Raw genomic sequence first — 50,829 nt, forward strand, 5'->3', positions numbered from 1 at the left:
TGCTCGCCCTCTATGTCACCTGGCACCTAAGGCAGGTTCTCACACCACTCATGTTCATAGACGAGGAGATTCCAGAGCGCCAAGATCCGGTTGCCCCCGCGCTTCGCTCCGATGCCGCTAAGACCAAAGATGCGACCAAACGCGGAGCTGGTGGCGAACCGATTCACAGCTTTGGCACCCTGCTTGCCCATCTTGGAACCCTGACGAGAAACACGGTTGAATTTGGTCAAGGCGTCCAGATAGAACAGCTCTCGGTGCCAACTCCCTTACAGCGTCGAGTCTTTGAACTCATTGGATCACCGATTCCAATCACCATTGGAGGTAAGTCGACAGAACCAAAGCATTGATCCACGACAACGTACCTGATAGACGGTGCTATCGGTCGGGGGGTTAGGCTTAAGTTCGGTTTAGCGGTTGTGGATGGTGGCTTAGGTCAGGTGACAAGCGGCGTTAGGTGGCTGTATAAACCTAGTGTGTTGAAGAGACCGCGTACAAAGAGCGGAGAACAAAACTTATTGGGCGCACAAAGCATGTCTGATTACCGCTGAGAGGGTGACCTGTTGTGGTCTCGACGAGTCCAGCGTCTCGATAAGGCGAAGTTTTCCGAAAAAGTCTGACTTGTGAGTTGCGTCGTGTGATCGGAGATGTTATGGTAATGACAGTGAAGCGTTGAGTCACTCGGTCGAATGGTCGCCTTTCCGAGTGGTTAGCTAGTGGCGAAACCGGCACGTTGTTTGGGTAGAGAACCTTCGATGGGTTCTTATTGGAACAGGGAGGTCGGCGATGCCGTCACGGTTAACATTGGCTGCGGGCGTGCTTGGAGTAGCTTCGCTAGCATTCGTAGGTGTTGGTGGATACGCAGCATTTACCAGCAACGTCAATTTGGATACGAGTGCCACAGCCGGTACTTTCTTGCTAAATGCAAAGGTGGGCACGACCGGGGAGGGATGTGCTTCTGGGAACACCCAGGCCAGCTGTCTATTCTTCGATGCCAATAACTACACAAGTAATAAAGGGGGTTTTAGCTCACTGAGTAATAATACGAATATTACGTCAGATGGCGACAATGCTTTACTTAAGTGGGATGTACCCAACATGGCTCCAGGTGATTACTACTTTGCGGATATCTATCTTCGAGACGTTGGCACCCTGCAGGGCAAGGTATCCGAGGTGACCTACACGCCGCCAACGGGTACGCCTTCTCAGTTGTTGCAAGACATGACCGTAACCGTTCAGGAGTTTACGGGAACAAAAACTGTAAGCAACAACAATGGTGGGTCGACATCTGTAAAAGTATGGACCAATCTTCCTAGGATCCATGGTAACAATATCGATGGATCGCAGGTTGGTGCTGGTAACTATCCTGCGAACGGGACGTATACGTTTAGTACGGCTGTGAATAATTCACAGGTGCCATTCCTCCAACCATTGGGTGTCGGTACAGATGAGCAAAGTGCGGAGTTCAGGGTGATATACACCCTGAACGATTCAGCTACAAATGTCGCTGAAGGCGAAAATGTTGCTCCAAGCCTCAGTTTTGTTGGTACCTCGATTCCGTAATTAAAGCGAGAACAACCAAGGTAATGAATCGGAGTCCAGCCTATTGCTGGACTCCGTGTATTCCTTCTATGGTATTGACAGAGGTGAATTATGCTTGTTACTGAGCAATCGGATGAGGCGAGTGGGGTACTACTGGCTCCTCGCGATAGTACTTCGCCACGATTAGTACCGAGGAGATCGCGCAGTAGGCTCGTATTGATGTTGCTGCGGCGCGCTGTGGCGCTTTTGGTGTGCCTGCTTGTTGTCGCCCTAGGGTTCTCGGTTCTGTCGGGTCGTTGGGAGCTGCTGCCGGTCCTCTCCGGTTCGATGAGTCCGGGGATGCCGACTGGAAGCATAGCGTTTGCTCAACGCGAGCCGATTAGTGACTTGAAATTGCACGATGTTGCGGTCTTTCATCCGCCGAATTCTACCCGTGTTATCTACTTGCATCGGGTGATCTCGCTGAAACGAGTCCATGGTGAGGTCGTGGTGCGCACGAAGGGCGATGCCAATCCTGTTCCTGACCCGTGGACGCTTCATATCACTAGTTCTACCGTTTACATCGTGCGCTACAGTGTTTCGCATGCTGGTTATGTTGTGCTTTGGGTCCATTCGAAGACGGGGCGCGAGGTCATCCTGACGGTGGCTGGCCTCCTAGCCTTTGCTCTGGTGGTTTCTGCTCTGCGTGATGGCGGGCGAAAGGTCAGTGCCGCGGCAGAGGAGTAGATGCCAATCGCTTGGCATGCTTGGGTCCAATGACGGTAGGTCAACACCATATGGGTGTCTTTTCGGGGGTGGACTTGATCCTTTGTCCGTGACTGCAGGTATTGAGCGCGTGGTTCATGCCGAGGGGTTTGTTGGGCTGGGTCGAGATGTCCATGCGATGCCGTGCGTGATATAGGGGGCCCTCAGCGGGTTCATGGTTACGGTTTTTGTCGATGATTACGTGTCTTTGCAGGTAATGTTGGATGAGGCATGTGGCGAGACGTTAGCTGCGTTAATTGGCCAAGGTCATCGGGATGGCCATTGACGATTGCATAGAGGAACCCCTCCAGTTCTCGTGCAAGAGCGTCAGCCGCGTTGAGTCGCCTCTGATATTGATGGCTGCAACTATTGGTTCGTAGACGGCGTGATGGGATTTGTTACGCGTAGTTCGTCCTCGTCCATGTGAGGGAGAACTCCTTCTATGGACTCTGGATCTGTATGGGTCAGCAAGAGGCACCTGTACGTCCGTCCGTGGCGCGGATTGGGGCGCGGATTGGTCAGTGCAGCGATGCATATTGGCAACCGCTATGGAGCTTAAGTGTGGTGCCTTTCCTTCTACTCTACCGCTTGGCTTCTTGACCGCGCTCTTTGAGGGCACGGGTTGTTGGGGAGTGTGTGCGTCATCCTGAGGAAGATCCGAAACCGATGATATGAAGGCAATACGGTTCGTGAGGAGGCGTAGTCGGCTCGGAGCGCTCATCACATTTTGTGGCCAAATCCTACATGGGGCCTTGTCCATCCATCACCTTTCTCGTCCTGCGCACAGTAGCTGGCGTTGGGTGACGGTCGCGTCGACTTGGGTAGTGATGATTGCGCCTGTATCGAATACTGAGGCACTGAAGTGTGCAATGGCGTTGGGGCCACAAGAGTGGACATAAGGCGATGAGACCTGAGACCGTACAGTTCGTGCAGTGAATCGGTGAAGCGGAGGTCAGATCATGCTCTTGAGGCCACCAGCGCCGCTATGGCCAAAAGCTGGGCGTGCGCACAACAGCGGCTGCGCGTTACTGTCCTGCCTGGAGAGGCAAATCGAGCAGGCGTTGAACTTTGTAATGACTGGTGGGTCCTATGTATTGGTCGGCAGTTTGTCGAGGAGATCGCGATAGGGTGACGCTTTGACGCCGAGGTCGGCCAACAAGGTGGCCAGTGATGCGCTTTGGGCCGTTAGCTGCCCACCATCGATGATCTGGATGCCCTCGGTGCCATAAGCGCGAAGTTCTGGACTATCGATGGCAAAGGTGGCGGCCAGCTCTATCACCTCGTCGTTGCTGATTGGTGCAGGGTCACGGCTGGTGAGCGTATCCTTAAGCACCGCTGCCAACGGTTGGGAACCGGGTCGCAAAATGCGCGAAGGTGTCGTGATACCACGTTGGCACGCGAGTCCATAGGCGTCATAACCGAGTAGCGTTTCGTTGAGCCGGTGCGTGATACTGAGCGCCAAATGGAACTCTTGCGCCAATTGCAGCACCGCATCAGCCAAGTCTGCCCGCGGCCAGACGGCATCGGAGAGGACCGAGAGATGGGAAATGCCGACGCCCCAGAGGATGGCGCGCTCGAGCTGCGCCCGAAGTTCTGCATACGTTTCGTTGGCATCGGCATGCTCCAAAAGGTCATCCACGGTGGTTGGGAAGGTGCCATCACCACCCATGAGCGTGGGTGCGTAGGTGAGTGGCCGATAGCCAAGCACCGGGTTTGGTGAGGTCAGCACGGCTTCAACGCCGAGATCCTCTCCTTCGTACCGTCTTGCAACCTCTTTGGCCCATGCTCCTACCACGACGATTCGACCCGAGCTCGCAAGGCCACCACGGATCGCCGCGAGCCCTCCCGAGGTCATCGCCTCGGTGACGCCAAGGGAGTCCGCTACGACGATGAGCGCTCTAGTCACCTAATCGTTTGGGGTAACCGTCGAGTGGTTGGCGCTCCCCGCGACAGGGAGGCCAGCAGTTGGGCGAAAGTCTTCAAGCTTTGCGATGGACGCGTTCTTCTTGCCCTCCGGGTGAACCGGTTTGCCAAAGGCCTTGTCAACCAACTCGGCGACGTCAGCACCGGAGATCGTTTCGCGTTCGAGCAGAGCATTGGCGACGTTGACGAGGCCCGGGAGGTGTGTCTTTAGGATCTCTGAGGCACGCTCTTCTTGCTCGCGCAGAATCCGTTCGACCTCTTCGTCAACGAGACGGGCAGTTCGATCCGAATAGTCGGAGGAGTGCATGAGGTCTTCACCGAGGAAGACCACGTTCTGTGATCCCCAAGCCATCGGGCCGATGCGCTCGCTCATACCCCATTCGCGTACCATTCTTCGGGCAAGCTCCGTGTTCCCCTGCAGGTCGTTACTTGCCCCCGTCGAAAGATCGCCATAAACGAGCAGCTCAGCCACGCGACCGCCCATCCGCACGACCAGTGAGTCTTCGATGTACTCCTTGGGGTAAAGATGGCGCTCCTCGAGTGGGAGCTGTTGGGTGACACCGAGAGCCATGCCGGTGGGCAGGATGGTGACCTTGTGGACGGGATCCGAGTACTGAAGTACGTAGGCGAGTACAGCATGGCCGCCCTCATGGAACGCGACGCGCTCCTTCTCCTCGTCCGAAAGGATGGTCGACTCGCGTCGTTGTCCCATCAAGACACGATCGCGGGAGTACTCGAAGTCCTCCATGTCGATCTCCGACGAACTCCGGCGTACCGCGCTGAGCGCCGCCTCGTTGACGAGGTTTGCGAGATCGGCACCACTCATACCTGGTGTGCCTCGGGCGACGACACTCAGGTCGACATCGGAGGCAAGCTTCTTGGACCGAGTATGCACCTCGAGAATTGCGGTTCGCTCGTCGAGGTCGGGCAGTGGAACCACTACTTGGCGGTCGAAGCGTCCTGGTCTCAACAGTGCTGGATCGAGGATGTCGGGTCGGTTGGTGGCTGCCATGACGACGATGCCTTCGGCGGGATCGAAACCATCCATCTCTGAGAGCATTTGATTGAGCGTTTGTTCACGCTCGTCATGACCACCGCCGAGTCCGGTTCCGCGCTTGCGACCGATCGAGTCGATCTCATCGATGAAGATGATCGATGGCGCCTGCTTGCGGGCGGTCTGGAACAGATCTCGGACACGACTTGCCCCCACACCAACGAACATCTCCATGAAGTCGGATCCACTGACCGACATAAACGGTACACCGGCCTCTCCAGCCACCGCGCGAGCAAGCAAGGTCTTGCCGGTACCAGGAGGACCGACCAGCAGAATGCCCTTGGGAATTCTGGCTCCGAGATCGGTGAAGCGTGTCGGGTCACTCAAGAACTCGACGATCTCCTTGACCTCACTCTTAACCCCTTGATAACCAGCGATATCATCGAAGGTGGTCCGTGGTCGCTCCGGTGAGTAGACGCGGGCTTTGGATCGGCCGATCGACATGATTCCAGACATGGAGCCTTGCGAACGTCGACTGATAAAGATCCAGACGAGGGCGAATCCACCAATGAGGATCACGTACTCAAGAATGGTTCCAAGAATGCTCGGTGTCGAGGTTTGGAAGTTGTACGTTACCCCCGCCTTCTTCAGGGCGTCGACTTCGCTTTGGAAAGCGGGGTCGGGTCCATACAGGCTATATTGCTTGCCATTGCTCAACGTTCCAGTGATCTGGCCTGAGGAGTTGTCTATCAGCGCGCTTTTGATATGGTGTGCGCTTACGTCGGACAAGAACTGGCTGTACGTCAGCGTCTTTGCCGTCGGACCGCGGTCGAGGAACGAGACCAGCAGGACGACGACGACGAGGCCAATCAACAGGCCAAGGGTAATTCGCCCGCGGTTGTCTTTGCCTTGGAGCTGACCGTTGTTACCGGGTCGCATGTTTTGAGGAGTGCGGCTCATTGCTACTATGCTAGGCGGTTTGATGCCAATTAAGAAACAGGCACGCCTTAGTAACCGGTTGCGAGTGACCGGCGATTCCTTAGGTTGTGGTCGATTGGATAGCCTCAGAAAGGATGTTCAGACAATTAGCGTGGAGGGAGCGACGCATGGAGGCGACTAAAGGCCGGCCGGCACCGCTTTGGTATCCACCGGTCGTGCTGGGCTTCGCTCTGATCTCGAGCACAATTTTTCTGTCGGTTGGTATCTCGGTTTCCCATTTTTCGGGGCCGACAACGCTGGCACGGTTGACACCCTTTCTCCTTGTCATGGATGAGATTGGGCTGTGGATCTTCTTCGTGGGAGGCGCGGTGGCTGCCGCCCGGATGTACTGGCGACGTCCGTTCTTTGACCTCATTGGCTGGCACTTTCGCCCACTGATCGACATACCGGTTGGGCTGGTCGCAGGGGTAGTGAGTCAACTGGTGATTGTTCCTCTGCTCTATCTCCCGTACGAAGCTTTTGATCCGTCGGTGTCCAAATCACTCTCAAAGCCAGCTCAGTCCCTCGTCGGTATCGGGCATGGGGGAGGGCTATGGGTGGTGGCCTTTGTCTTGGTTGTTGGTGCGCCAGTTTGTGAGGAGATCTTCTTCCGTGGCCTCACGCTGACGGCACTGGGCGATCGACTCGCAGGCAGGGTTCCCTGGGTGCGGGCAACGCTCGCGATTCTCGGCAGTGCACTGCTCTTTGCGATAGCCCATTTCGAACCGCTGCAATTCTTAGGACTCTTGGCGGTCGGTTGCATCTTGGCCGGCCTGATGTGGTGGACCAAGCGTCTTGGTACCTCGATCGTCGCGCATGCCAGCTTCAACCTTGTGGCGTTGATTGCGCTTGTCCATGTTCATTGATTACCCCAGTCGATCAACGATGGTTGAGCCCAGTCGATCAACGATGGTTGAGCAGAGCCTGACGATCAGCGGGGTTGTCTGATGAACAATCACCAACAGGGCCGTGCGCTCACGGCGGTGGCAGAGACGTCGCGTGAGTACCTTGACGGCCGAGATGAGATTTGTTCACGTGTTACCCGTCGAGCGGACGGCGGCCCCACGCCGTGACGAGCGTCGGCAGCGCGACGAAGTCCCTTGGATCAGGATCGTTGCCGGTCATGGCGCCAAGATAGCGTCCCACCAACGACTCCCCTACGCCGACGGGTGTTGTGGCAAAAAGTTCGATGCCGCTGAAATCAGTTACCTCCAAGAGTCCGGCGAGCTCTATGCCGATGTCGGGATTAACGATCTCAGCGCTGTCGACCCTGAGAGGTTGGTGGTTGACGCGGCCCGTGGAGGTGATCGGCTCGAGCAGGACGAGATGCCCACCTGGCCTGAGCCAGGAGCGCATCTGTCGAATCGCTTCGAGCGGGGTTACCAGGTCGATGAGCAAAAAGCGACTCACGATTACATCGACGAGGCGTGGCAGTCTGAGATCATTGACGTCTTGGACCACTTCGATCACCGAAGCGTCGGCCCGGTTGCGCCAATTGTGGACAAGCACGTCGGGATCCTGATCGACGGCGTAGACGGTCACTTGGGGACCAAGTGATACCGCAAGTACATCGGTGATACCAGCGTCACCGCATCCAATGTCTGCGATGGAGTCGACTGCAAGGCTTTTGACGCGGGAGACGAGGTCGTGGGTCGCCGACGCATAGGGATCTCGCTGATTCGTGTGAACAAATGCGGAATTAGTTATAAGAGAGTGGCGATCGCCCACAATTCTACGCTAGCGTTATGGGTCGTGAATGCAACGTTAATTCTCTGCGATTCTGCGCAGGTCAGTGAAGGCAAGCTTTTTCTGCTTGGTGGTGGGTGGTCAGTCACCGGTCCGGGAATGTCGCCGATGGCAATCGCCATGAAGGTCGACGTTGGATGGGCAGAAGCGCCTGAGGCGCACCATTGGGAGCTGTTCTTGCAGGACAACGATGGCAATGCCATCACTGTCGAGACGCCGGAGGGGCCACAGCCAGTCGAGGTGCGTGGGGATTTCCAGATCGGGACCCCTCAGGGAGTTCCGCTCGGTAGCGATATTCCGGTCAACCTGGCCATCAATCTCGGTCCGTTGCCACTGCCTCCCGGTGGGCGGTATCGATGGGTACTCACGATCGATGGTGAGTCTCAGCCAGACTGGAATGCTCCCTTCTCAACCATGGCATTGCCGCAGGGGGAGAACGCTGAGACGTCTGAGCCGAGCGAGGCTCCCCGGCCTATCTCTGAGGACTAACGCTTCGTGACGACCATTGACCGGCCATTCGGGCGTGCATTGGAGGACTTTGTGGTCGGTGACGTGTACCGTCACTGGCCTGGCAAAACGATCACTGAGGCTGATGATCATTTGTTTTGTATGATCACGATGAACCATCATCCTCTCCACACCGACGCGTACTTTGCCGAGCAATCGACCGTGCACGGTCGAAACGTAGTGGTGGGCAACCTGGTTTATTCGGTGGTGCTCGGGATGAGTGTGCCGGATGTCTCTGGATCTGCGATTGCTAATCTCGAGGTCGAGTCGCTCGTGCATCGCAAGCCGACGTTTCATGGCGATACGATCTATGCGCAATCACGCGTATTGGCCGTGGAGCCTTCGAAGTCGAAGCCTGATCGTGGCATTGTCACCGTTGAGACCTTTGGTTACAACCAAGATGGCGATGAAGTGGTCTCATTTCGTCGCAAGGTAATGGTGTGGCGACGAGACGCTTTGCCGACACGACAGTTTCCGTATCCCAACGAGACCTGAGCGCTCGTTGATTGTGGTGGGCGACGCGCTCGTTTGATCGCACTTTGTTTGCGCCTTCGCCCTTGTTGGAACCGAATACCGGTGAGATTTTTCTCAAGGCTCTTGGTTGACGGTCGATACCAATACTCGAGGAGATGAGCCGTTGACACAGACCTCCCCCTCTTTGTTAGACGGCCTCTCCTCATGATCTTTTTGGAGCTTGAGGCAGTTGGCGCCTATCGCGGCGAGTTGTCATCATTGGTCTACCGATCGCGCGGTTTGACGATCAGAGGCTCGAAGGTTTATCAGCGTTTCGTTGCTCTCGTGCCTAACCCGCCCTTTGCTTGATTGCACGTTTGTTGTGCTGCTGCCTTCTCTCACCGGTTGGCCGCATGTCCTCTGATTGACGATCTGGGGCTACCAGTGGGCCTCCTATTGGCGTAGTTAGAGTAGTGGGGGTTGTGTGGTGGCACTCGATGGCTCCAATGCCGTAGGGTGTGTCGCTTGCCGGGTGCCTATCGAGCACTAGGTGCGGGGAGTGCCAAAGGGTAAGAGCTGCGGAGCGATCTCAGCGAGCTTCGGGTTGGTCTGATCTCGGGTGGAGACGACGGGCTCTGAAAGGCGCCAAACGTCCTTAAAGCGGGCGTCACTCCAGAGAATTCCGAGTTCGTCCGAGGGGTTGTAATAACCATCAACGAGGTAGGTCAACGTGATATCGGTCAGCGTTGCAAAACCATGCGCCACACCTGGTGGAATGAAGACACCGATCGGGTTGGCCTCACCCATCTCCACGTCCATCAACTGATCAAAGGTCGTCGACTCAGCGCGTAGATCATAGAGGACTACCTGAGCGGTGCCGTTCACGATGTACCAGTAGTCGGCCTGGTGGAGATGATAATGGAGCCCCACCAGGGAACCAGCTACCTTGTCTGAGCGCGATCCTTGCACCATCTCATGGCCTAGCGGGAACCACGAGCGCCGGTAGGTCTCCTGGAATCGACCACGTGCATCGGCATGGACCTCAGGGTGGATGATTACCACATCTTGCAATACGTTCTTGGTGCCATTGTCCGCCATGCTTGCTCCGCTGCTGTCAGGAAACTGTTGCGAAGTCAGACTAACGGTCATGCGATGCTGGCTCAGCCCTCATCGGCGATCATGTCATCGACGGGGTCGCCTATACGGCTAGTTGACCCAAGTCCTTGAGCATGAGGCCGAGGTCGTGGCTGTTCGAGGCGTTCGCGAGTGCGGTCTCGACGGTGATCTTGTTATCCGTGACCAACTGTGCGAGTGCTTGATCGAAGGTCATCATGCCGTAGAAGGCGCCTTCAGTGACGATCGTTTTGATGTCGGTGGCGTGTTCGGGTTCAAGGATTGCCTGCTTGACTCGTCCGTTGGTGACAAGGACCTCACAGGCGACGACGAGCGAAGATCCAGATGCGGCATCGACGAGGCGTTGCGAGACGACTCCAGCCAAGATGTCTGCGAGTGAAACCCTTGCTTGGTGCTGCTGGTAGGGGGGAAAGAAGTCGATGATCCTCGAGATCGTCTCGGCTACCCCTAGCGTGTGCAGCGTTGAGAGCACAAGGTGGCCGGTCTCTGCTGCCTGGATGGCCGCCTCAACGGTCTCGAGATCGCGCATCTCTCCCACGAGAATCACGTCTGGATCTTGGCGCAGTGAGGCACGAAGGGCCGAAGCGAAGGTTCGTGTGTCAAAGCCGATCTCGCGCTGGTTGACGAACGATCGCTGGTCGTGGTGAAGGTACTCGATCGGGTCTTCGAGCGTGATGATGTGTTTCGCTCGACTGGTGTTGATCGCATTGACCATTGCCGCCAGGGTTGATGACTTACCCGACCCCGTCGGGCCGGTAACGAGGATTAGCCCGCGTTCGATAGTTGCGAGCTTTGCGATCGATCCCGGCAGTCCGAGGTCGTCATAGCTTGGGGCCTCGGGCTTCACGGCCCGGAAGGCAAACCCAAGAGCCCGCCCGAACAGGAAGCAGTTCACTCGGTACCGACGTCCGTGGCCATCGATGTAGGCGAAGTCGGTTTCACCAGTCTTTTGAAATGAGGTTCGCGCAGACTCAGGTACGATAGCGTCCATGATGGCAGAAAGGTCCTGCTGCGAGGGGACGGGGAGATCGTCCATGGAGCCGAGCCGCCCACTCACGCGCACATGGGCAGGTGCGTTGGCCTTCAAGTGAAGATCGGAGCCCCCGAGTTCCCGTAGGGCGTCAAGATAGTTTTCAAGCAATACGTGGATCGCCATATCTGTTCTTCTTCGACCATCTTGACAGCCAGCTGAAGTGTGGCCAACGCGTGGCAGGTATCGCAAATTGGGCGCCGCCTATACTGGGAGTTGAAGAGCCGTCTCTCACCTTCGAGGTGTCCCATGTCAGTAATTATCATCTTTGTCGTCGCCTTTATCGGCTTGGCAATCGTAGCGAGGATCGGCCTGGCGAATTCGACCCGGGAGCGTCGTTCGATGTCCGGTCACCGTCATACCCTTGAGACTATCTCCAAAGTAGCCGATGCTTCTACCGCGGAGAAGGACATGCGAACCTTCAAAGTGGAACCGTTGCGTCCAGTCCGCCTCGATCTGTCAAAACTCGATGACTTGACCGACCCTGATCTCATTCGTATCACGACGCCACTTGCCAACGATGACCCGAACGAGGAGAGTGGGGCCAATCTGGTCCAAGATGATGGTAGCGAACCGTCGCATGACGTCGAGGGATTGAAGTTGGCGAAGGAGTCGAACGATTCAACGCCGACGGTGCAACACGATGAGCTTTCCAGCAACGACAAGACATCGCTCGAAGAGCCGTCGCCAACCGGATTAGTCTTCGGTGAAGACGACGTCATCGGACGAGTCGGCGACGATGATGCCACCGTTGAGCTCAGTTCGGCTGCCCTCGGAGCAACGCAGGTAATTCCCCAAATAGACGACGTCGCGGATCAGCAGTCTGGCGATGCAGAGCGCGGCCAGCATCGGGTGTACTCCACTGGTCGGCGCAGTCTTCCACTCTCGGCCATGGTCATCGGCGCTGGCGCGATCGCTGTCGTCTTAGGCGTTGGTTTTTTTGTGCTTGGCAGGAACTCTTCTTCCACATCACCCTCGGCGTCGCCAACGGTCGCGACCAAGAAGCAGACGAGTTCGGGATCAAAGACGACCAAATCTTCGGCTACGAACAAGTCGACGCCGACCAAAAAGGCGTCTACAACGACCAAAAAGGCAGCAAGCTCTGCATCTTCTGGTGGGGGTTCGACGACGTCGGGGAGTCAAGGGTCGTCAACTACGACGACACCAGCCAGTTACACACCGGTCAGCGCCAACGCAAACTATGCCACCTACGACATACCCGGTGGCCCAAAGACCGTCGTGGTGAGCGCGACTCAGCCGTGTTGGGTAGCTGATTCCAACACAGCGAACGGTCCTCTGTTGTGGGATGAGACGTTACCGGCAGGGGGATCGTACACGATCTCATCGACTTCATCATCACTGTGGATTAAGGTTGGCAACGCCCATGACTTCCAAATGCAAGTCAACGGCGTTCCAGTCACCTTCTCCTCGCCCCCGGGAGTGTTCGCCTTCAACCTCGTCAAGTCCTAACCGTTCCACGCATGATTATGGGTGTGTACTCCTAAGCGGTTCGTCCTCAATGAGAGAGCGCGACCTCTGATTGGGACTTGTGCCCTGGTGATGACCGGCTTCTTTTGGTGGGCTCTTTGCCGTGTGCTAGGTGGTTGCGATAAGCGCTCAGAAGTTAGGTCGCCTCGATCGTGGTGCAAGCTGCCAGCAAGAACGCCTGGACAAGGGCCTCGTTTTCGTAGACTTGGGTTCGTTTGGACGCTCCCATGTGGCCAGCGTCCTCCTCGACCTTGAGGGCGACGTTGGTCTCCGGCGATATGGAGCGCAATTTTGCAACATACTTCGTCGGCTCCCAATAGGGTACCCGGGAGTCGTTGAGTCCAGTTGTGACCAACAGATCAGGATAGCGAGTTGCTTGGAGATTGTCGTAGGGGCTATACGACGCCATCAGCTCCTCAATCATCGTTGATTCCAGCGGATTGCCCCACTCCTCCCACTCGGTAATGGTGAGCGGAAGATCGGGGTCCGAGATCGTGGTCAGGCAGTCAACGAAGGGAACTTCGAGGACGGCCGCGCGAAAGCGGTCAGGATCAAGATTGAGCGTGGCACCAACCATGAGACCGCCTGCGCTCGCGCCGCGTAGGCAGACAAGATCGCCATCAGCGACACCTCGAGAGGTAAGCCAATCGCAGGCGCTAAGGAGGTCATGAAACCCTTGAGGTTTGTGCTCGAGGCGTCCCTGGTCATGCCATTGACGGCCAAGCTCTCCGCCTCCACGGACGTGGGCGATGGCATAGACAAAACCGCGGTCAAGCAGGGAGGTTCGCATGGTCGAGAAGGTGGGGTCAATCGGTTCACCATAGGCACCATAACTGTAGACCAGCGTTGGTGCAGGCAGGGCCAGATCCTTGCGGTGTACCACGGTGACTGGCACCGAGACGCCATCACTAGCCGTCGTGTAGCCACGGTAGGTCACATAGTTGCCAGGGTCAACACCACCAAGCACCCGTTGTTGCCAGAGGGTGGAGCGTTCCAGCGTTGCTAGGTCGATTTCGATCAGCGTGGCTGGTAGTCCGAGCGAGGTCTCCTCAACGCGGATAGTGCTCGCCGATGGTTCCGGGTTGCCGAGCAGAATTGAGGTGATCGCTGGATCATCGGTTGAAAGTTCGATACCATCAGTGTTGTGGTCGCGGTCAAACGGTAGAAATGTGAGCTTGGTCCTGTCCTCGGAGCGCAGCTGTGTGACGAGGCCAAGGGTGGTGAGTTCGAAGCTCTCAAGTCGATCGGTCGGTGGCAGGTCGCAGAAGCGTTCCCATGGGCTCTCAGGACCTTGGGTTGAGTAGAGCCGGTATTCCTCACCTTCCCTGGCCGCCATGACGTAGAACGAGTCGTTGATGTGGTCAAGATGGTACTCGAGCCCTTGTTCGCGCGGACGAAAACATACTGGATCGCCAAGGTTGCCGGTTGCTGACATCAGCCAGTACTCGCTCGTGATCGCGCTCGAAGAAGTGATGACCAGAAGAGTTCGATCCTTGGTTCGACCGACATCGAGGTAGAACCGTTGATCGGATTCGTGCATGAGTACACGATCCTCACCGGGGTCGGTACCAAGGGTATGTACCAACACGGTGTCAGGGCGCATGGCATCGTCGGGACGGGTGTAGAGCAGCTGCTGGTGTTCGTTGGTGAAGACGAAGCCATATGAGGTGGACGGAATCTCGTCGGTAATGGTGATGACACCGGCGTCGAGACGTCCGATGCGCAGCACGTAGCGTTCTTCACCGGTAAAGTCCACGCCGTAGGCGATCGTGTGGTCGTCGTCGCCAATCGCGATGCCACTGATCGCGAGAAAGTCGTGGCCCTCGGCGATGACGTTTTCGTCAAGTACCGTCTCAATCTCGGTCTCGCCGATGCGGCGTCGGAGATGAATCGGGTAGTCGAGGTCCGGTTCGACTCGCGTGAAGTACTCGTAGCCACCACGGCGCGTGGGGTAACTCTCATCAGGTTCAGGAATGCGAGATCGGTACTCGCGCACGAGTTCATCACGCTTTGCACGCAGTGTTCCGGTGAGGCGATCCATGAAATCGCGCTCGTGCTGGAGATAGTCGCCGGTAACGGGGTTGGTGAGGTCGCGAAGCCCATAGAAGGGGTCAAGACGAGTAATCGTGGCGCCCTTGAGGGTCTGGTCGAGACCGCGAGGTGCGGGAGGGACGGGGAGGGCACGCGCGAACAGCTGCTGTGACAGATAAGGCATGTTGGTCAGTGTAGACCGGTCGATGCATTGTGGGGAGTTGTTACTATGGACATAGTGCAAATCGCGGATGTCAAGTGCGTCGGCGTGTATTGCAACACTGTGAAGGAGAAGCAATGGCCTCTGTGGAACTTGATCTTGGGCGTTACAAGCTTGGCTGGTCAGACGTCGAGGACTACGTGTTCAAACCGAAGAAGGGACTCTCCAAAGAGATCGTTGAAGAGATGTCTCGGATCAAGGGTGAGCCCGAATGGATGCGTCAGTTCAGGCTGAAGGCCCTCGAGCACTTCATGCGTCGCCCAATGGCTCCATGGTTTGCGGTAAATATGCCGGACCTGGATTTCGATGACATCTATTATTACGTCAAGCCGACCGATCACCAGGTTGACAACTGGGATCAGCTTCCTCAGAACATGAAGGACACCTGGGACAAGCTGGGGATTCCGGAGGCGGAACGCAAGTACCTGGGCGGAGTAACCGCACAATATGAGTCCGAGGTTGTCTATCATCGCAACCGCGATGATCTCGCCAAGCAGGGTGTTCTCTTTACCGACATGGACACCGCGTTGCGTGACTACCCCGAAATTGTCAAGAAGTATTTCGGTACCGTGATACCTCCCAACGACAACAAGTTCGCGGCGCTGAACTCGGCTGTGTGGTCCGGAGGATCGTTTATCTACGTGCCCAAGGGTGTCAAGCTCGAGATGCCGTTGCAGGCGTATTTCCGCATCAACTCCGAGAACATGGGTCAGTTCGAGCGCACGTTGATCATCGCGGATGAGGGTTCGCAAGTGCACTATATCGAGGGATGCTCGGCGCCAGTGTATTCGACAGACTCGCTGCACTCGGCGGTGGTTGAACTCATCGCGTTGCCGGGATCGCGTATCACCTACACGACTATTCAGAACTGGTCATCGAACGTCTACAACCTCGTGACGAAACGAGCGCGTGCCGAGGCCGAAGCTCGCGTGGAGTGGATCGACGGCAACATCGGCTCGAGATTGACGATGAAGTATCCGTCGGTCTATCTGATGGGCCCGAAGGCATCGGGCGAGGTGCTTTCAGTCGCCTATGCTGGCGCTGGTCAGCATCAAGATGCTGGTGCGAAGATGATTCACGCTGCGCCCGAGACCACGTCCACGATCGTATCGAAGTCCATCTCCAAAGACGGAGGTATCACGACCTACCGTGGTCTGGTGCATATGGACGAAGGGGCGAAGAACTCGCGGTCGTTTGTCCGCTGCGATGCCCTGTTGCTCGACGACCACTCCATCTCCGAGACCAAGCCATACATGGAGATCGGTGAACGCAATGCCTGGGTTGGTCATGAAGCCACGGTTTCTAAGGTGGGTGAAGATCAACTGTTTTATCTGATGAGTCGTGGCCTGTCGGAGGCTCAGGCGATGAGTCTCATCGTCAATGGATTTATCGAGCCGGTTACGAGAACCCTGCCGATGGAGTACGCGGTTGAGTGGTCACGGCTTATCGAACTCCAGATGGACGGTTCGATTGGGTAAATCGATCCGCTACGTCCCTGCTAGACGCCGACCGAGAGGTAGGCGAAGCCAAGGTCGGTCGACTCGCTGTTGGTGATGCATGGGTCTGTGTGCGTCGCCAATGGAGGGTGGTCTCAAAAAGCGATGCGGGTCCCAAAGGACTATGCCTTGTAGCCAGGTGGGTAGTTATTCGTCTTGAGCTGTGCGGATGTTGTCGTTACGGGGCTTGTCCATACTCGTTCCCTGTTGGGCTTTGAGCGTGACTGGTAGGCTTTGGTGTCGATATGGCTTAGCCTCATGTGTAGTGCGTGTCCTGCACCATCGAAACGTTGTTGGGGTACGCAGGAGGACTCGTCATCCACGGGTATTCGCTACGAGCTGATTGATCCTGGCTACCCGGCATCCACCACCCCATACCAATAACAAACAGCTCTGGCCATCAATGCTCAGGCTGGAGTCGTTGTGACAACTGTTGTGGGGTCGAAGAGTCAACGCTGTGTCGAGCGTGGAGCGCAACAACTGAGCGATTCACCTTCTAAGGGCAAAACCATAGACAAGAGCAACCGAGAGTGGTCAGAGTCGATGGGGGCGATATGTTCTAGACAGCGAAAATTGATGAGAGGATCAGCGGGTCTGATCCTTGGTGGCATACTTGTAGCCAAGCCAACCGCCGGCGGCAGCACCGACCACGAGACCGATTGGTCCGGCCACCAAGGTCCCAATGACCGCCACAACGGCTCCCGCACCAACCGTTTTGCCAACCATGGCTGATCCACGATTCGAATAGCTGCTCACAACGCCACCTTTCACTGCTGACTGCACCTGTCATGCTACTCGCTAGCTGGTGCTTCGATCACATTTCGAATTTCAGCAGATTCCTCGCTCCACACTCTCTGATGCGAATCCAATCATCATTGGTGGGTTGAGGGCTTGGAAAGATTGCTGGCCAAGATCGGGTCACCTTGGCGCTGTGATCCGATTGTGTGATCTGATGCGATATTCAGTCTGATTTGGTTCGATCTCGTCTCGATCCAATTCGCCAGGGTGTACTGTTGCGCGCCGTTGTCTCGACTGGGGAGGTGGTGCCGTGTTGAGCGATGGCCTCGTCCCCAGTGTCCATCTCCAACATCGGGAGATCGACACCGAAGCAACTACCGCGCCCCAGGCCTGGACTCGCCACCCAAGCGGTTCCTCCATGGGCATGGGTGATGGCTGCCACCAGCGAAAGCCCGAGTCCAGCGCCCCCGCGGGATCGTGAGCGTGATTCGTCAGATCGATAGAAGCGCTCGAAGACGCGGTCCAGTTGTGCGCCTTCGAGTCCCGGACCGGTATCGCACACGGTAAGCCGAACCTTCCGATCCCACTCGAGCAGTGCGATCGTCTCGTCGGTGTTGCCAAACAGGTCAGCGATCTCCTTCGCGGTACGCGCTCCTGTGGGCAGTGGCGCCTGTTTTGGAGTGATCTCGACGCGAACGACGACGGTTGCGCTCGGAGGCGTATGGGTGCGTACATTTGAGAGCAGGTTGGTGATCACTTGGGTGAGGCGATGCTCGTCGCCAAGTACGAGAGCTTCTGGCGGTATCACGAGGTCAATCTTGCGCTCTGGTTCTACAGCGGCGGCGTCCATCACCGCCGCTTTGGCTAGCTTCGCCAGATCGACTGGTGCCAGCGACAGTGGTCGATTTTCGTCCATGCGGGCCAGAAGCAGGAGGTCCTCGATGAGGGCGGCCATACGGCTAGCTTCTGATTGGATGCGCTCCATGGCCAGTGGCGTATCCTTCACTTGATCCAATGCGCCATCAAGATAGAGCTCTGCATAGCCCTTGATGCTGGTCAACGGTGTCCGCAGCTCATGACTGACGTCAGCGATGAATTGGCGAAGCCGTGTTTGAGAGCCCTGAGAATTTGTGTAGGCGTCTTGCAGTCGTTCGAGCATGGTGTTTAACGTGTCGGCGAGGCTGGCAATCTCTTGTGGACCATCGTCGTCCACTCGTGCCATCGAATCGCCTGCAGTGATTCCTCGCGCTTGGGAGCGCATGCGCTCAAGTGGGCTTAGTCCGATCCGAATCGAGATTGCTCCAGCGAGCCCTAACGCTAAGAGCACACCCAAGGAGACAAAGAGCTCGGCAAGTTCCAGGCGACCCAAGGTGCTCGTAACCGAGCTCAATGGGATGGATAAGATCATCGTTGCATCAAGAGCCGGGTCGCGAGCTGCGAGCACTCGATAGGAATAGTCTGATTTCGGCAGTTCGATCGTGATGGGATGTCCCACAGGGACGTCGACGCGCTGATCACCCGGCTTGCCACTGGCAACCGCTGGGGGAGGTTCGGAAACGGAGTTTGAGAACTGACCGATGACGGATGTCCCGTTAGAGAAGATGAGTTCGCCGTAGCTACCCTGGGGCAGTGAGACGAGACCGGCGAAGGTCGAATCACCGTACACACTGGTGTGCAGCAGTTCCCTGGCGGCCAGTGGGATGTCGCTGGTGAGTTGGGAGTCGACGCGGGTTATGAGAAAAGAGCGGAGTGCTGTAACCGTCGTGAAGTCGATCGCCAAGGTGCCAACGACCAGTGTTGCGAGTGTGATGATTAGCAGCCGAGCTCGAAGGGAGAGTTTCGGTTTCGGTCTAGGCACAGTTCCCGGCTCGGATTTCAGGATTCGCGCGCCTCAGGCGCTCGTAGGCTGTAGCCAACACCCCTGATCGTTTTGATCATTGGCGGACCATACTGGTCGAGCTTCTTGCGCAGGTAGCTGATGTAGGTTTCGACGATATTGGCATCGCCACCGAAGTCGTACTCCCAGACATGGTCGAGGATCTGTGTCTTGGAGACGACCTTGTTGGCATTAAGCATCAAAAAACGCAGCAACTTGAATTCGGTCGCAGTGAGCTCCACAGGCTTGCCGGCGCGGAGCACCTCGTGGGTTTCGTCATCTAACGTGAGATCGTGAAACGTCTGGCGAGAGACCTCGGCCGGTCCACCACCAGTTCTGCGCAGGACCGCCTCGATGCGCGCGGTGAGCTCGGCGAGCGAAAACGGCTTGGTGATGTAGTCGTCGGAGCCGAGTCGAAGGCCTTCGACGCGATCTTCGATGGAGTCACGGGCGGTTAGGAACAGGATGGGCGTGTCATCGCGCTCTTCGCGAAGTCGTTTGACAACCTGAAAGCCGTCGAGGCCAGGCATCATGACGTCCAGGACAATAAGGTCGGGCCGAAACGATTTGGTCAGCTCCAATGCCTCGCGTCCGGAGGCAGCGATGTTGACCTCGTAGCCTTCGAAGTTGAGTGCCATCTGGAGCAGCTCCGTTATGGGGAGCTCATCATCGACGACGAGCACGCGCTTGTCCTTCGATGGCCGTCCCTGTGTCGATGTCATGCATTCTCCTTGCGTTGATGATAGCCGAGCAAGATCAACCGCTAAGCATCGAGGCTGATGCGGCGCAGTTGTGCACCGGTGAGCGCGATGACACCGCCAACTGGGGGCGGTTGGCGGTGTCATTGGATTGATAACCGTGATGCGGTTTCGTCATCTAAGCTGCTGGTGCGTTGCCTAGGGTGATGGTTAGGGTAGATATACCAGACTGAGATAGTACCTTGAGCGTTACTGATGCTCCGGGTGACTTCGAGGTGACGTCGGTGACAAGCTGCGATGCGTCAGTGACTGACTTTCCATCAAAGCCGATGATGACATCACCCGAGGTGAGGCCAGCATTCGATGCAGGGGACCCAGGGTAGATATAGTCGATCAGGGCCCCTTTCTGGTTCGTCGGATAGCCGAGCTGAGCGGCGGCCTGTGCATTCATGGTCTGGATGCCAACGCCAAGGAAGGCCTTGGCTGTCGTTGTACCATTTGATGAACCCGATGACGACTTTGTGTAGTAGCTCGGATCCTTCAGGATGTGCTTGACCACCGGTAAGACCGAATCAATCGATTCGGCAAACCCGAGGTTCTGCGCTGGTGTCTGGGAGGTCGACGAGATAATAGCTGTATCCATGCCGACCACCTGACCGGCGGCGTTGACGAGCGGACCTCCGGAGTTACCAGGGTTGATAGGCGCATCCGTCTGGATCATCTGTGTCAGGTGCTCACTGAGGTTCTGATCTTGGGCGGTGATCGAACGGTTCAGCGCCGATACGATCCCCTGGGTAACCGTCGGGTCACCCTGGAGCGCCAACGCGTTGCCGATTGCCACGACTGGGTCCCCGACTTGGAGCTGCGCTGAGTTGCCGAACTTGACGGTCGGAAGGTTTGACAACCCCTCAATCTGAAGCACCGCAACGTCGTGAGCGGGATCGGTGCCGATGACCTTGACTGGATAGGACTTGGACTGGTTATACAGCGTTGCCTGTACCGATGTCGCCCCAGCAATCACGTGGTTGTTGGTCAAGACGAGTCCACTCGAGCTAAAAATCATCCCAGTCCCAGCATCCTCAAACTGGCTGGTGCCGAGGAAACCATTGTTCGTGGAACCTTCTGCCGTGATATCCACGACGGCTGGCTCGACTTTGGCCAGGATCTGGGGGACATTGAGACTGCCGTTCCCATTGAGTCCAGACCCCTGAATCGATGTTGGAGATGCCGATGACTCGCTGATGACCACCGGCTTGGAATTGGACGAGTTGGTGAGGTGCACAACCGTGAAGCTGGTACCCACCGCTACCACCGCTGCGACCACTGCGGCAGTGAGAACCGTGAGTCCAGAGAACCGACGTTGTGAGAGTGACCCCCTGCTTTTGCCCTTCTTGGTGGTGCTCGACGCCGGTGCAGACGGGGCCGGCGAGGTCCAGGACGAGGCGTATTCGTAGCCGGCGTAACCGGGCGAGGAGGTTGACGAAGGGCCCGAACCCCGAGTAGGACCACCGACCCCACTGCCGTCTAGGTCGCCTTCGTTGGCCGGCACCGAATCATTCACCAGATTGCCGCCCGAGGCCAGCGTGTCGCCAGCAGACCATCCATCACCAGAGGGCCATCCATCACCAATGGTCGCATCGTCACTCGTCGACCCTTGATCAGTGGGCCCTTGATCTGTCGGCGCAGCATCGCTAGGAATTTCTTGCGTCGGATCATCCCCGTTGGTGGGTTCTAACGAGTGCTCGTCTTCGGGAAACTCATTGTTATTCATGGTGCGCGCCTTTCTCTCTACTCAGCTCGCCGTACTCTGACCACGCGCCGTGGCTCTCGCGCGAGTTGAGGTTCAAAACCCAATGCACTAACTTTCTGTGATCCATTCTTATGTTCCATGCTTTGAGAAACCTTAGGAACAGGTAGGAGCTTGACGAATGGATGACAGCTCTCCTTCTCACGGTAGTGCCTTTTTCATGGTAATGGAGTGCGCCGGCAGTACCGTTCGATGTGCGATTCAACCAGACGGTCGAAGTGTCTTAAGTGTAATGCCCCACCACCTAAAGAATTGGGACGACAAAACCTAAGCATCCGACGATGCGAGCTGGTCTTTGCGTTGTGAGATGCTCGGGCCTAGGCGACCCTCTCTGCTGCGGTGACCTGGAATCCGAGAGCTTCAATCCGCTTGCTCAGTCGCTTTACCTGAACCGTTGGATCGTCGTGGCTCTCGAAGTAATTGGCACCTGATTCTTCAGATGCACAAAGGATAGCACAAGCATTACCTGCATCTGTGGTGTGCGCTCGTTCATCAGGACTAAGAGCTTGCTGGACTCTAGCGCCCTTGAAAACGTGGCTCTCGGTGCTCTTGAAGGGCCCGAAGTGCTTCGCGCGCGTCATCGGAGCGCATCAAAGCGACATTTGCCTCAGCTGCGCGAGCGAGTTGCGTGCCGAGGCGCTCTCGGCGCTCGCTGACAAGCAATCGTTTCGTCGCCTGCACGGCGAGTGGAGGATTCGCGGCAAGCCTGTTGGCAAGTCCTAAAGTGGCAGCTTCGAGGGCTTGGAGCGAAGGGTGCACTGATTGCACGAGGCCGAGCTGTTTGGCCTCGCCAGCGGTGATATCGCGACCGGTGAGTGCGATCTCTGCTAATGTGGAGTAGGTCAGAACGTCAGCTAGCAAGCTCAGCGATCCAAGGTCGGCAACGATTCCGATTCGGACCTCGCGGAGAGAGAAGATCGCGGTCTGTGATGCCAGACGCCAATCGCACGCAGCAGCCAAATCAAGGCCTCCCCCGATGCAGTAACCATGGACCGCGGCCAATGTGGGCTTGCTCACGGTGGCGAGCGATGCGAATCCACGTTGGAGGGGTTCGATGTCGTCGGCGGTCTTGACGGCTTGTGATCCAGGTGCCATCTCATGCAGATCCAGTCCGGCACTAAAGTGGGGACCGTTCGCACGGACGATGATTACTCGTGTCGCTGGATCGTGCTCCAAGGTCTCGATCGCTTGCGGCAACTCCTCGAAGAACATAGCATTCATGGCGTTGAGCTTGGATGGTCGGTTGAGCGTCAGCTCGCTGATCCCGTTATTGGTCGTGATTGTCAACGTCTCCATCGATGTCTCCTGTCGGTGTCGCTTCGGGGGATTCTCCCAGATTAGCACTATGCTGATAGGGTAAACCATGACGCCGGGCGATCGCTAATCTGTAGTGCTCGTGAGGGCGGTACCCAGAAGGGCTTTGCTCGTGGGATTAACGCCCACAGAGTCGAGCTTGCTGGGTTTGGTTCGGGTGGCGGTATGGAAACAGCGTTTGCAATTGAACGAAGGAGAACGTGTGGGGTCCTTAGGTGAGGATGTAGCTTGGCAATTGCCGGTTCGAAGCACGGCGAGAGCTGCCGAGATGGGGCGGCTGGAGCGACCGACTGAGGCGCTTGAGTGCTGGCGATACTCTCCAATTGATGACGTCCAATGGGACCGGTATCAGGGTTCGGGTATCGAGAGCGATGAAGCTCTTTGGTCGCGAGCGACTGAGATGCTCGCGACCTTCGGCCCTATGGATAGCGTCATTCGGATCGATGGGGGCCACCTCGTGGATATCGACTCCCACTCCGATGGGGTCATGGCTGTGGAGGTTCAAGCCATTGGGGAGTTTCTCCGCCAAGCGGATGAGAGCCTGTTGTCGCTGACCACGCTGCTTGCACCGGGTCGACTGGAGGTCAACCTCGACACATCCGTGCATCGCATTGGCATCATCACCTGCGGCAGCGGTGCCGATGCTGGGCTCTGGAGCTGGCTTCGGATATCGGTTGCGCCAGGCGCGAGCGTGGAGATCATCCAGATTGACCTTCTGAGCGGATCGGTGCTGCATGCTCCCGTCATTGAGATCTTCGGTGGCGAGAAGGCGTCGATTACCTATCGACAGCAGCTCGATCACGATCGGCAGGCACTGAGCTTGGGCTATGTAAGGTTCCGATTAGGCGCCGATGCGCGGCTTGAGATCGATACGGCGAGTACCCATCAGGGCTACACCCGGGTTCGCACCGACGGTACGCTCCAAGGCGCCCGCGCCAGTGCCGTCATCAGGGTTGGCTACGTGGTGGGCGCCGCAGAGCGGGTCGATTATCGGACTTTCATCACGCATGATGCACCGCGCACGAAGAGCGATTTGCTCTACAAGGGGGTGGTCAATGGCGATGGTAGCTCGATTTACACTGGCACCATCACCATCACGCCGCTTGGAGGAGGCTCTGAAGCCTTCCAGACGAACCGGAATGTGCTGCTCTCCGAGGAGGCGCTCGCTTGGTCGGTCCCCAACCTTGATATCCAAATTAGCGATGTGAAATGCTCTCATGCCTCCACCGTTGGACCGATCGACGAAGAGCAGCTGTTTTATCTTGCATCCAAGGGCTTCCCGGCCGAGGAGGCACGCCGGACGCTGGCTCGGGCATTCTTTGCTGATATGGGTGATGATTTCGCCGTGGAACAACGATCCTTGCGCGCGGCGGTGGATGAAAAGTGGGAGTCGGGTCAATGACTGAATCTGTGGGAGTATCCGGGGACTTTGAAGAGGGAAAGGCCGTCAAGGTCGACTTCGCCGGCTTCCCGGTGGTAGTTGTGCGAATCGATGGCGAACTCTTCGCCATTGGAGACACATGCTCGCATGCTAAGTACAGCCTTTCCGAGGGGGAAGTGTACGCCGAGGAGCGAGAGATCGAGTGTTGGAAGCATGGTAGCACGTTTTCACTAAGAGATGGACATCCGACGTGTTTCCCAGCTACGAAGGCTGTTCCGGTGTTCGATGTTGCTGAGCGCGATGGGGTGGTACTCCTCAGTCGTTCAGAGGATGACACAATTGATGCGAAGCGAGGTAGATAAACCAGTGACACTGTTATCGGTCAGGGATCTTCACGTATCTATCGGAGCTACGCAGGTGTTGGCAGGGATAGATCTTCACATCGATTCCGGCGAGGTTGTCGCGGTCATGGGACCGAATGGATCCGGCAAGAGTACGTTGGTGTCGACAATTATGGGGCGTCCGAGCTATGTGGTCGACCACGGCGCTATTGAGATCGACGGCAAGCCTATCGCCGACTGGTCTACCGACCAACGAGCCCGTAGTGGCCTCGCGCTCATCTCGCAAAGCCAGCCCGAGATCCCAGGGGTGCGCGTCGATGAGCTGGTCACCTCCATGTATCGCTTCCGCGACCTCGATGCCCAACAGGTATCTGAGCGTATTACTTCGGAGGCGCGTGATCTATCCCTCGATGAGAAGCTACTCAATCGTTGGGTTAATGTTGACCTCTCTGGGGGCGAGCGCAAGAAGCTCGAGACGCTGCTCGTTAGCGCAGTTCCCGAGTCACTGGTAATTGGTGATGAGATCGATTCGGGTCTTGACATCGATGCCCTACGTGACGTGGCGCGTCGACTTCGGAGGTTGAACGAGGAGCAAGGAACAGCGCTGCTCCTCATCACCCACTATCCGCGGCTGTTGCGAGAGATACGTGCAGATCGGGTTCTCGTGTTGGTGCGGGGAAAGATCGTTGCTGAAGGCGGCATGCACCTAGCGGTCGAGCTTGAGAGCACTGGCTACCAACGCTTTGGAGTAGATGCCATAAGCTGAGCCATGTCATGGTCTTAGTGATGGATCCGGCCTGTCGCTGTGGCCACTATCAACGGTTCTGTTGTAGCTGTGGTAAAGAGATTGGGCTTTGCTCTTATCAAAGGGCGACGGTAGCGCGCTCACACATCGTTCGTTAGCGACGAGATGATTCGCTCTCGTATCGTTGTGAGCGCTTCAGCTGCATCGATAAGCACAGCCCCCTCGAGGCGCTCGCCGCGGTAATACAGGAAGCATCGTCCACCCTCGACAGGCTCCTCGACTTCGAGGAGGTCGGGACTCGGCAAGCCGAGGATCTGGATCAAGAGCCCACCCTGGTCGCTCCAGCCAAAGGGGAGCTCTTCGTAGGGTGTGCGCTGATTTCCAAACAATGCTGCAACGGCGTGCATTGCCTGGTTGGTGGCGACCTCAAAGTGCTCGAAGCGCAACGGACGTTGATACAGAGGGTGATACCAGCTCGCGACGTCACCGATGGCCGAGATCGACTCGAAGCCCTCCACCAGTCCATGCTGAGTGACGGCTATCCCACCGTCATCGTTGACGGGGAGTGCGCCGTCGAGCCATTCGATCGTCGGAATCACTCCAACTCCGACGACGATGAGATCCGTTTCCCATGCTTGGGAGCCATCGTTGACCAGCATTCGTAGCCCGTCATGTACTTGGGTGGCCTCGTGGCCAGTGACCAGAGTGACGCCCTCGTGTCGCAAATGCTCCTCGACGAGGTTGCTGACGCTACGACCCACGGCGCGCGACAGCAGGTGAGGAAGTTGCTCGACGAGTGTGACGTCGATGTGATGATGGCGGGCACTCATCGCGACTTCTGCACCGATGAAACCACCTCCGATAATGGTGAGGTGGCGAATGTGCCCAAATGCATCTCGAATTCTGGTCGCATCTACGAGCGTCCGTAGATAGATAATCTCTTCGCTCGGCGGGAAGGCATCGAGGTGTCTGGGGTGGGCGCCGGTGGCGACGATGAGTTGGTCAAATGGCTCGACGTCATGATCGGCGGTGACCTCGCGACGGTCGAGATCAAGGTCGGTGGCTGCTGTGAGTGCTCGAAACCGATAGCCCTCAGCTGCGCCACGCAGTTGGACTCGGTTAGCAGATACCGTACCCATGAGGTACCCTTTCGAGAGTGGCGGACGCTGGTAGGGAAGCTCGCGCTCGGCGCCGAGCACCGTGATATCGAGATCGGGCCGAAGGCGCCGCGCCTGCACGGCTGCTCGGTGGCCAGCCAACGCCCCTCCAACGATGACCAGTCTGCCCACGTTGCTAGTCGTTCACGCTGATCGCCTGGGTGGGGCACTGCGCCTGCGCTGCAAGGACACTCGCATGCACGTCTTCGGGTGGGTTTTCATTCAAGATGTAGAGGAAGCCATCCTCTCGAATCTCGAATACCGATGGTGCAAGACCTTCGCAGACTGCATTGGACTGACATTTGTCGAAATCAACTTCGATACGCATGGTCGATCTCCTTCGCTAGGCACACGCAGTTAAATCTAACCGACCTCGCGTGCTACTTAAGCCTCGAGTCGTGCTTGGCCAATTGCACTATTGCGATAGGGTTAATTCCCACTAGACTGTGCTCGTGACAGTTGAACCGTTGTTTGAGGCTCAAGACCTGTGGGTATCCGCTGCGGGCACGACGATCTTGAAGGGATTTTCGCTCTCCGTCGCTCCTGGCGAGTTGCATGTGATCATGGGACCGAATGGATCCGGCAAATCGAGCTTCGCGAACGCGATCATGGGTAGTAGTGAGTACCAGATCGACCGCGGCCATGTGCTGTTCAAGGGTATTGATATCGGTGGACTTCCGGTGGATGAGCGAGCCAAAGAGGGGATCTTCCTCGCCTTCCAGTATCCCGAGGAGATCCCAGGTGTGTCGGTTATTCAGTTTCTCAGACAGGCCTTGCAAGCTCGGCGGGGTACCGACGTGTCCGTCATCGAGGTTCGCTTCGATCTCCTCGAGTGGCTTGAACGGCTTGGGCTCGACCCTTCATTCGCCTCAAGGCACCTCAATGAGGGGTTCTCTGGTGGTGAGAAGAAGCGTAATGAGATCATTCAGATGGCGATGATGCAGCCTGAACTAGCTATCTTGGACGAGACCGATTCTGGTCTTGACATCGATGCACTGAAAACCGTCGCCAATGGCATCGAGACGGTGCGTGAAGCGAATCCGGAGATGGGGGTGGTCCTAATCACCCATTACCAGCGTATTTTGAGCTGGCTTACCCCGACTCTGGTGCACGTAGCCGTCGACGGTCGCATTGTTGGATCGGGAGGCATGGAGTTGGTGGAGGATCTTGAGCGAGAGGGTTATCAGAAGTGGCGAGTGTTGAAGTAGCAAATCTGGCTAGTGAGTTGCGTAAGGATTTTCCGATCTTTGCCGATATTGAGTCATCTCGGCCTTTCTACTATTTGGACTCTGCGGCATCGTCGCAGCGGCCGGTTTCTGTGCTCGATACCATGGATCGCTATTATCGGCATTCTCATGCCAACGTCCATCGAGGTGTTTACGGTCTCGCCGAGGAGGCGACCGGCATCTACGAGGCTGCCCGCAAGCACCTCGGAACCTTTATCGGCGCTAGCGATCCCGCGCACGAGATCGTCTTTACCAAGAACGCCACGGAAGCCCTCAATCTTGTGGCTCAGGGTTTGGGTCGCGTTGTCTTGACGCCTGAGAGCCACGTCCTCCTGACGGAGATGGAGCATCACGCCAACCTCGTCCCGTGGATGATCTTGCAACAACAGATCGGTTTTACCGTCGATTATTTGCCACTCGATGCCGAGGGTCTACTGGTGCTCGACAATCTTGATGCGCTCTTGGACCGTGCGAGCATCCTCGGGGTCACGCTGATGTCGAACGTTCTCGGTACGCTGAATCCTGTCGCCATGTTGAGCCGCAAAGCGCATGAGCACAATGTGATTGTCGTCGCCGATGGAGCCCAGTTTGTCCCCCATTTTAGGACCGACGTTGGTGAGCTTGGAGTTGATTGTCTCGCGATCACTGGGCACAAGATGCTTGCACCGACCGGTATTGGGGCGCTCTGGGCGCGAGCGGAGATCCTCAACAAGATGATTCCGTTTCTCGGTGGTGGAGAGATGATCAGTGACGTCAGGCTCGATGGGTTCACGGCCAACGAGATCCCCCACAAGTTTGAGGCAGGCACCCCGCCGATCGCAGAGGCGGCGGGGTGGGATGCTGCACTTGGCTATCTCGAGGCGGTCGGGATGGACGCCATCAGTGCACATGACCGGGCGCTAACGAGCTATGCGATCGACCAGCTCCATGATCGGCTCGGCGAGCGTATCAAGATTTTTGGGCCGGGTGATATCACGAAACGAGGAGGGGTCATCTCCTTCGAGCTGGCTGATGTTCATCCCCATGACGTCGCCCAAGTGCTGGACCAACATGGTGTCTGTGTTCGTGCAGGGCACCATTGTGCCAAGCCGTTGATGCGTGAACTCGGTGTGGGCGCGACGGCCCGCGCGTCGTTTTATCTTTACAATGACGAACGTGATGTCGAGGCGCTGGTCGTGGGGCTCCTCGATGCCTACCAGATGTTTCACGGTTAGGAGTGATGATGAACGATCTTGACGACCTTTATCGGGAGATTATCCTCGATCACTACAAGAATCCCCGGAACCAGGGGGTTCTTGAGGGCCCGACGGTGCACAGTGAGGAGGGTTTTAACCCACTGTGTGGGGATGAAGTGAAGATTTACATCCAAGTCGAAGATGGGGTGGTCGCTGACATCAAAATTACCGGGCAGGGGTGTTCCATCTCCCGGTCCTCGGCCTCATTGATGTCACAAGCGGTCAAGGGACAGCCGGTTGATGAGGTGAGAGCAATCGTCCATCGTTTCAAACGAATGATTGCCGTAGAAGAATCACCGGTGGAGCCTGAGCCTGTGGATCTGCGAAAGATCGGAGAGCTTGCGGCGCTTCAGGGTGTCGTTAAGTTCCCGGTTCGGATCAAGTGCGCGACGCTGCCCTGGAACACGCTGATGCTCGCGTTGGACGAGTCGTAATCGAACTGATCGGCCACTCCTATTGGCTGCGCTACACCGATTAATTGGTGTCATGTCAGCCGACGGCGGCAGACAAAATCAACCTGGCGGAAGGGGCGAACTGGTTGCTATCGATGGGATGAGGAGCGTGTCTACTCCGCGGCGAGCTGGCCCGTCGTCGGTGACCCCGGGCGCGTGATCGCCTGGCAAACCGGCTCATTGCTGCACTCTAGCCACCGGTATCACCCAGCTCATCCCGACGGAGCGCCAAGGCTGTCGGATCTCATAGCGCTACGTTCAGTGGGTGGGCCCTCGCTATTGCTGCGACGAAGTCGCGAGCGGTCCCCTCAAAGTAGCGCTGTGGAGGTCGCTCCATGTTATAGACCAAGCGGTAGCCATTGGCCGGGCTGGCGGGTGTGCCGAGTGTGTGATTAAAGTAAAAGAAGTTCGTCCACGCGGAGTTAATGTCAAGCTCCATCGCGTTGACGGCCCCAGCTCGAGCCAAGAGCTTCGCGAGCGACGCCACTGAGAGTCCCGGGCCACTCGCGTAGACAATTGCTCCGTTCGCTGTGACACCCACGCCCGAGCGCCATACCAGGACCTGGTTGCCTACGGTTGCGCCCCAAGTCTGGTAATTTGATGAGTACACTCGCGGGTTGACCTTGCCGGATTCCACGATCGGAACCAGGTTTTGACGGACAACTGCAACTGACCGAGGGACGTGTTGGCCATCGGTCCAACGCTCGACGGTAGCGACACCATTTTGGTTCACGACGAAGGATGCGGCTCCGTTTTTGAGTGGGACGGCCATGCGTCCGTAGGCATAATAGCCCCCCTGTGCATCGCTCATACGAAAGCCTGAGTTGAAGGCAGCGACCAAATTGGAGGCTTGGGTGCCTTGAATCGGTGCCACATACGGCCATGAACCGCCGCCAGGTGGCTCCTGGGCACCAGCGTACTGAAGGAAGCTCACGAGTTTGGGGTCGAGCCAGGCGACACCTGCGACGAGCGAGGTGTGGACCTTGTCTGGTCGCATCAACGTGACGTAGAGTGCGGGCGAACCATCAACGAGTGGCCCTTCCGGAGTCCACTGTCCTTCATGCGCCAATGGGGGACTTGCGATAGGAGGGATTGCCTTGGGTGCGGGCAAAATACCAGAACTTGCCCTAGCAGGCTGGCTCTCGCGAACACTCGCTGCCGGGCGAAGTGAGCCTTTCGGTGGCGTCCCGCCAACAGGTGGCTGGTTTATGCTGTACCAGGTATCCTCCGCTGTTTGGACGATGCTTGCGCCTCCGTTGCCCCGCACCCACTCAACGAATTTGACACCGAAGCTGGCCGATCCGGGCGACCCTAGCGCGCCGATCACCCCCAGTGAGCCGTAGCCACCCACGACCACGATGCCAGCTATGATCACGCCACGGACCCGACGGTAGGCAAGCGAGTGGCGTTTGTGTTGCTTGCGCGATGGGGATGAGGTGAGTTTTGTCAAACAGTTTCCTTTAGTTGAGCGCCCTTGGCATGAGCGACGGTCGTTTGCGGGTCGTGAAGTGCCGGACTGGTAGGTTCACGTTGATCGGCCACGATGGGTAGGCGGACGTTAAAGTATGCCCCCTGTAGGTGGGAGGTTCCAATGGTAACCGTTCCTCCCATGAGTTCCACTAGGCTTCGAACGATTGGAAGGCCGAGCCCCGACCCACCTTGGAGGCGGCTTCGCGCCGGGTCAAGGCGAGTAAATCGTTCAAACACGGCGTCTCTGCGCTCGGGTGGGATGCCCGGACCATCGTCGGCCACTGCGAAGGTGGCACATTGTTCGTCGGTTTGGGCCACCACGATGACCGTGGTGCTGGCATAACGGACGGCGTTCTCGATCAAGTTGCGGACGATGCTGCGGATCTGTTCCGGATCGGCGAGGAGCCGAACGGCGTTGACCCTCGACATGTCGATGTTGATGCCGGGATGGGTACGACGTATCCTTTGGACCTCTTCGCGACAGAGCTCATCGAGGTCGACCGTGACGCGTACGGCTTGCACGTGGGCCTCAGCTTTGGCTAGTGTCAAAAGGTCCTCGATCAAGCGCTGCATTCGTTCGCTCTCTTGGAGGGCAACGCTCGCCGTTTGATGCCAATCGGTCATGTCACTATGCAAGAGGCCAACCTCGAGCGAAGCTCGAAGGGCGGACAGGGGACTCTTGAGTTCGTGGGAAGCGTCGGCGATGAATTGCTTCTGCTGCTCTGATGCGGCGTCGAGACGGGCGAGCATGGAGTTCATGGTGGCAGCGAGTCGAGCGATCTCATCGCCGCCGTCCGGCTGAAAGACGCGGTTTGAGAGGTTGAGGCTGGTGATCTCTTCGACGTCTCGGCGGATCTGATCGACTGGCGCGAGTGCTCGCCGACTCAAGATCCAAGTCGATAACGCCACGACGAACAAGATGAGCGGGTACACGATGAAGAACTCACGTTTGAGCGCTGCAACCGAAGCATCCACCGAGGACAGGGAGGCGATGGTATAGACGTAGAAGGTGGTTGGTTTGCCAGTGGACCCAGCCATGAGGTGGCTCGTGCTCGACGATGAGGGGGGCCGATTGATAACTCCTACCAGAAACGTCGGCACCTCAACCTGATCGGCAACAAATACCGCGTGGTGGTCGACGTTGCCGTTGATGGCGAGTCGGTTTGCCCTAGCGGAATACTCGGTCATTACAATCCCATCCGCAGGCACCCTTTTGGGTGTGCGCAACGCTTTTGCCCCCTTCAGGTTCGGGGAGTAGGCTACAACAGCGCCTTTGCTGTTGACAACTTGGGCGGCGAGATCCCCTCTCGGTATCGGCAGTGGATTCGGGAGATGGCCATCCCTGACCAAGAGCACGATATCGTCGGCTTCGTTCTTAGCCGTGTTGATGACGTTTTTGGTGAGCGCAGAGCGAAGCGTGACGGCAACGCCGATGAACGCCGCCAACAGGACGAGCCCTACGACCACGGTCGCTGCTATGGTGGTACGTTTGCGAACCGAAGCAAGCTGGCGACCAACCCAGCGTAGGGGCGGAAATCGCGTCTTTTGGACCTGATCAATTCGCTCCATGGAGGCAAGCCTCACGTTGGTCTCCTAGTCATATATGAGCTAGACGACAGTCGACACCTCATCGCAGGTGACTGGCGCCGTGCCGCCATCCTCTTCCAGGAGGTAGCCCACGCCGCGAACGGTACGGATCGACTTTGTGCCAAACGGCGCGTCGATCTTCTTGCGCAGGTAGCCAATGTACACCTCAACTATGTTCGAGTCTCCCTCAAAATCGTAGTCCCAAACGTGTTCGATGATCTCACGCTTGTTGAGGACCTTACCTTTTGAGCGCATGAGGAGTTCAAGGAAGGAAAACTCTCGGGTCGTGAGCTCGATGGTGACATCACCTCGAGTGACCGAATGGCTCGAGGGGTCGAGCTTGAGGTCACCAGCCATCAAGACCGGTGGTCGACTGTCAACATTGCGGCGTAACAGCGCGCGTATCCGTGCCACAAGGACCGTGAAGGAGAAGGGCTTTTTCAGGAAGTCATCGGCGCCGGTATCGAGTGCTTCAGCCTCGTCAAGCTCGCCGTCTTTGGCGGTCAACATGAGAATCGGTGTCCAGATCTCCTCATTTCGCAGGGTTGCCGTGAACTTGAAACCGTTCATTCCAGGCAACATAATGTCGAGGACGATGCAGTCATAGGGCGCGCTTCGCGCCAGCTGCAGACCGTCAAGACCGTTGTAACAAGTATCCACTGCAAAGCCTTCGGCCACGAGGCCACGCTTGAGGGTGTCTACCAGTGTCTCTTCATCGTCGACTACTAGAATTCGCATGCGATGCTCCTTTCGCAACTCTTAAGCTAGTCAGCGTTACGAAGGGCAAGCTAGGAGTATCCCGAAGAATAGCTGAGAGTCTCACTTGCGTGGCGCCTCGATCGTTGCAGGGTTGGTCCATAGCTCACGCTCTAGCCACCCCAAGATGAGCGCATACGGACGCGGGTCGCTACCGAGGCGCGATGGCGTCGCAAAGATGCGGTGCACCTCTGGGCGGTAGCGTTCGATGCGTTGTGCAAGTCCGACATCGTCAGATCGTCGTTGGTCACCCGGGACAATCACCAGCCACCGTGTCCGGTGGCTGTCGAGATCGATCGGGATGTCAGTGACCGTGAGTGTGCGGTCGGGGTCGAGACGCACTCCCATCGAGGTGAGTTCGTCGCGGTCGTGTGGGTCGACCAGTGGATCGACGGTGACGATGCCAGCGATTTGAGGCAACGGTGTGCACGTGAGCATGGCGTAACCAATCAGCCCAAAGCCGATCATCACCAGGGAGCGAGGCTTGAGGAACTCAGCGATAGCGAGAAGATCGTTGCCTAAACCCTCAGTTGACAGGGTACCACTCGATTCACCGACCCCATGTGGATTGAATCCGATCACCTCGGTGCGGCAGAAGTAACTCAATCGTTCAACAACCTCTTGCAATACTCGGTCGGTGCTACCCCCGATGTCGGTCTCGGTAATACCTGGAGACACCAGGATCGACGGACGATCAAGGGTGGCGCTTTCCTTGACGTTGGCGATGTAGAGGCACAAGTCAGCGGACTCGCACCACACCCGATCTACTGGCATGTTTCCTCCTTCTCTAGACTGTAGCCGTGCATAAGGACCAATCCCCGTTGGCAAGAGACTCGATCGTAGCCCCAGTCATCACTGGTGCTGAGCGCGAGGTGTTGGTGGTGGCCAACCTTGGACTGGGGGAGAAGTTCGTTGACCACGGCATCCTCTATCAGCGTGGCCTTGGCAAGACCTTCGAGCATGTCCGACTGATCAGCACAGAAAACCTGATGAGCAGGGTCGAACAGGTAGACCGTCATCATCAGATCGTCGTCTTTCTCGATAAGGATGTTGCCTTGGCTGAACAGCTCGAGCTGCAGGGCGCCACGGTTCTCAATAGCGCGTCGGCGATCGCCATCTGTGATGACAAACGTCGAACCTACACACATCTCAATGCCCACGGTCTTCGCATCCCGAAGACCGTTATCTTGCCGTCACTCTATCCAAAGCAAAAAGTCGACTCCAATGCGGTGTTGTCGATGATTGACGAACTCTCATTGCCTGTCGTGATCAAGGAGGCCAAAGGTTCTTTTGGCGCCCAGGTCTACCTGGCCAACGCTGTCGAAGACGTCTTCGCCATCGTGGATGCCCTGGCAGACCGCCACCTGCTTGCCCAGGAGTTTATCGCGAGTTCGCGCGGTCGGGATCTGCGCCTCCAGGTAGTCAACGGTGAATGTGTCGCTGCGATTACCCGAGAACACCCGATCGATTTCCGAGCCAACCTTTCGGCTGGCGGTGTGGGCTATCCTTACCAGCCTTCGACCATTGAACGTGACTTGGCGGTGGCGAGTGCAGCTGCGGTGGGTGGCTTCAACGTTGGGGTCGATCTCCTTTTTGATGAGGACGGCCACGGCACCATCGTTTGCGAGGTGAACTCCAATGCCCATATCTGGAGACTGTCGGCGATATCCGGTGTGGATGTAGCCTTCCGCGTCGGTCAGGCATTAGGCCAGTGGCTCGCCGGGTAGCGGTCTACTACGATCCCATCCAGCTCGATGGCAATCGATTCTTCCTGTCCGCGCTGATGAGCGCTGGGGGCGCATTGGGGGTCGAGGTGGTCCCGGTCGTCGGCTCTGACGCCTTGCGATCGACGGATTTGACCACTATAGATGTCATCATCGTTCGATCACGCTCACTGCGCGAACGCCTCTGGCTACAATCACGTGTCCCACGGGTCGTCAACAGCCCTCTGCTAGCAATGTTGGGCAATGATAAACTCGCCCAGTATCTTTGGGCGCAACGCCATGGGATCTCGACGCCGCCACTTTATCTTCCCGGTGCCATCGGGTCGGCTTGGGTGCGCAAGCCGCGCTGGGGCCATGGCGGCCGCGGCGTAGAGCTCATGCGAGACCATGGTTGGTTTTCGTGGACATCGGCCATGCTTGCCCAGGCGTATCTCCCTGAGGCCTGGCGTGATCGTCGGCATTATGTCGTCGGCAGAGAAATTGTTGCGACCGTTGAACGGCTGGCAACCGATGGAATGCACTCCAACGTTGCGATGGGTGCTTCGGCTCGACTCGTTCGCGCCGGCGACAACGAATATCACTTTGTCAAAGCCATCATCGGTCTGCTCGGGCCGGGATACTACGGCGTCGATGTCTGCACCGGTCCGGACGGGCCGGTCCTGATGGAGATTGAGGATGTCGTCGGTTCACGGGCACTATATGCACTGGGTCATCGAGACCATGCGCTCAGCGTTATGCGCTGGGCTTGTGATGACCCCAATGGGCAGATCCTTAGCTCGAGGTAGAGCCGCCGTCCGATCGGTAGTCGACAACGAACTCGTCGAAGGCCTCAAGTGCCCGAGGTCCGTAGACGGTTCCTGGCCCGCCGGTCAACAAGATGGTGACCCCAAGCGCTTCGGCTAGCGCTTCGCGACTGACGCCAGCACGTGCGGCGCCGCGGGCGTGTGCTGCGATGCAACCGTCACATTTGAGGGCGACAGCTACGGCGATAGCGATGAGTTCTTTGGTGCTGGTGCTCAATGTGCCCTCCGCCATGGCACTGTGGTGCAGGGCACCGTAGGACTTAAGGACCTCGGGGATCAGGGATCTCAGATCCTTCGCTGGTTGGCGAAGATCCTCTTGGACCTGATGCCAGGGATGCAGTTGATCGTCGTTCATGCGACCACCTTAGACGACCGGGCGTTTGGGCTGACCAGACTGGATCGTTAGGCAGGATGGTCGCTTTTGGCAAGGCTGCGCTTGATTGGGCGGTAGCGGAGCCACTGCAGCCCGTAGCCGACGTTGACCGCGATAAAGAGCACGGCAACGATGGCAAAGATCGGAAATACCCACCCCATGAAGAAACTCAGGGCTGCAAGCGCCACGATGGGTATAAGCCCGACGGTATCGATCCGGTGCATTCTGTGATCCCAACGCGGACCGATGAAGGGTGTTCGGATCTTTTCGAAGGTGGCCTCGTAAATCTGGGAGACCCGCCGAGCCTTGGCTAGGCGAAGAAGTCGAACCTCGTACTCATCGAAGCTGAGGTTGCCCGACCGGAAGCGATCGAGAAGCAGGGTGCGAGCCCGCTCGCGGTCCTCCGCGGTTGCAAGCAGTTCGCTGTCTTTATCTGAGGCGCTATCTCGGTCCATATTCATTCCACCACTCAGGTAACTATCTACCTCACTCCATTGTACTCGCTTGGTTTTACTAACGCGATCTTCACGCCATCATGTAAGACCCAGCAAACCTGCGAGGCGGCGCCGATGCAGGGGCCCATTGCCAAAGAGAATCTGATCGGCTTTGGCGCGTTTGAAGTACAGGTGGGCATCGTGTTCCCAGGTAAAGCCGATGCCGCCATGAACTTGGATTGCAGCGCTCGCAACGCGGAAGTAGGCATCACCACAGACCGACTTGGCGGTCGCTGCTGCGATCGCCTGATCGTCTGCGCCGTCAGCGATGGTAAAGGCGGCATAGAGCGCTGTTGACCTGGCGGATTCGACGTCCACCAGCATGTCGGCAAGCCGGTGTTTGATCGCCTGAAAGCTTCCAATAGGGCGACCGAACTGATGGCGATCCTTTGCGTAGTCCACCGACATCTCTAGGACGCGTTCGGCACCCCCAATCATGTCTTGGGCGATGGCCGCGCTAGCCATCGTTGCAAAGCTTGAGCGAGCCCGTTGGAAGGCGGAGGGATCGAGGACGATGGTGGCATCAGCGGCGCTCAACGTTGCCTCAGCTATGGGTCTCGTCAGGTCAAGGGTCGTCTGTGCTGTGATGTGCACACCTGGCGAGGTAGCCGATACGAGCGCGAGCATCGGTCCCTCATCGCTTTCGATTGCAACCAGCAGATGGGTAGCCTGTGCACCATCGAGGACAAATCGACTCCCGGCATCTACCTTGTTTGACGTCAGGGTGCCACAGGGTGCCAATGGGTCCTCTGCGGATCTACCCATCAGGCCGACGACGACGGCACCGGTGGCGATCCCTTCGAGGGTCGATGCGGTAGCGGGTGCCGTTGGATCCCCGAATGACAGAAGCTCCACAGCGAGCACAGAGGTTACCAAGAATGGAAGCGGGGCGACGATGCGCCCAATCTCTTGGAGGATACAGGCTGCCTCTACGAACCCGAGTCCGAGTCCGCCGGCTGACTCTGGAACGAGCACCCCAGCGACACCGAGTTCAGATGCCATCGTAGCCCATACATCGAGCGCGATTGGGTGCTCCGTCTCCATGATGGCTCGAGTCTGATTCGTTGGCAGGCGTTGTGAGAGAAATCGACGGGTTGTGGTTTTGAGCTCTTCCTGCTCTGGCGTCATCGCGAAATTCAACGTAAGCCTCCCTCTTGTCTTGCTGTGACTACTTCACAATCCGTGATTTACGATCCGCGATGTCTCCTTGGCGGCATCGCAGCTACAGTGACTAGCCTACAGGTGGATCTCGGTGAAGTGAGGGCACAAGCGAATGGAAACAAGTCAGGTATTTGGCCAACTTCGTGTTGATCAGTATGTCGTCGGACCACTGGACAACAACCTCTACGTTCTTTCAACCCAAGACACGTCACAAGCCTTGCTGATCGACGCGACCGGGGACGATCTAGGTCTCTTGACGCAGCTGGTTGATCGCGGCGTCTCTCGGGCGTTGATTACTCATGGACATGACGATCACATTGGCGGAGTCGCGCACCTGCGTCAACTGGGAGTCCAGGTATTGGTCGGCGAGCCGGATGCAGCCCTCCTGGATGGTTACGATATCGCCCTTGTCGATAACGAAGTGATCCGTCTTGGCGAGATCTCATTGCAAGTGTTGGCCACGCCTGGACACACACCGGGTTCGATCTGTCTTGGGGCGCTCGGTCAGCGAGTGCTGTTTACTGGGGATACCCTCTTCCCTGGTGGTCCCGGCGCAACCAAATTTCCGCGCGGAGACTTTCCCACCATCATCCGTTCTCTGCGGCGTCTGTTTGCGATGTTTGATGACGACACGGTGGTCTTGCCCGGGCATGGCGCGCCGACCACCATCGGGGCTGAGTCAGGTAGTCTCGACGATTGGATCGCGCGCGGCTGGTGACGAGAGCCACGCGTTAGGAATTGTTTGCTTGGGAGGCCTCCGCCGGAGGGTCAGTGTGTTGATGGCGACTGGTTTGCCACTCAATGACGTTCGGCCGTCGATCGGATGATTAAACCATGGCGAATCCGAGTCGCTGAGAGAGCAGCTGCGATGATCAAGAATATCATCGAGGCGTAAAAGGCCGAGTGGAGACCGCTCACAAAGACACTTGCGATCGCGCCGTGTAGCTTTGCAGTTCCGACAAAGATGGCAAAGGCGACCTGTCGTGGAATCGTTCGAGAGGCGATCAGGATCGCCATCGAGAACGAGAAGACCATCCCGGTGTTCTGGAAGGTGCGAAGCATGCCAGAGGCGATTCCAAAGACGTTGCGAGGGGCCGCTTTCATGACGGCTGAGTTGTTGGCCGGGAAGAAGCTGCTCGATCCGATTCCATTGATGACACTTGCGACGACCACCAGCCACAGGCCAGTAGTCATGCCGAGTTGGGCATAGAGTGCTAGCCCAATGATTTGGGTCGCGAGGCCGAAGGTAGCAGGAAGCACAGGTCCGATTTTGTCGGCCATGCGTCCCGAGAATGGTCCAATGGCCCCACCAACGAGATACCCCGGAACCAGGAGTAGCGAGGCATCGAGCGGCGAGAGCCCTCGCGGTCCTTGGAGGTACATGAGAACGAGGAAAAGCACGGCATAGTTGGCAAGACCTTGACACATGGAGGCGAGCAAGGATGGGGTCATGGTGGGTACTCTAAAGAGCGAGAGACGGACCATCGGATCGGACTGGACCCGCTCAATGAGGACGAACACCACGAGAAGGACGACCCCTCCAACCAAGAACAGAATCAGTGTCGTATCGAGCGAGCTGGTCGCCAGGCTAGTAACGGCCCAGAGGATACCGAACAGGCCGAGACCGGCGGTTACCATGCCGGCAATGTCGATCTTACGCTTCTCCCGAGTCCCGGAGTCGTGGAGGACTCGTAGTGCAAGTAAAACCGCAGCGATGCCGATCGGCACGTTGATCCAGAAGATCCATCTCCAGGAGATGAAGGTCACGATGACGCCACCCAAGACGATGCCCAGCACCGCGCCGAGTGAGTAGCCGATTCCGTTGAAACCATAGGCTCGGCCTCGCTTCTCCGGTGGGAAAAGATCAGCGATGACCGCTCCACTGTTGGCGGTCACCAGTGCACCACCGATACCTTGGAGAATACGGAAGGCGATGATCGAGGGCTCATTCCAGGACAGAGCACACAGAGCGGAGCCGACGATGAAGACGACAAAGCCGGTCTCGTACATCTTGACTCGTCCGTACATATCCCCCAGTCTTCCGACCTGCGAGGCGAGGAGCGTCACCACCAGAAGATAGCCGATGATGACCCAGATCACCGAGGAGAGGGCGACATGGAGACCGCGTTCGATCTCGGGCAGTGCGAGTACAACGATCGTGGTGTCGACCGCCGTGATGAGCACGCCGGTCATCACCACCGCCAACGCGAGCCCAGTTCTCGGCGTTGGTCTTGGCGTATCGGTCGGTGTAGCGTTGGTGGCGCTCATCAGGTTCCCTCCCTTGGCAACTGGATGAAAGCCGTGTCCGACTCGCACTACATTTGAGTAATGGCACGGCCATGGAGCTCGTTTACTGGAGAACTTTTGCCATTTAAATCTTAGTTGAATTGTTGTGGAATGCAAATACTTGGCGCTGAGCGGCGATTCACGACATGGTCGCCGTGTGTCAGCTGATCAAAGGTCATGGGCCGTGTCGTGGCCATCTTCTTCCAAAATCTTCCATGAGTTATCGATCAAGAGAGAACGTCCGAGACAAGTCGAGGCGTGTCTATTGGCTCCACGAATCGATAAGGCGTCCGTTGGAGGAATAGACGCCGACCCATTTGATTGCATTGGGTCGATACGGGATCGCCGCATCTAGGGCGATGTTGGTGCGACGCGTGCCGAGCCAGGTGGTCGTGACATGCCCGCTGGTGCTGGCGACGACCATTCGAATCTGCCCCTTGGAGGGAAGGTTCGCAAAGGTCGCACGAACCTGGGTACCCCAAGGCTTCTCATACAGCGCGAGGGAACCAGTGACCCCAGTCGACGGGGATGGCATTGCGATGACACTGGTGGGTTTCGCACTGGTGGCGGGATTGTGAGCCAATGAAAGGCCGATCACGAGACCTGCTGCGGCTCCGACAACGAGTGTTCCGACCCTGGCGAGCCAGCGAAGTCGGACGGATTTTTGTTCCTCGTGGACTGTTGGGTTGGCCATGGGTGCCGCTGCGGTGGAGGCGTCGCGCAGGTTTTCGATGTTTACCACGAGCGACGTCGTTGCGTCTATCGCCTTGGAGCATTCTTCGCAGACGATGAGATGCGCCTCAAAGGCACGACGCTCGGCTGGCGCAAGCGCGCCGAGAGTATATTCGACTAGGAGTTCGTGTAGTGAGTTATCGTCGGTCATGCTCTTGTTCCAGGGCTGCTCGCAGGATTCTGACAGCATAGTGGAGGCGAGATCGCACCGTTCCCTCGGGTATGCCAAGTTGTGACGCGAGGACTACCGTTGGGACTCCTTCGACCAAAACCTGGCGGATCACGAGCTGATGGTCGTCGGTTAACGATTGGATGGCGGATTCGAGAGAGATCCTATCGATGACGCTGATGGTTCCATCGCCACTATGTTCGACATCTACATTGTTCATGCTCGAGAGTCGGTGTGACCGCCGTAGGTGGTCGATGGCGCGGTTGCGAGCAACGACGAGAAGCCAACCCTTGAGCCGCTCCTTGTCGGCTACCAGTGCATCCTTGTGGTCGAGCGCAGCCAGGAAGGTTTCCTGGACGATGTCATCAGCGGTGGTTGTGTTTTTGACCACTCCGTAGACCTGGGCGCGGATAAGAGGGGAGAATGATTCGAACAGATCCTGCAGAACTACTTCGAGCATTCCATCCCCTCTTACCACCATCGCGTTGCCTAGCCTTACTGCAGTGGACCTGCAGCGGCGACGAATGTCATACCCAAATGGGCGCCAGAGCCAGCGAACCCAGCATCTCCGAAGTTGAAGACGCCACCATCCTTGGCCACTAGCCAATAACCAGCACCATCGGGGGTGGCGATTATTCCAAGGACCGGCATATTAAGCGGGTGTTTACCCATGAGGCCAGTCAGCCCGTCGGAGTACGTGTTCCCATAGAACCCAGCATCTCCGAAGTTGAAGACGCCACCATCGGCGCCCACGAGCCAATATCCCTTGCCATCAGGGGTCGAAGCGATCCCAACAATTGGGGATGCGAGTTTCGTGCCGTTGAGCCCACCATAGTTGTGGGCGCTACCGGCGGCATAGACGGAGCCGTTAGCAGTCACTTCCCAATAACCGCTTGCGTTGGAGCCTGCTGCGTAGGCCATCCCAACAACCTTGCCCATCACTTTGGGAGCGGCAGGCATCGATGGGACGCCGAATGCGGTGGTAGCACCATCGGCTTGGGCGAACTGGTAGGACTGGTAGCCATACGTTGGAGCGTTGAGTTCATCAAGCGTGGAGGTATTGGAGTCATCGAAGTAGATTCCGAGACGTCCATGACCCATCGAGGTTGTTGCAAGACCAAAGAGTGCCCCCGCGTTTCCTGTGTCGAGCGTGCGTGTCGCGAGCATACGCCCCGAGGTGGTGAGTTCGACGAGCTCGTTGTTCGAGGCACCATTGACGACCAACAGCGTGTTGTTCACTGGATTAATCGCAATGCCTTGAGGGGCGCTCAAAGCTCCGTTCTGGGCGATCATCATCGGCGTGACGGGGCCTGTTGCCGTGAGTGCGTTGGGTAACGCATAGATCGCGTTGTTGTAATCGTCGGTGACGTACAAGGTTCCGTTGGCAGCGTCATAGGCCATGCCTTGAGGGCCAGCGACGTTACTGGGGGTTAGCGTGGATCCGGCCATGTCTGCGGTCGGTAGGTTCGTGGCGAGAGGGACATAGGTAGCGTTGATTGGCTGACCATTCTTCGTCGTAGCGGTTGGATTGGGATTGAGCCGCCAGACTTGGCCGGTTGTGCCGGTCGCGTTTGGAGTTGCTGCTCCGGCATTGGACCAGAAAAAGGCGCCCGGGGCGAACGCGGCACCCCAAGCACCCTCAAACAGGTCGTGGTTGCCGTTGTAGGAGCTCGTGGTGTTGGTGTAGTTGGCCAGGAGCGTTCCGGTGTTCGAGATCACGGCGTAGCCAGAGGCCGATCCGTCGGTGGCGGTTCCGTAGTACGTCACCCAAACGATGTCTGCTGATGGGTTGATGGCAATACCGACCGGGCCAGTGATGGCTGCATTTTGATAGAAGACCTTCGATGCGCCAGTCGCGGGGTTTACTTCCACGAGTGATGTGCCTTGACCCATCGATGATGCGCTGTTGAAATCAGTAACGAGTAGATCGCCTGCGGTTAGGCTGCCCAGGGTCTTGGGTATCACGGCCAACCCATAGGGATTGGTGTCGCCGTTGGAGCCATTGGTGGAGCCGATCTGGTGGGTTGCCATCTGTGGATAGAGGTGAGCCTCGGCCGTCGGTTGGGCGAAGGCTGCCTGCGGGAGCACGAGCAGACTCAAAGCACCAGCCCCAAGGCCGATGGATAGCAATCTGATAGCTTTGGTTGACGGATGGACCTTCACGTGTGTTTCCCTTCGAGTTGAACAACTGACACCAAGTACGCGTGAGTGATCCTGATTGTTCAACGATGGCAGGAAATTTATTTTACGATCGTCAGCTCCACCGCCTCGGAGCGCATGTCTGTGGGCTCGAAGCTCTGCATCCTTGCAAGTGAATACGTTTTCAGAAGCGTCGAGCGGCGCCCTGCTATGAGAAAATTCGATGGCATGACCAGCGGCGTCGCGCCGTGCTTTGGTCGTGGTCGTAGATTTAGGAAAGAACTCGACGACGGGTGCATCCAAGAGCGTGCCGACAAGCGGCGTCAGACCTTTCGGGCCGCCTTCATGGACGCCTTGAACAGTCGGATCTCCTCAAGGGCTTGTAGAGAACTCGCGTCCGCCACCGAACGCACCTCGTTTGCCCTACCAAAGGGGTCTGATGCCTCCTCCCATCCCGGGGGAGCGACGCCGAAGCGTTTGCCCAATAGCGCGAGAAAGATCTTGGCCTTGTCCGATCCAAAGCCATTAAGAGACTGCAGGCGCGCAAGCGCCGCCGACCCCGACTCTGCCTCCTCCCACAGCGCTGCGGCATTGTTGTGATAATCATCAACGATCCGTCGCGATAATAGGTGACACTTGGAGGCCATGGACTTGGGGAACCGATGGAGCGCAGGCTTTTCGGAAAAAAGATAGACTAGATCCTCATCGCCCAACGATGCAACAGCAGCTGGCTCAAGACTCAGGCCATAATGCTCACGTAGGCGACCATCGAGAACATATGGAGCACTAAACGCACGCTCCATCGGGATCTGTTGATCGAGAAGCATGCCAACCAGCAGACCAAACGGATTCTCTTTGAGAAACTCGTTCGCCCTTTCGTCGGGTGAAAGGTAGATGTCTCCGGTCAGCATGTAGGTGCCTCTCTCAGCGATGGTTAGACGGTTGGGTCATGATGATTGTATACGACACCATAATGGGTGATCGCGTCACTGACCTCCTCTGGCTTGGCATCACCGAGCTTGGCAAGTGCCCCGAGCGTGGCGACCACGATCGATGCCTCATCGGTCTCGAAGAAGCGGCGAAGCGCCTCTCTGGTGTCTGAACGACCAAAGCCATCGGTTCCCAACGATACGAATGGCTGATGGATGAAGGGTCGAATCTGATCGGGCACCAGCTTGACAAAGTCAGTGGTTGCGATGATCGGTCCCTCGGCACTACCGAGCAGCTGAGAGACCCATGGGGTTTCAGCAGACTCACCTGGATTGAGGCGCTCGAATCTTTCGGCCGCTTCGGCGTCTTCCCTGAGCCGCTTGTAGGAGGTGATCGAGTAGACATCACAGACGACATTCCAGCGCTCACGCAGGGCCTCAGCCGCAGCCCTGACCGACGACTGTGCGGTTCCGGAGAACAACAGGGTCGCGTGTCGCTCGCGGTCACGCGGAGTTGCCGACGAGATCGGTGCCAACGACTGTGGCTTCTGTCCAGACGAGAACCGATATCCCCCTCGCACGATCGCGTCGCTCAGCTTTTCAAGGTTTTGGTCGGGATCTACCGCTGGCATGAGGTAGTTCTCATTGTAGGTCGTCAGATAGTAGATGACATCTCGACCCTGGGGTCCAAACATGTCTGCGATCCCATGCTTGACGATCGCAGCGATCTCGTACGCAAAAGCTGGGTCATAAGCCTGTACGTTGGGATATACGGCAGCAAGTATCTGTGAGTGGCCGTCGGTATGTTGCAGTCCTTCGCCGAGCAGCGTCGTTCTCCCAGCCGTAGCGCCAATCAGAAATCCCTTCGCTCGCGCATCGGATGCAGCCCACAAGAGATCACCGGATCGCTGGAAGCCAAACATCGAGTAGAAGAGATAGACGGGAATCATCGGTACCCCGAGTGTGGCATACGACGTTCCTACCGCCGTGAACATCGCCGTCGAACCGTCTTCAGTGATACCCATCTCAAGGATCTGACCGTCCTGGGCCTCGGTATAGGAAAGCAGGAGTCCTGCATCGACCGGCGTGTAGCGTTGTCCGATCGTGGAGTAGATCTTGGCCTCTCGAAAGAGTGCCTCGAGCCCGAAGGTTCGCGCCTCGTCAGGAACGATCGGCGCGACTCGGGGACCGACCAACGGATCCTTCATGAGGTTGCGTAACAACTTCGAGAACACCATGGTGGTCGACACTTGCTGCTTAGCTGACCCAAGGTAGAACTCTTTGAAGACGTCATCACTTGGTGCGGGAAGCTCGGCGCTGCGATTGATGCGACGCGGCAACGACCCTCCTAACTGTTTGCGGCGAGATTCCATGTAGGCAGCTTCGATCGACCCCTCTGGGAGGCGGATATAGGGTGGCTCTTGAGATTCCAACATCTCATCGGTAATTACATCGTTTAGGTGCAGGCGATCGCGGAATTGACGCAGCTGCTCAACAGTCATCTTTTTAATCTGATGGGTCGAGTTACGAGCCTCGATATCGGGGCCGAGTGTCCAGCCTTTGACCGTATGGGCGAGAATCGCCGTTGGTGACCCTCGGTGGTTGACCGCAGCATGGTAGGCAGCGTAGAGCTTGCGGTAATCGTGTCCTCCGCGAGGCAACTGTTGGAGATCCTCGTCACTCAGGTGCTCGACGAGCGCACGCAGCCTGGGATCGGGGCCGAAGAAGTGCTCTCGGATGTAGGCGCCGCTCTCGGTTGCGAGTTTCTGGAAGTCACCATCAGGGGTCGTATTCATTTTGTTAAGGAGGACGCCGTCGGTATCACGGGCAAGTAGTTCGTCCCACTTGGAACCCCAAATGACTTTGATGACGTTCCAGCCAGCTCCGCGGAACGTGGCCTCGAGCTCCTGGATGATCTTTCCATTGCCGCGGACAGGGCCATCAAGGCGCTGAAGGTTGCAGTTGACGACCCAGATGAGGTTGTCAAGGTGTTCACGGCCAGCGAGAGAGAGCGCTCCTGAGGTCTCTGGTTCATCAAATTCCCCATCCCCGACGAAGCCCCAGATCCGGCTCTCAGCCGTGTTGGCGAGGTGTCGATCGTTCATGTAGCGATTGAAGAGAGCATGGTAGATCGACTGGATCGGCCCAAGGCCCATCGAAACCGTCGGGAACTCCCAAAACTCAGGCATCAGCCGCGGATGCGGATAAGACGGGATGCCTAGGCCGTCAACCTCCATGCGGAAGTGATCGAGCTGGTCTTCAGTCAAGCGGCCCTCCAGGAAGGCACGTGAGTAGATACCCGGTGAGCCATGACCCTGGAAGTAGACGAAGTCTCCCGGGGATCCTGCGTCTTTGCCGCGAAAGAAGTGGTTAAAGCCGACCTCGTAGAGCGAGGCTGAGCTTGCATAGGTTGAGAGGTGGCCGCCGATGCCGTCAGCTAGATGGTTTGCCCGCGTCACCATCGCAGCCGCGTTCCATCGAATGAACGCACGAATGCGCCGTTCTACGTGTTCATCTCCGGGAAACCACGGTTCGTTTTCGGGCGCGATGGTGTTGATGTAAGGGGTCGAAACGGTCGCGGGAAACCCAACCTGGCGTTCTCGGGCAGCCTCAAGCAGCTTCATGAGGAGGAAGGTGGCGCGCTGCTTGCCGCGCCCGTCCACGAGCGAGTCGAACGAGTCAACCCACTCTGCTGTCTCTTCTGGGTCGATGTCTGGAATCTGATGTGCAAAGCCGTCGATAATCACATCTACCATTCTTGCAGCTTTTGCCGAAGAGTTCCACCTGTTACACTCCCCATCAGTCAGAATTAATCCTTGAAGGCAGGTGTTAGGTGGCATTGTTGATCTATACCGATGGTGCGTGTCGAGGAAATCCTGGTCCTGGCGGTTGGGCCTGGTTCGAACCCGCCTCCGGCGCTTGGGAGTCGGGAGGGGAGGCCCGGACCACCAATCAACGGATGGAGCTGATGGCGGTCTTGCAGGCACTACGGTCGCATGAAGGAGACATCGCGATTCGGTCGGACTCGACATACGTCGTGAACTGCTTCCGTCAAGCCTGGTGGAAGAAGTGGGAGATCAACGGCTATCGAAACTCCAAGGGTGAACCGGTTGCCAATAGTGATTTGTGGCGACCACTGCTGCAAGAGGTCATGCACGTCGGCAGAAAGGTGACGTTTGAGTGGGTCAAGGGGCATAGCAGCGACCCGCACAACAACCAGGTTGATCTCTACGCCCAAGAGGCTGCTCGCCAGTTTCGCTAGCCACACCTCGGGCGTTCGTTGCTGATTGAATTTGAGTACCGTTCGTTGGCTCGGCTAGATTGACGGCATGGATATACGCGGAGAGGTCGCTGTCATCAGTGGTGGAGCATCGGGCTTGGGACTCGCTACGGCGTCTGCGCTGGCCGATGCCGGTGCAACGGTAGTAATCGCCGATCGTAACGAAGCGGCTGGTAAAGAGGCAGTGGAGAGACTCGGTCGTGGTGCACGCTTCGTCCCCACCGACGTCGCCGATGGGGACGCAGTCGAGCACCTCATGTCGGAGGCTGCCAAGGTTGGCACCATGCGGCTGGTAGTGAATTGTGCTGGCATTGGGATTGCCGAGCGAACAATCGATCGTAACGGCAGGCCGCATGATTTAGAGAGTTTTGAACGCGTGCTGCGTGTCAACCTCTTTGGCACGTTCAATCTTCTTCGTCATGGGGCCAGCTATCTCTCGAAGGTTGAGCCACGCGATGGTCAGCGAGGGTTGGTCATCAACACGGCCTCCATCGCCGCCTATGACGGACAGATAGGGCAGATTGCCTATGCCGCATCTAAGGGGGGTATCGTCGGGCTCACACTTCCAGCAGCCCGAGATCTCTCCAGTGTGGGGGTTCGCGTTGTCACGATTGCCCCTGGAATCATGGATACACCCTTGTTGGGTACGCTGCCAGAGGAGGTGCGGCTTGCGCTCGGTGCCTCGGTGCCGTTTCCAAAGCGTTTGGGCGTCCCGAGTGACTTTGCCAAGCTGGTGCTCTCGATCGTCGATAATGATTATCTCAATGGAGAGGTGATCAGGTTGGACGGTGCTCTTCGGATGCCTCCCCGCTAGAACCAACGAGCGGTGTTAGTGACGTGACGTTGACCACGATCGATCGTGGTCTGTTGATGCTAGGGCCGTAGCAATGAGTCAAGCAAGGATGTCTTCCTAGGTGCCTCTACCCCGCCTCTGATTGGTCGTCACGCCGATAACTCCTAGGCTGTAGCTGTGAGGTATCGGGAAGTAGGCGGTGTCCGGTTTAGCGTGATTGGGCTCGGCACGTGGCAATTTGGTTCTGCGGAGTGGGGCTACGGGAGCGAATACGCGGATCGTGTCGCGTTCGAGTTGGTTGAGGAGGCCCTCGCGTTGGGCATCAACCTGTTCGATACCGCTGAAATGTATGGCTTTGGCCGGTCTGAGCGCATTCTTGGCCAAGCCCTTGGTTCCCATCGACGCGATGCCTTGGTGGCGACAAAGTATGCCCCGATCTTGCCATTACGTGGCATTGGGAGAAAGCACGCGAGAAACTCGGCGGCGCGCCTTGGGATTGAGGAGATTGACCTCTATCAGCTCCATTTCCCGAATCCAGCATTTTCGTTGTCGGCCCAGGTCAATGAGTTTGCCCTGATGTTGCACGCTGGGGATATCCGAATGCTTGGGGTCTCGAATTATTCGCTCGGCGCATGGCAGCGTACCCAGGCATCGGTCAACGTTCCACTTTGGACCAACCAGGTCCACCTATCGCTGTTTGCAAGAAAGCCGGTGCGCGAGATGGTCCCATGGGCGACTGCTCACGACCGATTGGTTATCGCCTACTCTCCCCTCGAGCAGGGTCTGCTCGCTGGTCGTTACGATATCGACGCAAGGCCGAGCAACATGCGACGATTGAGGCGTGAATTTCAGGATCGCACCCTGATGGCATTTCGCCCGGTGCGAGCGGTTATGGAGCGTATAGCCACAAGCCATGGAGCATCGATAGCGCAGGTGGCTCTCGCGTGGGTACTGTCGCACGAGTCGGTGGTCGCAATCCCTGGGGCTTCATCGGTAGCCCAGCTTCGTTCCAATGTTGAGGCAGCCGACTTGATCCTGACCGATGAGGAGTACCTCGATTTGTTGGAGGTTGCGCATCGTATGTGGCCAGAGCGAACCTGGGGTCGCTAGTCGATTTATTACCGGGTCGTGATCTCTACTAAAACTAGTAGGGGGGCGGTGCAAGGAAGGAAGGGTGTTGAGCGAAGAGCAAGCATTCGATGTGGTAGTACTGGGCGCGGGTCCCGCCGGATACGCCGCTGCACTCTACGGTGCGTCAGCAGGTCTCAAGGTTGGCATTGTGGAACGCGATCGGGTTGGTGGTACTTGCCTGCAGCGGGGTTGTGTTCCGGCGAAAGAATATCTTGAAACGGCTGCTGTTTACCGTGGTATCCGTGGTGCGGCGGAGTTTGGAATCACCAGCAGCGACCCCATTGTCGATTTCGCGGTTTCGCAGAAGCGTAAACAGTCCGTTGTCGACAAACTTACAGGTGGTCTTGCTGGCTTGATGAAGGGCCGAGGTATTGTCACGTACGCCGGTAATGGAGTTTATGAAGGCAATGGAAGGATCGCCGTTTCAACGGGTGAGACCATTGTTGGAGACAGCGTCATCCTCGCTACAGGTTCTCGGCCACGCACGATCCCGGGATTTGATGTTGATGGGAATTATGTATTGACCTCTGATGAGGTGTTGTCGTTGACGGAGCTGCCAGAGGCTGTAGCTATTGTTGGCGGTGGGGTCATCGGCTGCGAATTTGCGTCGTTGATGGCCGATCTTGGTTGTCGTGTCACGATTGTTGAGGCGTTACCTCGGCTACTTCCTGGCGTTGATCAAGATCTGGTTGACGTCATGGTTCGGTCATTCAAGAAGCGTGGGATCCAGATTAAGACTGGCGTAGGCGTCACTGGTCACACTCCCAACGGGGCTGAGACGACGCTTTCGCTTGCGGACGGCACGACGATTACCGTTAATCAAATAGTCGTTGCCATCGGTAGGCGTCCAAACTCCGAGGGCATTGTTGACGGCCAGGCGTCTGTCACGATCTCAGACAGAGGTTTCGTCGATGTGGATGGCAGCTATCGAACCTCGGAGCCTGGGGTTTATGCAGTTGGAGATCTGATCGACACTGCTCAGCTGGCTCATGTAGGGTTTGCTGAGGGCGTTGCTGTTATCAAGACGATCCTCGGCGAAGTATCGCCGTCAGTGGACTACTCGAGGGTGCCCTGGTGCATCTATACCCATCCTGAGATCGCATTTGCAGGATTGACCGAGGAGCAGGCTCGAGAGCGTGGTTACGACCCGATCGTAAAAAAGGACCCGTTGGGTGGTAATTCCCGAGCTCGCATCATTGGTGAAGTCGATGGATTCGTAAAGGTTGTCGCCGACAAGGCGACCCACCAGATCTTGGGGGTCCACATTGTGGGTCCTTGGGCAACCGAACTGCTTTCGCCAGGCTATCTTGCCGTTAACTGGGAAGCAAGTGCCGAGGAGTTGGCACAGTTCATCCAACCACATCCGACGCTTTCTGAAGCGTTTGGTGAGACAGTATTTTCGCTAACCGGAAGGAGTTTGCACGTTGGCTGATGTAATTATGCCTCAATTAGGGGAGACTGTAACCGAAGGAACGATCACAAAGTGGCTCGTTCAAGTCGGTGATAGCGTTGAGATCGATCAACCGTTTTTCGAAGTGTCAACCGATAAGGTTGACTCAGAGGTCCCGGCCACGGCATCGGGAGTCGTGACTGAGATCCTTGTTCCCGAAGGTGATACTGTTGCGGTTGGGACGGTAGTCGCTCGGGTAGGTGACGCTGGCTCAGCTCCACAACCAGCCCCAGCTCCACAACCAGCCCCAGCTCCACGACCAGCCCCAGCTCCACAGGCGGCCCCAGCCCCACAACCAG

Annotated in this window: 48 protein-coding genes; 22 read left to right on the top strand and 26 right to left on the bottom strand. The window is 57.3% G+C overall.

Annotated features, from left to right (window positions below; translation table 11 throughout):
* From MP439_06805 to MP439_06815, 3 genes are all read left to right on the top strand, one after another.
* Window positions 1–347: hypothetical protein (locus tag MP439_06805; protein ID MCI2975770.1), on the top strand; the 347-nt coding region annotated here is incomplete at its 5' end.
* A gap of 436 nt (window positions 348–783) precedes the next feature.
* Window positions 784–1,560 carry a hypothetical protein gene (locus tag MP439_06810; protein MCI2975771.1) on the top strand — a complete coding sequence of 259 codons (777 nt, stop codon included), beginning with the start codon at window positions 784–786 and terminating at the stop codon, window positions 1,558–1,560.
* A gap of 198 nt (window positions 1,561–1,758) precedes the next feature.
* Window positions 1,759–2,265 (top strand): signal peptidase I, encoded by a 507-nt coding sequence (locus tag MP439_06815; protein ID MCI2975772.1) that lies wholly within the window; start codon window positions 1,759–1,761, stop codon window positions 2,263–2,265.
* Window positions 2,266–3,370: 1,105 nt separating this feature from the next.
* On the opposite strand, the gene MP439_06820 is transcribed toward MP439_06815, so the two are convergent.
* Together MP439_06820 and ftsH are read right to left on the bottom strand one after the other, a co-directional pair.
* On the bottom strand, window positions 3,371–4,189 hold the full coding sequence (locus MP439_06820) for a ChbG/HpnK family deacetylase (GenBank protein MCI2975773.1): 819 nt from the start codon (window positions 4,187–4,189) through the stop codon (window positions 3,371–3,373).
* Window positions 4,190–6,160: an ATP-dependent zinc metalloprotease FtsH gene (gene ftsH, locus MP439_06825; GenBank protein ID MCI2975774.1), complete on the bottom strand. Its 1,971-nt coding sequence runs from the start codon at window positions 6,158–6,160 to the stop codon at window positions 4,190–4,192. It lies immediately after the preceding gene.
* Between the two features lie 146 nt (window positions 6,161–6,306).
* Here ftsH and MP439_06830 point away from each other — a divergent pair, with 146 nt between their 5' ends.
* On the top strand, window positions 6,307–7,044 hold the full coding sequence (locus MP439_06830; protein ID MCI2975775.1) for a CPBP family intramembrane metalloprotease: 738 nt from the start codon (window positions 6,307–6,309) through the stop codon (window positions 7,042–7,044).
* 172 nt (window positions 7,045–7,216) lie between these two features.
* On the opposite strand, the gene MP439_06835 is transcribed toward MP439_06830, so the two are convergent.
* Window positions 7,217–7,906, bottom strand: a complete 690-nt coding sequence (locus MP439_06835) for a class I SAM-dependent methyltransferase (protein MCI2975776.1) — start codon at window positions 7,904–7,906, stop codon at window positions 7,217–7,219.
* Window positions 7,907–7,930: 24 nt separating this feature from the next.
* Here MP439_06835 and MP439_06840 point away from each other — a divergent pair, with 24 nt between their 5' ends.
* Window positions 7,931–8,413, top strand: coding sequence for a hypothetical protein (locus MP439_06840; protein ID MCI2975777.1), 483 nt, complete (start codon window positions 7,931–7,933; stop codon window positions 8,411–8,413).
* Between the two features lie 6 nt (window positions 8,414–8,419).
* Window positions 8,420–8,926 carry a MaoC family dehydratase gene (locus tag MP439_06845; protein ID MCI2975778.1) on the top strand — a complete coding sequence of 169 codons (507 nt, stop codon included), beginning with the start codon at window positions 8,420–8,422 and terminating at the stop codon, window positions 8,924–8,926.
* Window positions 8,927–9,430: 504 nt separating this feature from the next.
* Here MP439_06845 and MP439_06850 read toward each other — a convergent pair.
* Both MP439_06850 and MP439_06855 read right to left on the bottom strand, forming a co-directional pair.
* Window positions 9,431–10,033, bottom strand: coding sequence for a dTDP-4-dehydrorhamnose 3,5-epimerase (locus tag MP439_06850; GenBank protein ID MCI2975779.1), 603 nt, complete (start codon window positions 10,031–10,033; stop codon window positions 9,431–9,433).
* 49 nt (window positions 10,034–10,082) lie between these two features.
* Window positions 10,083–11,174, bottom strand: coding sequence for a PilT/PilU family type 4a pilus ATPase (locus MP439_06855; protein MCI2975780.1), 1,092 nt, complete (start codon window positions 11,172–11,174; stop codon window positions 10,083–10,085).
* A 123-nt stretch (window positions 11,175–11,297) separates the two neighbouring features.
* Here MP439_06855 and MP439_06860 point away from each other — a divergent pair, with 123 nt between their 5' ends.
* Window positions 11,298–12,518, top strand: a complete 1,221-nt coding sequence (locus tag MP439_06860) for a DUF4115 domain-containing protein (GenBank protein ID MCI2975781.1) — start codon at window positions 11,298–11,300, stop codon at window positions 12,516–12,518.
* Window positions 12,519–12,672: 154 nt separating this feature from the next.
* Here the strand turns inward: MP439_06860 and MP439_06865 are convergent, their stop codons facing one another.
* The gene (locus tag MP439_06865) at window positions 12,673–14,751 is read right to left on the bottom strand and encodes a prolyl oligopeptidase family serine peptidase (protein ID MCI2975782.1); all 2,079 of its coding nucleotides are present in this window, start codon (window positions 14,749–14,751) and stop codon (window positions 12,673–12,675) included.
* A 113-nt stretch (window positions 14,752–14,864) separates the two neighbouring features.
* Here MP439_06865 and sufB point away from each other — a divergent pair, with 113 nt between their 5' ends.
* Window positions 14,865–16,265, top strand: a complete 1,401-nt coding sequence (gene sufB / locus MP439_06870; GenBank protein MCI2975783.1) for a Fe-S cluster assembly protein SufB — start codon at window positions 14,865–14,867, stop codon at window positions 16,263–16,265.
* 603 nt (window positions 16,266–16,868) lie between these two features.
* On the opposite strand, the gene MP439_06875 is transcribed toward sufB, so the two are convergent.
* The 5 genes from MP439_06875 to MP439_06895 form a co-directional block, all read right to left on the bottom strand.
* Complete coding sequence (locus MP439_06875; GenBank protein ID MCI2975784.1) at window positions 16,869–17,039, bottom strand: hypothetical protein; 171 nt, start codon at window positions 17,037–17,039, stop codon at window positions 16,869–16,871.
* A 205-nt stretch (window positions 17,040–17,244) separates the two neighbouring features.
* Entirely contained in the window at window positions 17,245–18,879 is a 1,635-nt protein-coding gene (locus MP439_06880) for a HAMP domain-containing histidine kinase (protein ID MCI2975785.1), read from the bottom strand.
* Window positions 18,880–18,896: 17 nt separating this feature from the next.
* Window positions 18,897–19,619: a response regulator transcription factor gene (locus tag MP439_06885; protein MCI2975786.1), complete on the bottom strand. Its 723-nt coding sequence runs from the start codon at window positions 19,617–19,619 to the stop codon at window positions 18,897–18,899.
* Window positions 19,620–19,773: 154 nt separating this feature from the next.
* Complete coding sequence (locus tag MP439_06890) at window positions 19,774–21,366, bottom strand: trypsin-like peptidase domain-containing protein (GenBank protein MCI2975787.1); 1,593 nt, start codon at window positions 21,364–21,366, stop codon at window positions 19,774–19,776.
* 552 nt (window positions 21,367–21,918) lie between these two features.
* Window positions 21,919–22,698 (bottom strand): enoyl-CoA hydratase-related protein, encoded by a 780-nt coding sequence (locus MP439_06895; protein MCI2975788.1) that lies wholly within the window; start codon window positions 22,696–22,698, stop codon window positions 21,919–21,921.
* Window positions 22,699–22,918: 220 nt separating this feature from the next.
* Between MP439_06895 and MP439_06900 the strand changes: the two genes are divergently transcribed.
* From MP439_06900 to sufC (MP439_06910), 3 genes are read left to right on the top strand one after another with little or no spacing between them, the layout of a single operon-like run.
* Window positions 22,919–24,118 carry a SufD family Fe-S cluster assembly protein gene (locus tag MP439_06900; protein MCI2975789.1) on the top strand — a complete coding sequence of 400 codons (1,200 nt, stop codon included), beginning with the start codon at window positions 22,919–22,921 and terminating at the stop codon, window positions 24,116–24,118.
* Window positions 24,115–24,459, top strand: a complete 345-nt coding sequence (locus MP439_06905) for a non-heme iron oxygenase ferredoxin subunit (protein ID MCI2975790.1) — start codon at window positions 24,115–24,117, stop codon at window positions 24,457–24,459. Before MP439_06900 ends, MP439_06905 begins: the two co-directional genes overlap by 4 nt.
* The gene (gene sufC / locus MP439_06910) at window positions 24,440–25,204 is read left to right on the top strand and encodes a Fe-S cluster assembly ATPase SufC (GenBank protein ID MCI2975791.1); all 765 of its coding nucleotides are present in this window, start codon (window positions 24,440–24,442) and stop codon (window positions 25,202–25,204) included. The genes MP439_06905 and sufC (MP439_06910) overlap by 20 nt, the downstream gene beginning before the upstream one ends.
* Window positions 25,205–25,323: 119 nt before the next feature.
* Here the strand turns inward: sufC (MP439_06910) and MP439_06915 are convergent, their stop codons facing one another.
* On the bottom strand, window positions 25,324–26,472 hold the full coding sequence (locus MP439_06915) for an NAD(P)/FAD-dependent oxidoreductase (GenBank protein ID MCI2975792.1): 1,149 nt from the start codon (window positions 26,470–26,472) through the stop codon (window positions 25,324–25,326).
* 4 nt (window positions 26,473–26,476) lie between these two features.
* Window positions 26,477–26,668: a ferredoxin gene (locus MP439_06920; protein ID MCI2975793.1), complete on the bottom strand. Its 192-nt coding sequence runs from the start codon at window positions 26,666–26,668 to the stop codon at window positions 26,477–26,479.
* A gap of 139 nt (window positions 26,669–26,807) precedes the next feature.
* Here MP439_06920 and sufC (MP439_06925) point away from each other — a divergent pair, with 139 nt between their 5' ends.
* The 3 genes from sufC (MP439_06925) to MP439_06935 are packed head-to-tail and all read left to right on the top strand — an operon-like array spanning window position 26,808 to window position 29,235.
* Window positions 26,808–27,548, top strand: a complete 741-nt coding sequence (sufC, locus tag MP439_06925) for a Fe-S cluster assembly ATPase SufC (protein ID MCI2975794.1) — start codon at window positions 26,808–26,810, stop codon at window positions 27,546–27,548.
* Window positions 27,530–28,780, top strand: a complete 1,251-nt coding sequence (locus tag MP439_06930; protein MCI2975795.1) for a SufS family cysteine desulfurase — start codon at window positions 27,530–27,532, stop codon at window positions 28,778–28,780. Before sufC (MP439_06925) ends, MP439_06930 begins: the two co-directional genes overlap by 19 nt.
* An 8-nt stretch (window positions 28,781–28,788) precedes the next feature.
* Entirely contained in the window at window positions 28,789–29,235 is a 447-nt protein-coding gene (locus MP439_06935) for an SUF system NifU family Fe-S cluster assembly protein (protein ID MCI2975796.1), read from the top strand.
* A gap of 262 nt (window positions 29,236–29,497) precedes the next feature.
* On the opposite strand, the gene MP439_06940 is transcribed toward MP439_06935, so the two are convergent.
* From MP439_06940 to MP439_06955, 4 genes are all read right to left on the bottom strand, one after another.
* Complete coding sequence (locus MP439_06940) at window positions 29,498–30,703, bottom strand: phosphodiester glycosidase family protein (GenBank protein MCI2975797.1); 1,206 nt, start codon at window positions 30,701–30,703, stop codon at window positions 29,498–29,500.
* Window positions 30,700–32,292, bottom strand: a complete 1,593-nt coding sequence (locus MP439_06945; protein ID MCI2975798.1) for a HAMP domain-containing histidine kinase — start codon at window positions 32,290–32,292, stop codon at window positions 30,700–30,702. Before MP439_06945 ends, MP439_06940 begins: the two co-directional genes overlap by 4 nt.
* 39 nt (window positions 32,293–32,331) lie before the next feature.
* Complete coding sequence (locus MP439_06950) at window positions 32,332–33,048, bottom strand: response regulator transcription factor (GenBank protein ID MCI2975799.1); 717 nt, start codon at window positions 33,046–33,048, stop codon at window positions 32,332–32,334.
* 81 nt (window positions 33,049–33,129) lie between these two features.
* Window positions 33,130–33,840, bottom strand: coding sequence for a hypothetical protein (locus tag MP439_06955; GenBank protein MCI2975800.1), 711 nt, complete (start codon window positions 33,838–33,840; stop codon window positions 33,130–33,132).
* A gap of 47 nt (window positions 33,841–33,887) precedes the next feature.
* Here MP439_06955 and MP439_06960 point away from each other — a divergent pair, with 47 nt between their 5' ends.
* A complete protein-coding gene (locus MP439_06960; protein ID MCI2975801.1) occupies window positions 33,888–34,793 on the top strand; it encodes a RimK family alpha-L-glutamate ligase in 906 nt (301 codons plus the stop codon).
* Window positions 34,778–35,575: a hypothetical protein gene (locus MP439_06965; GenBank protein MCI2975802.1), complete on the top strand. Its 798-nt coding sequence runs from the start codon at window positions 34,778–34,780 to the stop codon at window positions 35,573–35,575. Before MP439_06960 ends, MP439_06965 begins: the two co-directional genes overlap by 16 nt.
* Here the strand turns inward: MP439_06965 and MP439_06970 are convergent.
* The 3 genes from MP439_06970 to MP439_06980 form a co-directional block, all read right to left on the bottom strand.
* Window positions 35,562–35,948 carry a carboxymuconolactone decarboxylase family protein gene (locus MP439_06970; protein MCI2975803.1) on the bottom strand — a complete coding sequence of 129 codons (387 nt, stop codon included), beginning with the start codon at window positions 35,946–35,948 and terminating at the stop codon, window positions 35,562–35,564. The genes MP439_06965 and MP439_06970 overlap by 14 nt on opposite strands.
* Window positions 35,949–35,995: 47 nt before the next feature.
* Window positions 35,996–36,421, bottom strand: coding sequence for a DUF1707 domain-containing protein (locus MP439_06975; GenBank protein ID MCI2975804.1), 426 nt, complete (start codon window positions 36,419–36,421; stop codon window positions 35,996–35,998).
* A gap of 78 nt (window positions 36,422–36,499) precedes the next feature.
* Entirely contained in the window at window positions 36,500–37,588 is a 1,089-nt protein-coding gene (locus MP439_06980; protein ID MCI2975805.1) for an acyl-CoA/acyl-ACP dehydrogenase, read from the bottom strand.
* A gap of 145 nt (window positions 37,589–37,733) precedes the next feature.
* Here MP439_06980 and MP439_06985 point away from each other — a divergent pair, with 145 nt between their 5' ends.
* Entirely contained in the window at window positions 37,734–38,339 is a 606-nt protein-coding gene (locus MP439_06985; protein MCI2975806.1) for an MBL fold metallo-hydrolase, read from the top strand.
* A gap of 80 nt (window positions 38,340–38,419) precedes the next feature.
* On the opposite strand, the gene MP439_06990 is transcribed toward MP439_06985, so the two are convergent.
* From MP439_06990 to aceE, 6 genes are all read right to left on the bottom strand, one after another.
* Window positions 38,420–39,889, bottom strand: a complete 1,470-nt coding sequence (locus MP439_06990; GenBank protein ID MCI2975807.1) for an MFS transporter — start codon at window positions 39,887–39,889, stop codon at window positions 38,420–38,422.
* Between the two features lie 280 nt (window positions 39,890–40,169).
* The gene (locus MP439_06995; GenBank protein ID MCI2975808.1) at window positions 40,170–40,790 is read right to left on the bottom strand and encodes a zf-HC2 domain-containing protein; all 621 of its coding nucleotides are present in this window, start codon (window positions 40,788–40,790) and stop codon (window positions 40,170–40,172) included.
* On the bottom strand, window positions 40,777–41,268 hold the full coding sequence (locus MP439_07000; protein ID MCI2975809.1) for a sigma-70 family RNA polymerase sigma factor: 492 nt from the start codon (window positions 41,266–41,268) through the stop codon (window positions 40,777–40,779). The genes MP439_06995 and MP439_07000 overlap by 14 nt, the downstream gene beginning before the upstream one ends.
* Before the next feature lie 35 nt (window positions 41,269–41,303).
* On the bottom strand, window positions 41,304–42,971 hold the full coding sequence (locus MP439_07005) for a hypothetical protein (protein MCI2975810.1): 1,668 nt from the start codon (window positions 42,969–42,971) through the stop codon (window positions 41,304–41,306).
* 299 nt (window positions 42,972–43,270) lie between these two features.
* Window positions 43,271–43,858 (bottom strand): Fe-S cluster assembly protein HesB, encoded by a 588-nt coding sequence (locus MP439_07010; protein ID MCI2975811.1) that lies wholly within the window; start codon window positions 43,856–43,858, stop codon window positions 43,271–43,273.
* 23 nt (window positions 43,859–43,881) lie between these two features.
* A complete protein-coding gene (gene aceE, locus MP439_07015; GenBank protein MCI2975812.1) occupies window positions 43,882–46,632 on the bottom strand; it encodes a pyruvate dehydrogenase (acetyl-transferring), homodimeric type in 2,751 nt (916 codons plus the stop codon).
* Between the two features lie 77 nt (window positions 46,633–46,709).
* Here aceE and MP439_07020 point away from each other — a divergent pair, with 77 nt between their 5' ends.
* The 5 genes from MP439_07020 to MP439_07040 form a co-directional block, all read left to right on the top strand.
* A complete protein-coding gene (locus MP439_07020; protein ID MCI2975813.1) occupies window positions 46,710–47,138 on the top strand; it encodes a ribonuclease HI in 429 nt (142 codons plus the stop codon).
* 67 nt (window positions 47,139–47,205) lie between these two features.
* On the top strand, window positions 47,206–47,970 hold the full coding sequence (locus MP439_07025; protein ID MCI2975814.1) for an SDR family NAD(P)-dependent oxidoreductase: 765 nt from the start codon (window positions 47,206–47,208) through the stop codon (window positions 47,968–47,970).
* A 156-nt stretch (window positions 47,971–48,126) separates the two neighbouring features.
* Window positions 48,127–49,059 carry an aldo/keto reductase gene (locus MP439_07030; protein MCI2975815.1) on the top strand — a complete coding sequence of 311 codons (933 nt, stop codon included), beginning with the start codon at window positions 48,127–48,129 and terminating at the stop codon, window positions 49,057–49,059.
* Window positions 49,060–49,126: 67 nt separating this feature from the next.
* Window positions 49,127–50,512 (top strand): dihydrolipoyl dehydrogenase, encoded by a 1,386-nt coding sequence (gene lpdA, locus MP439_07035; GenBank protein MCI2975816.1) that lies wholly within the window; start codon window positions 49,127–49,129, stop codon window positions 50,510–50,512.
* Window positions 50,505–50,829, top strand: a 325-nt coding sequence (locus tag MP439_07040; GenBank protein MCI2975817.1) for a dihydrolipoyllysine-residue succinyltransferase, incomplete at its 3' end; no start/stop codon positions are given. The genes lpdA and MP439_07040, both read left to right, overlap by 8 nt.

Origin of the sequence: Ferrimicrobium sp., from assembly GCA_022690815.1 — a bacterium.
Classification (GTDB): domain Bacteria; phylum Actinomycetota; class Acidimicrobiia; order Acidimicrobiales; family Acidimicrobiaceae; genus Ferrimicrobium.

Bases quoted from the DNA above. Each gene is read 5' to 3' on its own strand.
- MP439_06810 (MCI2975771.1), top strand. From the start codon at position 784: ATGCCGTCACGGTTAACATTGGCTGCGGGCGTGCTTGGAGTAGCTTCG.
- MP439_06815 (MCI2975772.1), top strand. From the start codon at position 1,759: ATGTTGCTGCGGCGCGCTGTGGCGCTTTTGGTGTGCCTGCTTGTTGTC.
- ftsH (MCI2975774.1), bottom strand. From the start codon at position 6,160: ATGAGCCGCACTCCTCAAAACATGCGACCCGGTAACAACGGTCAGCTC.
- MP439_06830 (MCI2975775.1), top strand. From the start codon at position 6,307: ATGGAGGCGACTAAAGGCCGGCCGGCACCGCTTTGGTATCCACCGGTC.
- MP439_06850 (MCI2975779.1), bottom strand. From the start codon at position 10,033: ATGACCGTTAGTCTGACTTCGCAACAGTTTCCTGACAGCAGCGGAGCA.
- MP439_06855 (MCI2975780.1), bottom strand. From the start codon at position 11,174: ATGGCGATCCACGTATTGCTTGAAAACTATCTTGACGCCCTACGGGAA.
- MP439_06860 (MCI2975781.1), top strand. From the start codon at position 11,298: ATGTCAGTAATTATCATCTTTGTCGTCGCCTTTATCGGCTTGGCAATC.
- MP439_06865 (MCI2975782.1), bottom strand. From the start codon at position 14,751: ATGCCTTATCTGTCACAGCAGCTGTTCGCGCGTGCCCTCCCCGTCCCT.
- sufB (MCI2975783.1), top strand. From the start codon at position 14,865: ATGGCCTCTGTGGAACTTGATCTTGGGCGTTACAAGCTTGGCTGGTCA.
- MP439_06885 (MCI2975786.1), bottom strand. From the start codon at position 19,619: ATGACATCGACACAGGGACGGCCATCGAAGGACAAGCGCGTGCTCGTC.
- MP439_06890 (MCI2975787.1), bottom strand. From the start codon at position 21,366: ATGAATAACAATGAGTTTCCCGAAGACGAGCACTCGTTAGAACCCACC.
- MP439_06895 (MCI2975788.1), bottom strand. From the start codon at position 22,698: ATGGAGACGTTGACAATCACGACCAATAACGGGATCAGCGAGCTGACG.
- MP439_06905 (MCI2975790.1), top strand. From the start codon at position 24,115: ATGACTGAATCTGTGGGAGTATCCGGGGACTTTGAAGAGGGAAAGGCC.
- sufC (MCI2975791.1), top strand. From the start codon at position 24,440: ATGCGAAGCGAGGTAGATAAACCAGTGACACTGTTATCGGTCAGGGAT.
- MP439_06920 (MCI2975793.1), bottom strand. From the start codon at position 26,668: ATGCGTATCGAAGTTGATTTCGACAAATGTCAGTCCAATGCAGTCTGC.
- MP439_06935 (MCI2975796.1), top strand. From the start codon at position 28,789: ATGAACGATCTTGACGACCTTTATCGGGAGATTATCCTCGATCACTAC.
- MP439_06945 (MCI2975798.1), bottom strand. From the start codon at position 32,292: ATGGAGCGAATTGATCAGGTCCAAAAGACGCGATTTCCGCCCCTACGC.
- MP439_06950 (MCI2975799.1), bottom strand. From the start codon at position 33,048: ATGCGAATTCTAGTAGTCGACGATGAAGAGACACTGGTAGACACCCTC.
- MP439_06955 (MCI2975800.1), bottom strand. From the start codon at position 33,840: ATGCCAGTAGATCGGGTGTGGTGCGAGTCCGCTGACTTGTGCCTCTAC.
- MP439_06970 (MCI2975803.1), bottom strand. From the start codon at position 35,948: ATGAACGACGATCAACTGCATCCCTGGCATCAGGTCCAAGAGGATCTT.
- MP439_06975 (MCI2975804.1), bottom strand. From the start codon at position 36,421: ATGGACCGAGATAGCGCCTCAGATAAAGACAGCGAACTGCTTGCAACC.
- MP439_06980 (MCI2975805.1), bottom strand. From the start codon at position 37,588: ATGACGCCAGAGCAGGAAGAGCTCAAAACCACAACCCGTCGATTTCTC.
- MP439_06985 (MCI2975806.1), top strand. From the start codon at position 37,734: ATGGAAACAAGTCAGGTATTTGGCCAACTTCGTGTTGATCAGTATGTC.
- MP439_06990 (MCI2975807.1), bottom strand. From the start codon at position 39,889: ATGAGCGCCACCAACGCTACACCGACCGATACGCCAAGACCAACGCCG.
- MP439_06995 (MCI2975808.1), bottom strand. From the start codon at position 40,790: ATGACCGACGATAACTCACTACACGAACTCCTAGTCGAATATACTCTC.
- MP439_07000 (MCI2975809.1), bottom strand. From the start codon at position 41,268: ATGCTCGAAGTAGTTCTGCAGGATCTGTTCGAATCATTCTCCCCTCTT.
- MP439_07010 (MCI2975811.1), bottom strand. From the start codon at position 43,858: ATGCTGACCGGAGACATCTACCTTTCACCCGACGAAAGGGCGAACGAG.
- aceE (MCI2975812.1), bottom strand. From the start codon at position 46,632: ATGGTAGATGTGATTATCGACGGCTTTGCACATCAGATTCCAGACATC.
- MP439_07025 (MCI2975814.1), top strand. From the start codon at position 47,206: ATGGATATACGCGGAGAGGTCGCTGTCATCAGTGGTGGAGCATCGGGC.